We start from the raw sequence: 48,636 nt of genomic DNA, 5'->3' as shown, positions 1-48,636 counted from the left end.
CCTTCTTTTTCTTGGTTCCTGGTCCTTCCCCCGAAGGTTTGTACTTGGCTGGAACACAAGCTTGGGGTGGGTTTTTTTGGGGGGGGGGGGGTGGGGGGGGGGGGGGGGGGGGTGGGGGGGCCCCCCCCCCCCCCTTTCCACCACCTTCCGCCGATCGCACCGCTTTCCTCTTGACCTTGCCGCGCGGCCTGTCAAAACCGCGCTATGGCTACTGGAACCCTGCGCATTGATCTGGACGCCGTGCTTGCCAATTGGCGGGCACTGGACGCCAAAAGCGGCCGCGACACCGAAACCGGTGCCGTGGTCAAAGCGGACAGCTATGGTCTGGGGGCAGCGCGCGTGGCGCGGATGCTCGCCCGTGCCGGTGTCCGGAAATTCTTCGTTGCGGCCACCGAAGAGGGCGCGATGTTGCGGCAATCTTTGGGCGAAGGCCCCGAGATTTTCGTCTTCTCCGGCCATATGGCGGGCGACACCGAAATGATCGGCGACCTCGGCCTGACCCCGATGCTGAATTCCATCGAGCAGGTCACCCGGCATTTCGAGGCTCTGCCTGGCACGCCCTTTGGCATCCAGCTGGACACCGGCATGAACCGTCTGGGTCTCGAGATGCCGGAATGGCAGGCGATTGGCGAGATCGTGCTGAACGCCGGCCCGAAACTGGTGATGAGCCATCTGGCCTGCGCCGATGAGCCCGATCACCCGATGAATGCCGCGCAGCTGGCCGAGTTCCACCGGATGACCGATGGCATTTCCGCCCCACGCTCGCTCGCAGCGACCGGGGGCATCTTGCTCGGCCCCGAGTATCATTTCGACGTCACCCGTCCCGGCGTTGGCCTTTATGGCGGCGCGCCTTTCACCAATGCCACGCCGGTCGTCCGCCTGTCGCTGCCCGTCGTGCAGCTGCGCGAGGTCGAGGCGGGCGAGATCGTGGGTTATTCCTGCGGCTGGCAGGCTGAGACCCCCACCCGCATCGCCACCATTGCTGCAGGCTATGCCGATGGGCTGACCCGTGCCTTTTCCAACAAGGCAATGGTCTATGCCAATGGCGTGCCCTGCCCGATCCGCGGCCGCGTCTCAATGGATCTGATCACCGTCGATGTCAGCCATCTGAGCGAGGTTCCTGCCGCCCTCGACATCCTCTGCCCCGAACAGGGCGTGGACGATCTGGCGTCGGTCGCGGGCACCATCGGCTATGAGATTCTGACCTCGCTCGGCCATCGCTACCGCCGCCATTACGCAGGCGGGACCGGCGCATGAGTCGCGCAGAAACACCGCGCGCCGGCACCGCCGGGGCCGCCGCCGCTGGCAAAACCCCCACCCTTTTGATGCCGCTGGCTGCGCTGGGGCGGACCGTGCTGGGGCTCTGCGCCGCGACGGGCCGGTTGGCGCTTTTTGCCGGTGAAACGGTCGGGCATCTGATCCGGCCGCCGTTCTACCCGCGCGAGTTCCTCGTGGCGCTGTTGCAAATCGGCTGGCTTTCGCTGCCGGTGGTGGGGCTGACCTCGCTTTTCACCGGCGCGGCGCTGGCGCTGCAGATCTATGCGGGCGGCGCGCGTTTCTCGGCCGAGGCGGTGGTGCCCTCCATCGTCGCCATCGGCATGGTGCGCGAATTGGGGCCGGTTCTGGGCGGGCTGATGGTGGCGGCGCGCGTCGCCTCCTCCATCGCCGCGGAAATCGGCACGATGAAGGTGACCGAGCAGATTGACGCGCTGACCACCCTTTCGACCAATCCGATGAAATATCTCACCCTGCCCCGGGTTCTGGCCGCCACGCTCAGCGTGCCGGTGCTGGTCGGCATCGGCGATGTGATCGGCATCATGGGCGGCTGGCTTGTCGGCGTGAACCGGCTTGATTTCAACTCGGTCACCTATCTGAAAAACACCTGGGCCTATCTGGAGCCCTGGGATGTCGGCTCGGGCCTGATCAAGGGCGCGGCCTTCGGCTTTATCGTGGCGTTGATGGGCTGCTATTACGGGATGAATTCGGGCCGGGGCGCGCAGGGCGTGGGCCGGGCCACCAAATCCGCCGTGGTCGCCGCCTCCATCGCCATTCTCGCCTGCAACTACCTGCTTACCGAAGTGTTTTTCAGCGCATGATCACCCTCGAGAACGTCCAGAAAGCCTTTGGCAGTAACGCGGTCCTGCGCGGTGTCGATCTGCGGATCGACAAGGGCGAGAGCATGGTGATCATCGGTGGCTCCGGCACCGGGAAATCGGTGCTCCTGAAATGCATCCTCGGCCTTGTCACCCCCGATGCGGGCCGGATCTGCGTCGGCGGCGAGGATGTCGCCCGCGTCAGCCGCGATGCCTTTCTGGCGCAATTCGGGATGCTGTTTCAGGGGGCGGCGCTCTTTGACTCGATGAGCGTCTGGCAGAATGTTGCCTTCCGCCTGCTGCGCGGTCCGGGCAAATTGCCGAAAGCGCAAGCGCGTGAGATCGCGATGGAAAAGCTGCGCCGCGTCGGCTTGAAGCCCGAGGTGGGCGACCTCTTCCCGGCGGAACTCTCGGGCGGCATGCAAAAGCGCGTCGGCCTGGCCCGTGCCATCGCCGCCGAGCCGCAGATCATCTTTTTCGACGAGCCGACGACCGGGCTCGACCCGATCATGTCCGGCGTGATCAATGAGCTGATCCGCGAAATCACCGTGGAAATGGGCGCCACGGCGATGACCATCACCCATGACATGACCAGCGTCCGCGCCATCGCCGACAAGGTGGCGATGCTGCATGGCGGCAAGGTGCGCTGGACGGGGCCGATCAGCGAAATGGACGCAACATCAGACCCTTACGTTCAGCAATTCATCCACGGCCGCGCCGAAGGCCCGATTGAATCCGTCCGCTGAGCTTTCTCTCTGATGCGCTTGATTTGAAAAAGTTTCTTGCATTTCCACCGCGTCCCGCCGAGAATTTGTTAACCTTTCTGGGGGCGCGTATGGTGGGTCAATCCGGCGGCATGTACAGCCGCGCACAGGGCATGGTTTCTGCCCTATCTATGGCACTGCTGATGGGGCTGGCGCTGGTCAGCCTCGGCGCGGTGGCCCTTGCTGCGGCCGGTGTGCTCCCTTGGCTCGAAATCGCGGCGCGCTGGAACGGCAGCGATCTGCCCTATGCCGGGGCGGCGCTGCAAATCCTGATCGCGGCCCTCGCCCTGTCGCTCGTCTTTTACCTCCCCAGCCATCAGCGGGTGGCGCGGCTCGAACGCTCGCACCGCAATTTCCACATCGGGATGGAGGATGTAACCCGCGCCTATCGCACGGCCCATGCCGCCGACCGCGCCGGGGTTTTCGCGCTCTCGGGCGAGTTTGACACGATGCGCGAACGCATGGCCCATCTGCGCCGCCACCCCGATCTGGGCGCGCTGGAACCCGAGGTGCTGGAGCTCGCGGCACAGATGAGCCTGCAAAGCCGTGATCTGGCGCAGATCTATTCCGACGCCAAGGTCACCCGCGCCAAGGCCTTCCTCGCCCAGCGGCAGGAGGAAGCACAGATGATGGAAGAGCAGATCGGCCTCGCCCGCGCCGCCTGCGACGAGATCCAGACCTGGCTGCGCGATGTCGAGGCCGATGAGCGCCGCCTGTCCGAGAAATTCAAGCTCCTCGACCGAGACCTGCGCGCCGTGCTGCCCGCGCTCGGCTATGAGCTGGAAGATCCGCGCGAGCCCAATGTCGTGCCGATGACCAAGCCGCAAAAGTGATCCACAGATGAAACGCGCCCTCAGGATCGCCAATCTGGCGCTGCTGATCCTGTTTCCCATCGCCTGGGCCGCCCCCCTGCTGCGCGCCGGTCTGCTGCCCTTCTTCGACCTCGACGCGATTTCGGTCCTGACCGGCATCCGCAGCCTCTGGGATACCGACATATTCCTCGCGCTGACCGTCGCCTTGCTGGCGCTGGTCGCCCCAATGGCGAAAGTGATCGGCCTCGCCCTGATCCAGCACAACCACGCCAGCCCCCGCCTGCTCCCCGCCCTCAAATTCCTCGGGCGACTGGCGATGGCCGATGTCTTCCTCATCGCACTCTATATTGTTCTGGCCAAGGGCACCGGGGTCGGACGGGTGGAAACCGGCTGGGGCCTCTATCTCTTCACCTTCTGCGTGCTGGCAAGCTTCGCGCTCTCCCACATTCCCGCCCGCAAAGACTGACTGCGGAAGCCTCCGGCGGGGATATTTAAGATCAGGCAAAGCCCAGATGTCAGGCCCTGCCTCCGCCTCGCGCTTTCTTCTTGGTCCAAATACCTCGGGGGGAGGCCGCAGGCCGGGGGGCAGCGCCCCCCTTGCGCCGCGCGCCACCTTGCCCCCCGCCGGGGTTTCGGGCAGGAAGGGCGCATGGCAAAAGCACCCTCCTCCACCTTCACCTGCACCGCCTGCGGCGCCTCCCATAAGAAATGGGCGGGCAAATGCGAGGCCTGCGGTGCCTGGAACACGATCAACGAAGAAGGGCCGCTCTCGTCCGGCCCCGGCTCGAAGACCTTGGGTGCCGCCAAAGGCAAGGTGATGGCCCTGACCACGCTCGCCACGGAAGAGGCGCCGCCGCCCCGCACCATGTCGGGGATGGAGGAGTTCGACCGGGTGCTGGGGGGCGGTCTCGTGCCCGCTTCGGCGATTCTTGTCGGCGGCGATCCGGGCATCGGGAAGTCCACGCTGCTCTTGCAGGCCACCGCCAGTTTTGCCCGGCGCGGCCTCAAATGCATGTATATCTCGGGCGAGGAGGCCTCGGCGCAGGTCAGGATGCGGGCGCAAAGACTGGGGCTGGCGGATGCGCCGGTGCAGCTCGGCGCCGAGACCAACCTGCGCGATATTCTGACCACCCTTGATGCCGAGCGCCCCGATCTGGTGATCATCGATTCCATTCAGACCATGTGGTCGGACATGGTAGACAGCGCCCCCGGCTCGGTCTCGCAGGTGCGCGCGGCCAGCCATGAGCTGGTGACCTTTGCCAAGCGGCGCGGCGTCAGCGTGATCCTCGTGGGCCATGTCACCAAGGAAGGGCAGATCGCGGGCCCCCGCGTGGTCGAGCATATGGTCGATACCGTGCTCTATTTCGAGGGCGAGCGCGGGCATCAGTTCCGCATCCTGCGCGCGGTGAAGAACCGCTTTGGCCCCGCCGATGAGATCGGTGTGTTCGAGATGACCGGCGGCGGGCTGGCAGAGGTGACCAACCCCTCAGCCTTGTTCCTGTCAGAACGCGGGCAGGCGCAGACCGGCTCGGCGGTTTTTGCGGGCATCGAGGGCTCGCGCCCGGTGCTGACCGAGATCCAGGCTTTGGTCGCGCCCTCGACGCTCTCGACCCCGCGGCGAACGGTGGTGGGGCTCGACTCGGGGCGGGTGTCCACCATTCTGGCGGTGCTGGAATCGCGCTGCGGCATCCCGTTTACCGGGCTTGATGTGTTTTTGAACGTCGCCGGCGGCATGCGGGTGATGGAGCCTGCCGCCGATCTGGCGCTGGCCGCGGCGCTGCTCAGCGCCCGCGAAGATGTGGCTTTACCGCCCGATATGGTGATTTTCGGCGAAATCTCTCTCTCCGGGGCGCTTCGTCCGGTGGGTCAGGCGGAAAACAGGTTGAAAGAGGCGCAAAAACTTGGTTTTTCACAAGCGATTGCCCCAGAGCGGACCAAAGCCGACGGGGGCGAGGGAATGGCATTGCGCAAGATGCCCGACCTCGTGACATTCGTTGGAGACATGTTCGGCGCGGGCTGAGGCCCCCCGGGCGGCAAGAGGGAACGACAGGCATATGGACGGATTCACCATCATTGACGGCATTGTCGCCGTGGTCATCCTGCTGTCGGCGATCCTCGCCTACAGCCGTGGTTTCGTGCGCGAGGCCTTGTCGATCGCCGGTTGGCTGGCAGCCGTTGTGCTGGGCTATATGTTCGCCGCCGCCGCGCGCCCGATGGTCGCGCAGCTGCCGGTGATCAACAAATTCCTCGCGGACAATTGCGAACTCGGCACCATCGCCGGATTCTTCGCGGTCTCGGCGCTGGCGCTGGTGCTGTTCTCGATCCTGACGCCGCTCTTTGCCTCCGTCGTGCAGCGCTCGGTGCTGGGCGGGCTGGATCAGGGGCTTGGCTTCCTCTTCGGGGTGATCCGTGGCGTGATCCTCGTGGCGGTGGCGCTGGCGGTTTATGAGCGCTTCCTCGCCTCGGATTCGGTGCCGATGGTCGACAACTCGCGCTCGGCGCAGGTTTTCGCCAAGCTGACCGGCTCGATGGACAAGGAAATGCCCGATGACGCCCCGGCATGGATCGTGGCGCGCTATGAGGCGCTGGTGGAAAGCTGCCCGAAACCGGCAACCGCCGTCACCCCGACGACCGCCCCCGCAGAGGCCGCGCCGCTGCCCGCGAACTGAGCAAATCCTGCCTTTTTGCCGGGCCGCACAGCAGCCCTGCCGAAAAAGGTAACCCGGATATGACGGAATAGATGACGGGAGGGCGTGACAGTCCTCCCGTTTGGCATTAGATGGAGCGCGAAAGCCCCCCCGGAACAGGAGTAGCCATGCGCCCCTTCCTCTCCCACCCTTTTGACGATGACAAGCTTAAGGAGGAATGCGGTGTTTTCGGGGTGATCGGCGTTGCCGATGCCGCGAATTTCACCGCCCTCGGCATGCACGCGCTGCAGCATCGCGGGCAAGAAGCTGGTGGTATCGTCTCCTATGACGCTGCCGACGGTTTCAACTCTGCCCGCCGCTTTGGCTATGTGCGTGACAATTTCACCAACCGTTCGGTGATGGACACCCTGCCCGGCGACCTGGCCATCGGCCATGTCCGCTATTCAACCGCAGGCTCCAAGGGCAATACCGCGATCCGCGATGTGCAGCCCTTCTTTGGCGAGTTGTCGATGGGCGGTGTCGCCATCGCCCATAACGGCAACCTGACCAATGCGACCGCCCTGCGGCGCGAGTTGATCGAGCGCGGCTCGATCTTCCAGTCCTCCTCGGACAGCGAATGCATCATCCATCTGATGGCGCGCTCCATTCAGAAAAACATCTCCGAGCGGATGAAAGATGCCCTGCGCCGCGTCGAAGGCGCGTTTTCGGTCATCGCGATGACCCGGACCAAGCTGATCGGCGTGCGCGATGCGCTGGGTGTGCGGCCGCTGGTGTTGGGCAAGATCGGCGATGAGGGCTATGCGCTCTCCTCCGAGACCTGTGGCCTCGACATCATCGGTGCCGAGTTCATCCGCGAGATCGAGCCGGGCGAAATGGTGGTGATCTCGAAGGGCAAGGTCGAAAGCTCGCGCCCGTTCGGGCCGTCCAAGGGCCGGTTCTGCATCTTTGAGCATGTCTATTTCAGCCGTCCCGACAGCATCATCGGCGGCCGCTCGGTCTATGAGACGCGGCGTCAGATCGGGGTTGAGCTGGCGAAAGAAGCCCCGGTGGAGGCCGATCTGGTCTGCCCGGTGCCCGACAGCGGCACCCCCGCCGCCATCGGTTACAGCCAGGAATCGGGCATCCCCTATGCGATGGGGATCATCCGCAACCAATATATGGGCCGGACCTTTATCGAGCCGACCGAGAGCATCCGCAACATGGGTGTGCGGCTGAAGCTGAACGTCAACCGCGCGCTGATCAAGGGCAAGCGGGTGATTCTGGTCGACGACTCGGTCGTGCGCGGCACCACCTCGCGCAAGATCAAGGATATGATCCTCGACGCGGGCGCGGCCGAAGTGCACTTCCGCATCGCCTCGCCCCCCACCGCCTGGCCCTGTTTCTACGGTGTTGACACGCCCGACCGCGACAAGCTGCTGGCCGCGAACATGACCGAAGAGCAGATGCGCGACTGGATCGGGGTGGACAGCCTCAAGTTCATCTCGCTCAACGGGCTATACCGTGCGGCAGGCGAAGCCGGGGGCCGTGACAAGGCCAATCCGCAATATTGCGACGCCTGTTTCTCCGGCGAATATCCGGTGGCACCGTCGGATCAGCTGGAAAAGGGCTTCCAGATGAAAGCCGCCGAGTAACCCTCGGGCAATGGTTGGAAATCTCATGAAAAAGGGCGCCTTTGGGCGCCCTTTTGCTTTGGTCTGTCGCGCTGCTGCCCATCTGCCAGAGCGGCCCGCCTGCCAAAGCGGCCTGCGCTGCCCGGCGGCCCTCCTCCGGCCACAGGGCGGCGGTCACTCCGTTGGCAGCGGCGGAGTTGCCTTGCAGCCCGTGGCCACAGCGGTCTCGGTTCCGGCAGCGTCGCGGGCATAAAGCGTGCCCTCATCGCCTTTGGTCCACCAGACATGGCCCTTGCCGGGCCCGGTGTCATAGCGGGCACCGGAGCCGCTGACGACGGTGTGCATCCCCATCAACTGGCCCTGCCACTGCACCATCGCATCGCCGCCATCGCCCAGATTGAGGTAATTGGCCGAGACGGTGCCGCCGGTGGCACAGATATAGTCCACCCGCTGATGCAGGGTTTGCGCGGCGCACCCTGCCAGAAGGCCCAGTGCCGTCAGTGCGGGCACGGCAATACGCAATTTCATTGTTTCACATCCTCATCCCGTCTCTCATCCCCGGCGGCCTCCTCTTGGGCGGCCTCCCCTTGGGCGGCCGGGTCGCCCCCCGTCGGGGCATGGTCTTCGGAGGGATCCGACGGTCCCGGCCCGAAGCCCGGTTCGCCAAAATCATCCTCCACGCCGGGATATTGGTCTGCCTGGGGATATTGGCCTGCGCCCGAATCTTGGTCCGCGTCAGCGTCAAACGCATGCTCAGCCTCAAAGGCATCACCGGATGCGCCGAAACCGTCGCCCTCAGCACCGTCCGGTTCTGCAGGTGCCTCGCCAAGGGCCACGGCAACTTCGGCGTCACTGAAGGCTGGCGAGGTGGCGTATGCGGCATCTTCCGCCACGTCCTCGCCCGCAAAGGCCCCGGCGTCATCGCCGATGGACAGCGCGGCAGGATCGGCGGTGCCAGCGAGTGCGGCCCCCTCAATCAACACCGTCCCGGCGGGCGCAGCATCCCCCTCGGGCGCGAAGCTTGCCGTCTCCTGCCCGTCGTCAGCCTGCGAGAGTTCCGCGGCCGCAACCGCGCCGCCCGTCCTCACCGCACCGACATCAACATCGGCATCGGCATCGGCATCGGCATCGACATCACCCGCGGCAAAGCCCGCTTCGGCAACGGCATAGGGATCGCTGGTGCGCTCTTCGATGCTGGCGGCCAAAGCCTCGGCCCGGGCCGCAATTTCGGCGAACGTGTCAAAAATGATCTCGGGGATCACCGGCACTTCCACCCGCACCGGATTGGCATGCGCTTCGGCCAGCGCCGCTTCCAGCTCTTCGACCCGCCCGCTCATCTCGCGGATCTGATCCTCGACGGCGGCGGTCTTGTCGGCGAGCATCAGCCCCGCCATCAACAACATCCGCGCCTCGGGCATCCGCCCGATCTGTTCCATCAGCACCGCCGCTTCGGCATCCAGCATCGCGGCCGCCGTGCGCAGGAAATGTTCTTCGCCGTCCTGACAGGCCACTTCGAAAAGCCGCCCGCCGATGGATACGTTGATCTCAGGCATGCGTGCCCTCCTGTGCCCAATCGGCAGTGGTCCCGGCGGATGTCTCCCCCGCAGCGGGCAGCACGATCAGCGGCTCCAGCCCGGACAGGATCTCTTCCAGCTCCGCCCGCTCGGCCGAGCGCAGCGCGCGCAGGGATTCAAGTTCGGCCAGCATCGCCCGGTTGATCAAATGCGCCGCCACCCCGTCATCGGTGTCCGCCCCCTGCCCGATGGCGGCGGTCAGGCCGCGGTTCGCCTCGGTCAGATCCAGATTGGCGCGTTTCATCCGCGCCACTTCGCGCGCCCAGCGGTCACAGTCGCGCTGCGTGGCGGCCAGACGCCGCTCAAGCAAAGTCACCATGGTCTCTTGTTTGTCGCGAATGGCGCGCACCCGGTCAGAGAGCTGGGCATTCGCCTGACGCTCCGCCTCCAACGCCTCGCGCAGGGCGATGAGTTCGGCACTGTCTTGCAGCGCCTTGGCCTGCAAGGCTTCCGCATCGACGGCAGCGGTGTCGGAATCGGCGGCACGCGGCGCATCCTCCGCAGCCCGCGCGCCGGCGGGATGCGCCACAGGCGCGGCCTCCTCCGGCATTTCGGGCGCCAAAGCCAAGGGTTCGGGCGCGGCAACGGCCACGGGGAATGCCGGGATCTGCTCAATGCCCAGACCGATGCGCGCCAGTGCGGCGCTGATCCGGCGTTCGTATTCGGTAATGTCGCTCATCCTGCCTGCCTCCGGTTGATCCGGTTGCGATTTCAGACGCCGCGAATCGCAGCGACGCCCCCTTCAAGGTAATCTTATCGCAAAGTTACGGGGCCTGCCCCCCATGTTTCACGCCACGACGCCCCGACGGGCGCTTTCCCGCAATCGGGGTGTCGGCGCGCTTGAACTTCGCCCCGGGCCTGTTATCAGAGGGTCCAACGCCCGGTTCCGGGCCGATTTCGCCGTCAAACACAGCAAAACGAAGGATGACGCCCTTGGATATCGCCACGATCCGCGCCAACCACCCCGAACATTGGTCGCTCGCTTCTGCCATTCGCGCGCTGGCCATGGACGCGGTGCAGGCCGCCAATTCCGGTCACCCGGGCATGCCGATGGGCATGGCCGATGTGGCCACCGTGCTCTTCCAGAACCACCTGAAATTCGATGCCTCGGCACCGAAATGGGCGGACCGGGACCGTTTCATCCTCTCGGCCGGTCACGGCTCGATGCTGATCTATGCGCTGCTCTACCTGACCGGGGACAAGCAAATCACCCTCGACCAGATCAAGAACTTCCGCCAATGGGGCGCGCTGACCGCGGGCCACCCGGAAAACTTCCTGATCGACGCCGTGGAAACCACCACCGGCCCGCTCGGCCAGGGCATTGCCACCTCGGTCGGTTTCGCGATTGCCGAGCAGGCGCTGCAGGCCCGCTTTGGCGCCAAGATCGTTGATCACAAGACCTGGGTGATCTGCGGCGACGGCTGCCTGATGGAGGGCATCAGCCAGGAGGCCATTGGCCTTGCGGGCATGCAAAAGCTGAACAATCTCATCGTGCTCTGGGACAACAACGACATCACCATCGATGGCCGCGTCTCGATTGCCGACAAGACCGACCAGCGCGCGCGTTTCGCCGCCTCGGGCTGGACCGTGCTGCATTGCGACGGCCATGACCCCGCCGACATCGACCGCGCCCTGACCGAAGCCAAAAAGGCCAAAGGTCCGGTGATGGTCGATTGCAAAACCATCATCGGTTTTGGCGCGCCGACCAAGGCGGACAGCTATTCCGCCCACGGCTCGCCGCTGGGTCTGGAAGAGATCGCCAAGACGCGCGAAATCTATGGCTGGAACCACGGCCCCTTCGAAATTCCCGCCGATATCAAGGCGAAATGGGAGGCCATCGGGTCGCGCGGTGCCGAAGAGCACACCGCCTGGAAGGCGCGCTTTGCCGCCCTGCCCGCTGGCAAACAGGCCGAGTTCGAGCGTCAGATGTCGGGCGAGGCGCCGAAGAAACTCGCCGCCGCCATCCGCAATTTCAAGAAAGAGCAATCGGAAGCCGCCCCGAAAGTGGCCAGCCGCAAAGCCTCGGAAATGGTGCTGGGCGCGATCAACCCGGTGGTGCCGGAAGCCATTGGCGGCTCGGCCGATCTCACCGGCTCGAACCTGACCAAAACCGCCGATCTGGGCATCTTCAACGCCGAGAACCGCAAGGGCCGCTATGTGCATTACGGCATCCGTGAGCATGGCATGGCCGCGGCGATGAACGGCCTCTGGCTGCATGGCGGCGTGCGTCCCTATGGCGGCACCTTCTTCTGCTTCACCGATTACGCGCGCGGTGCGATGCGTCTCTCGGCGCTGATGGGGGTTCCGGCGGTCTATGTGATGACGCATGACAGCATCGGTCTGGGCGAAGACGGCCCGACCCACCAGCCGGTCGAGCATCTGGCGATCTGCCGCGCGACGCCGAACACCTGGACCTTCCGTCCGGCCGATGTGATCGAAACCGCGGAATGCTGGGAACTGGCGATGACCACGACCGAGACCCCCTCGGTCATCGCGCTCTCGCGTCAGAACCTGCCGACGCAGCGCAAGACCCACACCAACCAGAATCTGTCCGCCAAGGGCGCCTATGTTCTGGCCGAGGCCACCGGCAAGCGTCAGGTCATCCTGATGGCGACCGGCTCGGAAGTGGAGATTGCCATGCGCGCCCGCGACCTCCTGGAGGCGCAGGCCATCGGCACCCGTGTGGTCTCGGTGCCCTGTATGGAGCTCTTTGCCGCGCAGGAAGAAAGCTACCGCAAGAAAGTGCTGCCCGCCGGCAACGTCCGCATCGCGGTCGAAGCGGCGATCCGTCAGCCCTGGGACCGCTGGCTCTTGGGCGAGCGCGGCCGTGAGCAGAAATCGGCCTTCATCGGCATGTCGGATTTCGGCGCCTCGGCCCCGGCTGAAAAGCTCTATGAAGAGTTCGGCATCACCGCCGAAGCGATTGTCGCCAAAGCCAAAGAATTGCTGTGAGCGTCACCGCAGATAAAACGATCGAAAAGGGGCCTGCGGGCCCCTTTTCCGATATGACCAAGGGCATCTTGTTCTGCCTGACGGCGATCTTGTTCTTCACCCTGATGGACGCGACGACAAAGGGCTTGGCCGGGCGCTATGATCCCCTGCAGGTGGTCTGGGCGCGCTATTCGGGGCAGGTGCTGCTGGTCGCTGTGCTGCTCGCGCCGCGTCTGGGCACGGTGCTGCGCACCGCGCATCCGGGGATGCACGCGCTACGCTCGGTCTGCCAGTTCGGCGCCACCGCCTGTTTCTTTTTGTCGCTGCGCCATATCGGGCTGGCCGAAGCCACGGCGATCATGGACATCAACCCGGTGCTGATCACCCTCGCCGCCGCACTGGTGCTGGGCGAGCGGATCGGGCCGCGCCGCGCCTTTGGCATTGCCGCCGCGCTGATCGGCGCGCTGATCGTCATCCGCCCCGGGGCGGGCGTGTTTCAGCCCGCCGCCCTGTTGCCGCTGGCATCGGCGATCTTTTACGCCGCCTTCGCGGTGCTGACCCGCAAGATGGGCCCGACGGAAAGCATCTGGACCAGTCTGATCTACACCGCCCTTTTCGGCACGATCATCGCCTCGGGCCTGATGCTGCTCTATTGGCAACCGATTGCCCGCGCGGACCTCTGGGCCTTTGCGCTGGTGGGCTGCCTTGGCACCCTGGGCCAGCTTTGCCTGATCCGCGCCTTCACCCTGGCCGAGGCGAGCATGATTGCGCCCTTCGGCTATTCGGGGCTGATTCTGGCCAGTTTCTGGGGCTGGCTGTTTTATGACACCCTGCCTGACGCCGCGACAGTGCTCGGTGCGCTTGTGATCGTGGGGGCGGGACTTTATGTCTGGCATCGGGAAAGCGCCGCGTCCCGGGCGGCCCCATGACGGGAATGACATGGCACAGAGCCGAAAAAGCAACCGCCCCACCCTCCTAGACCGGGTGGCCGACATCGTCTTCCGGGCGGTGCTGGGGCTTGGCCATGCGCTGCCCTACCGCTGGCGGGTGCCGCTGACCGGGGCTTTCGTCGCCCATATCGCGGCGCCGCTGGCGGGCTACCGCCGCCGGGTGCGCGACAATCTGGCCAAGGTGATGCCCGATCTGCCCGCCGCCGAAGCCGCCGCCCTGTCGCGCGCCGTGCCGGACAATCTCGGCCGCACCATGGCCGAGATCTATTCGGGCGCGGAATTCGTCGACCGCGTGCGCGAGATCCCGCTGGAGGGTGACGGCGTCGCCGCCCTGCTGGAAGCGCGCGAGGCCAAGCGCCCGGTGGTGCTGGTGACCGGGCATTTCGGCAATTACGACGTGGCACGCGCCGCCCTCATCGCCCGGGGGTTCCGGGTCGGCGGGCTTTACAAGCCGATGCGCAACCCGCTGTTCAACGCCCACTACATCGAGGCAATTTCCGCCCTCGGCACGCCGCTGTTTCCGCGCGGCAAACAGGGGCTGGTGGATATGGTCCGCTTTCTGAAATCCGGCGGCATGCTGGGGCTGGTCGTCGATCAGCATGTGGGCCATGGCGCGCCGCTGACCTTTTTCGGCGAAACCGCCTATACCTCGACCTCCGCCGCCGAGCTTGCGCTGAAATATGACGCGCTCCTGCTGCCGATCTATGGGATCCGGCAGAAAAACGGCCTCGATTTCCGGATTCTGGTGGAGGCGCCGATCGCGCCCGACACGCCCGAAGCGATGACCCAGGCGCTGAACGACAATCTGGAGCAGCTGGTCCGCCGCCACATGGGCCAGTGGTTCTGGGTCCACCGGCGCTGGAAAAACGGCATCTGAACGCAAAACGGCGGGCCAAGACCCGCCGTTACATCATTGATATTCGCTGTTTTTCGCCGCTATTGCACCGGCACCGTTTCGGCCGCGAGGATCGGCCCCGGCAGCGCCCGGCCCCGCGATTTCCCGCTGGAGCGCGCGGTCTGCACGATCACCACCGAGGGCAGATCGCCCGGCAGATTGGCCGTGAGCGACAGGGGCGTCTTGCCGTCCCAATCCGCCACCGCCTGCCAGTTGGTCACCACATTGGTGTAAAGCGCGGTACGGCCCGCATTCTCGCCGCGTTCGATGGTCACCTCGGCCTGCGGCCGGTAGCGCACGATCTGCACCACCGCCTCATCGGTCAGCGGCGGATTGGCCGATGCCTCGATCAGCACCCGGCCATTGCCCTGCGGGGTCAGTGTCAGCTTCACCGTCTCGGGCAAAGCCTCTTGCTGCGCGATGATGGCCTCCAGCTCATCCGGATGCCCGCCGACCAGCGTCGCCTGCCCGCCCACGATCATCTGCGGCGTGTAGATCGTGCGCTCTCCCGCCGCGCGGGCATAGGACTTCTGCCGCTCGGTAAAGATCGGCTGTGCGAAAGCATCCTTCCAGCCGAGATAATCCCAGTAATCCACATGCAGCGAGAGCGCGATCACCCCCGGCCGCTGCGCGATCTGGGTCAGCACATCATCGGCGGCGGGACAGGCATTGCACCCCTGCGAGGTGAAGAGCTCGACCACGACCGGCTGGCCCATGCCGGGCAAGTCCAGCCCGAGGCTTTTGGCCACATCCTGCGCCAGCCCCTCGACCACCGCATCCATCGACAGATCGGCCATCGCGCCGCTGATATTGGCCCCCAGCCCCGCGGTCAGCGAGGTCGCAACCGAGCCAAAGGCCATCGTACCGTCGTTGAGCAGAGAGGCGGTGCGCCCCCCCGACACCGTCGCCTCGGTCCCCATCGGGGAGGCTCCGGGCGCGCCTGAGGGGCCGCCATTGGGGTTGTTCGGCATTGTCTGGGCATTTGTCAGGCCAGAACCAGCCAGCCACAGCCCGAAAACTGCCGTGATGAATACGCGTTCCATAGTGTCAGTCCCCTCTGCCCCCCCTTCCTAAGCGGCCAGGACCGGCTTTGCCAATCAACGTTTTGCGATTTTCTGTGCATTCCGCGCGAAGAGATGCTGCTTTACGGCACCTTGCGGAGGGATCGCAAAAAATTTGGTGTACAATGGTATGCAAAGCGCCATTCTTCCCTTGATTGCATGGCGGGGATGCGGCAAACACGGGTGCAGCGACACCCCTCAATCCTCAGGGAGGCCATGATGCCCATCGTCACCGGAAAAGATACCGCCGGCACCCGCCGCAGTCTGACTGCAGGCGGCGCCAGCGTTGCCTATTACTCGATTCCCGCCGCTCAGGAAGCAGGTCTGGGCGATTTCTCGCGCCTGCCCGCCGCGCTGAAAGTCGTGCTGGAAAACATGCTCCGCTTTGAAGACGGTGGTTTCACCGTCTCGGTGGACGACATCAAGGCCTTTGCCGAATGGGCAAAACTCGGCGGCAAGAACCCGCGCGAGATCGCCTATCGCCCGGCCCGCGTGCTGATGCAGGACTTCACCGGCGTGCCCGCCGTGGTCGACCTGGCCGCGATGCGCGACGGCATCAAGGCGCTTGGCGGCGACGCCAAGAAGATCAACCCGCTGGTGCCGGTTGACCTCGTGATCGACCACTCGGTGATGATCGACGAGTTTGGCAACCCGCGCGCCTTCCAGAAGAACGTCGATCTGGAATACGAGCGCAACATGGAGCGCTACCAGTTCCTGAAATGGGGTCAGGGCGCCTTTGAAAACTTCCGCGTTGTGCCCCCCGGCACCGGCATCTGCCACCAGGTGAACCTCGAGTACCTCGCGCAGACCGTCTGGACCGACACCGACCAGAACGGCGAAAACGTCGCCTATCCGGACACGCTGGTCGGCACCGACAGCCACACCACCATGGTCAACGGCCTGGCCGTTCTGGGCTGGGGCGTCGGCGGGATCGAGGCTGAAGCCGCGATGCTGGGCCAACCGGTCTCGATGCTGATCCCGGAAGTTGTCGGCTTCAAGCTGACCGGCAAGATGATCGAGGGCACCACCGCCACCGACCTCGTGCTGAAAGTTGTGCAGATGCTGCGCAAACACGGCGTGGTCAGCAAATTCGTGGAATTCTACGGCGACGGCCTCGACCATCTGCCGCTGGCCGACCGCGCGACCATCGCCAACATGGCACCGGAATACGGCGCCACCTGTGGCTTCTTCCCGATCGACAATGAAACGCTGCGCTACCTGCGTCAGACCGGCCGCGACGAAGACCGCATCGCGCTGGTCGAAGCCTATGCGAAAGCCAACGGCATGTGGCGTGGGGCGGATTACGCACCGATCTATTCCTCGACGCTGGAACTCGACATGGGCACCATCGTGCCCGCGATCTCGGGCCCGAAACGTCCGCAGGATTATCTGGCGCTGACCTCGGCGAAATCCTCCTTTGCCAAGGAAATGGTCGAGACCTTCAAACGCGAGATGGGCAAAGCCGTCCCGGTGAAGGGCGAAAACTACGAGATGACCTCGGGCAAGGTTGTGATCGCCTCGATCACCTCCTGCACCAACACCTCGAACCCCTATGTGCTGATCGGCGCGGGTCTCGTGGCGCGCAAAGCCCGGGCACTCGGTCTGGACCGCAAGCCCTGGGTGAAAACCTCACTCGCCCCCGGCTCGCAGGTTGTGTCCGAATATCTGAACGCCGCCGGTCTGCAGGAGGATCTGGACGCCATCGGCTTCAACCTCGTGGGCTATGGCTGCACCACCTGCATCGGCAACTCGGGCCCGCTGCAGCCGGAAATCTCGGCCGCCATTGCCGAGGGCGATCTGGTCGCGACCGCCGTCCTCTCGGGCAACCGCAACTTTGAGGGCCGGATCAGCCCCGATGTGCGCGCCAACTACCTCGCATCGCCGCCGCTCGTGGTGGCCTATGCGCTGGCAGGCGACATGAACATCGACCTGACCACCGAGCCGCTGGGCGTCTCGAAAGACGGCAACCCCGTCTATCTGAAAGACATCTGGCCGACCAACAAAGAGATCTCGGATCTGGTTGAGCAGACCGTGACCCGTGCCGCCTTCATCTCGAAATATGCCGATGTGTTCAAAGGCGACGAGAAATGGCAGGCGGTTGAGACCTCGGAAGGCGAGACCTACGACTGGCCTGCTTCGTCGACCTATATCCAGAACCCGCCCTACTTCCGCGGCATGGCGAAAGAGCCGGGCGTCATCTCGAACATCCACAGCGCCCGCGTGTTGGCGGTGCTGGGCGACATGATCACCACCGACCACATCTCGCCCGCAGGCTCGTTCAAATCGACCACCCCGGCCGGGATCTACCTGACCGAGCGGCAAGTGGCGCCGAAGGATTTCAACAGCTACGGCTCGCGCCGCGGCAACCATGAAATCATGATGCGCGGCACCTTCGCCAACATCCGCATCAAGAACGAGATGCTGGATGGCGTCGAGGGCGGCTATACCAAGGGTCCGAACGGCGAACAGGCGGCAATCTATGACGCCTCGATGGAGTATCAGGCAGCGGGCACCCCGCTGGTGATCTTTGGCGGCATCGAATACGGCGCCGGTTCCTCGCGCGACTGGGCGGCCAAGGGTACCAACCTGCTGGGCGTCAAAGGTGTCATCGCCGAGTCGTTTGAGCGTATCCACCGCTCGAACCTGATCGGGATGGGCGTTGTGCCGTTCGAGTTCACCAATGGCGATACCCGCAAGACCCTGGGTCTGACCGGCGACGAAGTGGTGACCATCGAAGGTCTGGAAGGCGACATCGTGCCGCTGAGCCTGGTGCCCTGCTCGATCACCTACAAGGATGGCACCGTGAAGGTCATCCAGATCAAGACCCGCATCGATACCGAGGTCGAGATTGAATATCTGAAAAACGGCGGCGTGCTGCATTACGTGCTGCGCAACCTCGCCAAGTCCTGAGCCTTTCAGGGCGGATGTGACGAACGACGGCCCCGGAGAAATCCGGGGCCGTTGGCGTTTGGGAAGACTGGGGGCATGAAAGGTTAACGGGACACTTGCCTCCGGGCGAGACTGCGGCCTAAACTTGGCTAAGTTTAATGGCATCAACGGTTTTTAGCAGTCTGATTGGTTTCATCCATGCATGTCGATGCACCGCCCTTTGCGATCCGTCAGGTCGCGCGCGAGGATCTGCCGCAAATCCTTGACTGGAGCCGGCAGACGCATCTGGAACATGTGCGCCGCAGCCCCGACAATTTCTCCGATCATCCGGATTCCATCTTGTGGATGGAGAACCTGCGCCGCCGCGTGGTGGAGGCGGTCGAACAGGGCTCGCCCGGTCACGTCGGCTATGTCGCCACCCATGGCGCGCGCTTGCTGGGCTTTGTCCTGATGGCCGAACGCGCGCCGCAGACGCGGTCTGAACGCCATCTGCGGCGTTCGGCCGATGTGATCGAGGTTTTTGTCTGCCCCTCGGGACGCGGGCGCGGCATCGGTCAGGCCCTGTTGCGGCGCGGCACCGAGGAAATGCTGGCCCGTGGCTGCCCCGGTGTGGCGGCCTCGGTCTGGGCTGGCAATGTCGCCTCGCAAAAGATGGTTGTGGCGGCCGGATTGCGCGAGGAGTTGCGCCATTACGCGGTCCGCAATCCCAAGCCGCAGCCGCCGCCGGAGAGTCCCGACCTGCGCCCGCTGCTGGTGGTCTGCCTGATGGTGTGCTTTGGCCTGCTGGTGGCGCTCTTCGTCCGCTGATGCCACGGCCGGGGGCGCCAGCGCCCCCCGCGGGGCCCCGCCGGTCAGCCTGCCTCAGGGCGCAGCAGTGACCGCGCCCAAACCGTCAGCGCCACCAAAAGCGCCACCACCGTCAGCCCGCCGGGCATCAGGGGCGAGAGCAGGATCAGCACCGCCGCCACCGGCAACACCCACAGCGCCGCGCCCGTCAGGCAATAGCGGTCCCGCACGGCCCAGAGCACGGCGAGAAAGATCGCCACCGGCACCGCCACCGCGAAAAGCGCGCCTTGCGGTGTCAGCGGCCCATGCGCATGCGCCCCCAACGTGTCGATCAGCGCGGCAAACCCCGCCCCCACCGCAGCCCCCGCGGCAAAGATGCCGAAATGCCCGTACCCCCAGGTCAGGGCCCGGCTCAGATGGGTGGCGCTCAGATGCTCTTCAGGGGCGAAATAAAGCCACCAGAGCCCGAACACGATCACCAGCGCCGCGCCCGCCAATTGCGCCACCGTCCAGACCGGCAGGCTGCCCAGCCCCTCGAGCGCCATCGCCCCGGCGAGCAGCGTCTCGCCCAGCACGATGATGGTCAGAAGGCCGTAGCGCTCCATGATATGGTGACGGTGCCAGGGGGTCATGCTGGCGCGCTCGGCCCAGGCGGGCACCGCCAGCTCCAGCGCCACCCCGATCAGAAACATCAGCGGCGTCCAGCCCGGATGCGGCACCAGCATCAAAAGCCAATAGACCTGCACCAGCGCGATCCCGGCCGCATAGCGCAATGCCGTGCGCCGGTGGGCGTTGTCGTGGCAGCCCGCACGCAGCCAATGCGCCACCATCCCCACCCGCATCACCACATAGCCCAGCACCACCATTCGCAGACTGCCGGTTTCAAACAGCGCCGGGATTGCCGCCGCCATCATCAGCGCGCCCGCCATGATGATCATCGTCAAAATCCGGTGCAACGCATCGTCATTGTCATAGGCCGAGGCGAACCAGGTGAAGTTCATCCAGGCCCACCAGATGGCGAAGAACGCCATGAGGAAGGTGACCACCCCCTCGCCCGCATGGCCCGCCGCCAGCGCATGATGCAGCCCCGCCGCCGCCGCCGCGATGGCGATGACCGAGACAAGGTCAAAGAGCAGTTCGAGCGGTGTGGCGGCGCGGTGCGCCTCATGCGGATTGCGGGGCAGCATCGGGCGGGTCAGAGAGGGCATCAAAAAATCCTGCGCGTGAAATCTGCGACAGAATAGCGCGGGCGGTTTCCCCTGCCTAGCCTGCGACGGGGGCCAGACGGTAGGGCGCGGCGGGGGTCTCCGCGCGGTCAGCGTGAAAAGCTGGCCAGCACGTCATAGATCTCAGGCAGCTTTGAACCCAAGTTGTTGAGTTTTCGCAGTATTGCTACCGTCAGCTTTTGAGACGTGCCCGCCAGGCCAAATTGCTTGACCACAGGAAGAGCCCCAAAAGCCCGACAAAACTAAGCGCGACAATTGAACTCAACAGCTTTACCCAAGAGTTGGTCAAAGTGGTGACCCTTACAAGTTCCGAAAAACCTTCAACGCCCTGAGAGGTTGGCAGGAAGAGCATCACCACTGCGCTCATGGTGTTGGCGCCTAACATTCCCAGATGGAGAAGCCAGAACAGAGCTTTAGTCGCCTTAGGATAGATCATTGCGCCGAGACGGCTTTGCAGCCACGTCACTACAGCGAATAATGCCATAACCACTCCGAGGTCTAACAAGGTGTGACCGGGGCCTACGGTGTAGTAACTGTCATGATATACGCTCTTCCCAAGGAGCATATCCCCGAGGTCAAGCTGCGCCCCAACGATACTCATGCCGCTCAAGATTGCATAAACCGTCGCCGCTACGGCAAACAGAGCGGCGGGTGGCCAACCTCGAAGATACGCCAGGAGGGGGGCCAGAACCTGACATGCCAAGATGAAAATGATGAAAAGATCCATAGTTCGGCGTGCCTTTTTTAGCGAGATTTTTGAGAGGCTTAGATGCCGGGTATTTTGATTGCCGATCAATGCGACATATTGCAGGCCTATGGAACCGTAAAATGCAAGCACCTGCCATCGGATGCCCCGCGATGAACGTCCGCTTCGTCCGAAAAACCGCCGCAGGGTTACAATTACCCGATGCCCCCACCACCTCACGGAATGAAGGCAAACGGCCAATGACCAGTACTGGCACCGGATGCGGTTCCGAACTTACGGCTGCGCCGCCATCAAGGGGCGCAGATCGCTGGCAATCACCCGCTCGGTCAGCGGTCCGGCAAAGCGGAACAGGATCTTGCCCTCGCCATCGACAAGAAAGGTCTCGGGCACACCATAAACCCCCCAGTCAATCGCCACCCGCCCCTGCGGATCCGCGCCAAGCGCTTTGAACGGGCTGCCCAGATCGCCGAGGAACTTAAGTGCCTGTGCGGGCGTGTCCTTGTAATTGATGCCGTAAATGTCGATCCCTTCGGCGGCCAAAGCCTGCAGATTGGGATGCTCGACCCGGCAGGGCGCGCACCAGCTGGCCCAAAAATTCACCAGCTTCAGCTTGCCGTCGCGCAGGGTTTCGGCCGTGAAGGGCGCGCCCTCACCCAAGGGCGTCACCGCCACTTCCGGCGCCGCTTTACCCACCAAAGCCGAGGGCAGCTGATCGGCATTCTCTCGCCCCAGCGCCAGATATGCCACGCCCCCCAGCCCCAGAGAGATCACCAGCGGCAAGAACATCAACGGCTTAACCATGGTTTTGCCCCGCCTGTGCTTCCTGTTTCTCCAGCGCCCGCCGCACCTTTGCCCCGCGCCAGAGCGTCAGCCCCACCAGCACCGCCAATAGGACCAGTGTCGCGCCATAGGCGCTCAGCACCGAAAACGCATATTTCCCCAGATCTGGCATCAGCTTGCCATCCTTTCCCGCAATTCCAACGCCTTCAGTCGCCGTGCGCGGATCTCGGTCCGGGTGCGCAGCAGCAAAAGCGTCAGGAACAGCAATATGAACCCCGCGATGCAAAACAAGAGCGGGTACCAGAACACATCCGAGACATTCTCTTTCTTGTCCAGCGACAGGCTGGCGCCCTGATGCAGCCCCTGATTCCAGAAATTCACCGCATAGCGCGAGAGAATCGCGAAGACCGAGCCGACGAGGCAGAGCACCCCGGTCAGATCGGCGGCGGCATCGGGGTCCTCGATCGCGGCCCAGAGCGCGATATAGCCAAGGTAGAACAGGAACAGGATCAGGAAAGAGGTCAGCCGCGGGTCCCATTCCCACCAGGTGCCCCACATCGGCTGCCCCCATACCGCGCCGGTGATCAGCGCGATCAGCGTCATCACCATGCCGATGGGCGCCGCCGCCTTGGCCGCCAGCGCCGAGACATGATGCCGCCGCACAATCCAGATCAGCGAGGCGACCAGCATCATCACCCAGATGTTGATCGCCATCATCGCGGCGGGCACATGCAGATAGATGATCTTGACGGTCGAGCCCTGCTTGTAATCATCGGGGGTGAAGAAAAAGCCCCAGATCAGACCAATGGCCAGCGCCAGCGCCGCCAGCACCGCCACCACCGGCAGCACCCTGCCCGAGGTCTGCATGAACTTCTTTGGATTGGCATATTCCCACAGGGACATCAGGCAAACTTTCTCTATCCGGCGCAGCGGGTTCTAGCACGGGGCGCGGCGCAGTCTCTAGCGCAGATTGACGCGGAGGGCGGCGGCGGAGGCAAAAGGCATCAGCGCAATGCTCGCGGCGGTGATCCCCGCGAGCAGCAAAAGCGGCACCTCGACCGGCATCCCCACCGCGCCGCGCCGCACCACCTCGGCCCCGAAGATCAGCGTCGGCACATAAAGCGGCAGGACCAGCAGTGACATCAGGAGCCCGCCCCGCTTCAGCCCGACGGTCAGCGCCGCGCCAAAGGTGCCCAGCACCGACAGCGCGGGCGTGCCGAGCGCCAGCGACACCAGAAGCCACAGATAGGCCGGCCCCGGCATATGCAAGAGCACCCCCAGAAGCGGCGCCACCAGCACCAGCGGCAGGCCCGTCGTCAGCCAATGCGCCAGCGCCTTCAGCGTCACCACCGCCTCCATCGGGATCGGCGCTGTGGCCAGAAGGTCGAGACTGCCATCCTCATAATCCAGCGCGAAAATCCGGTCGAGCGACAGCAGGCAGGCGAGCAAAGCCCCGATCCACAGGATCCCGCCCGCGATGCGCGCAAGAATGGCCCCTTCCGGCCCCACCCCGAAGGGAACCAGCGTGACCACGATCAGAAAGAAGGCAAGGCCGAGGCCGAACCCGCCGCCCGCCCGGGTGGCCAGCCTCAGATCCCGTAACAGCAGCGCGATCATGCCCGGCCTCCGGAAAGGCGGAGAATGCGGATGCCTCCGGCGGGGATATTTGTCACGAAGCAATGGTCTGAAGAGTTGCTTCGTTCAAAATATCCCCCGCGGAGCGTTCCGAACGCTCCAGACGCGCGCGGGCGGATCATGCGAAAGCCTCATCAAACGCGCCGGGATGCCCCGTGGAGCCGCCCGTTGGGGGGAGTGTCGCGCGGTAGGGCGTCAGATCGAGGATGGCGGCTTCTGCCAGCCCGAGGTCAATATGGGTTGCCATGAGGGCGGAACCGCCTGCGGCAAGATGCGCGCGCACAGCCTCGGCAAAGAGCTGGACGGAGGCGGTGTCGAGCGAGACCGTCGGCTCATCCAGCACCCAGACCGGGCGGCCGGTGACCAGCAGCCGCGCGAGGCCGAGGCGGCGCTTTTGACCCGCGGAGAGGCTGTGGGCCGGGCGCCCGGCAAGGGCTTCCAGATTCATTGCATGCAGCGCCGGGGCGATGCCGGTCCTGCCATAGACCGCAGCCCAGAAATGCAGGTTCTCGGTGACGGTCAGCGCGGCCTTCAGCCCATCGGCATGGCCCGCATAGGCGACGGTTTCGGGATCATAGTCCAGCTGGCCGCTCAGCGGTGGCTGCAGCCCTGCCAAGGTGCGCAGCAATGTGGTTTTGCCGATGCCATTCGGCCCCCGCAGAACAAGGGCGCGGCCGGGTTCCAGCGCGAAGGACAGGCCCTCCAGCACCGGCACCCCGCCGCGGGCAATACTGAGTTTGGTGACCAAAAGCGCGCTCATGCCCAAGGGTTTAGCCCGGAAGCCTGCGCGCCGTAAAGGGTCGCGACCTGCGTCAGGTCGCCGCCGGAAGCGCGATCAGTGCCGCCGCCACCCGCCGCCCCTCGGAGAGAAGCACATTATAGGTGCGCGCGGCGGTGGGCGAGGACATGGCCTCGATCATCACCCCCACAGCTTCCAGCTCGGCGCGCAGATCGGCGGGGGCATGGGCGATTTCCGCGCCCATCCCCATGAAGAGCACATCAACCTGCCCCGCCAGTGCCATCAGCGGTGCGCGATCCTCAAGTCCACCCCAGCGGCTGGCCTGATCGGCGCGCACCAACACGCCGCCGGGGTACACGACCCCGCCGACGCGAAAGAAGCCCGGCCCATAGCCATCAACCGGCAGCGAGGCCCCGAAGTTGGTATCAGTCAGCGGCATCGGTCTTTTCCGTAAAGAACTGCTCGTCGCCCGCGGGCTTTTTCTTGTCACCACGGTTCAGGCCGATGAACAGCACGACGTTCTTGGCGACATAGACCGAGGAATAGGTGCCGAGCACGATGCCCCAGGTGATCGCAAACACAAAGCCGCGGATCACGTCGCCGCCCAGAACCAAGAGCGCGATCAGCGCCACCAAGGTGGTGCCCGAGGTCATCACCGTGCGGCTCAGCGTCTCGTTCACCGCGAGGTTCATCACATCGCGCAGCGGCATGGTTTTGTATTTGATCAGGTTTTCACGCAGCCGGTCAAAGACCACCACGGTATCGTTGATCGAATAGCCCAGAATCGTCAGCAGCGCCGCGATGATCGTCAGATCGAACTTGATCTGGAACAGCGCGAAGACGCCGATCGTCGCCACCACGTCATGCACGAGTGCGGCCACCGCCCCCAGCGCAAACTGCCATTCAAAGCGCAGCCAGACATAGACGACAATCGCCGCCGTCGCCGCGAGAACCGAGAGCACGGCGGTCTTGATCAGCTCGCCCGACACTTTCGGACCCACCGATTCCACCGAAGGGAAGGTCATCGTCGGATCGACGGTTTGCAGCGCCGCCTCGACCTGATTGACCACTTCCGGCGTGATCGCCTCGGCCTCGGCCTGGGCCTGGATGCGGACCATGGCCACATGTTTGTTGGCGCCGAAGGCCGGGTCGAACACCTCGGTGATCGTGACATCGCCCAGATCCAGCGTCGCCAGTGCCGCGCGATATTCGCCCACATCCACCGCCTGGGTGGATTCGGTGCGGATCGTCGTGCCGCCCTTGAAGTCGATGCCGAAATTCAGCCCCATCACCATGGTGACGATGATGGAGGCAATGACCAGAAACACCGACAGACCAAAGGTGTAGCGGGCGTGTTTGAAGAAATCCCAATGGGTGACTTCGGGAACGAGTTTCAGACGAAAAGCCATGATTTTTCCCTTACACCGTAATCGTTTTGGGGCGGCGCCAGGCGAACCAGATCACCACCAGAAGACGCGTCACCGACAAGGCGGTGAAGACCGAGGTGACAATCCCGACAGCCAGCGTGACCGCAAAACCGCGCACCGGCCCCGAGCCGAGCACGAAGAGGATGATCGCCGCGATCAGCGTGGTGATATTGGCGTCAACAATCGCCGACATCGCCATCTGATAGCCCTTTTCAATCGCCCGCGCCGGACCTTTGGCGTTCTTCAGCTCTTCCTTGATCCGCTCAAACACCAGCACATTGGCGTCGACCGCCATGCCCATGGTCAGCACGATCCCGGCAATCCCCGGCAAGGTCAGCGTGCCGCCGATCATCGACAGAACACCGAACAACATCGCCACGTTGAGGCAGAGCGCCACAGAGGCGAGGAAACCGAAGAACCCGTAGGAAGCCACCATCAGCCCCACCACCGCGGCAAAGCCGACGACTGCCGCGATGCGGCCCGCATCGATGCTGTCCTGCCCAAGCTCCGGGCCGATGGTCCGCTCTTCGAGGAAGGTCATGCCCGCAGGCAAAGCCCCGGCCCGCAAGAGGACCGCAAGGTTGGTGGATTCCTCCACCGTGAAATTGCCGGTGATGATGCCCGAGCCGCCCGGAATCGCCTGGTTGATCACCGGTGCCGAGATCACTTTGCCATCGAGCACGATGGCGAAGGGCTGGCCGACATTGGCGGCGGTATATTCACCGAATTTGCGCGCGCCGGAGGTGTTGAACTTGAACCCCACCGCCGGACGGCCGTTCTGATCGAATTCGGGCCGCGCGGTGGTCAGCTCTTCGCCGGTCACAACGGGGGTGGTGTCGATCGTGTAATAGATGCCGTTCTCATCCGCCGACGGCAGCACGGCATTGCCGAGGCCGGGCGCGGCATCCGGATTCGAGCCGCGGCCCTTCACCGAATTGAAGGTCAGTTTTGCGGTGGTGCCGATCAACGCCTTCAGCTCGGCGGCAGAGCCGATGCCCGGCACCTGGATCAGAATCCGGTCCTCGCCCTCGCGCTGGATCGTCGGCTCGCGCGTGCCAACCTCGTCGACGCGGCGGCGGATGATCTCGAGGCTTTGCTGGATGGTGCGGTCATCTGTCGCAGCCTTTTCGGCCTCCGACAGGCTGACAATCAGCTCATCCCCCGACGCGGTGATCGCCAGATCGCTTTGGCCCACCCCGGTCAGGGTGACCACGGGCGTGGACAGGGATTTGGCAATCGCGACGGCTTTGGCCATCTGCTCGGGGGTGCCGATCTGCACATGCAGCTCGTCCTGCGGCCCCGGCGCGCGGCGCACGGCACCGATGGTGGCACGTTCTGCCGCCAGCGCCTTGCGCAGCTCGGGCCACAGATCGTCCATCCGGGCCTTGTACACTTCGGCCACGTTCACTTCGGCCAGAAGATGCGCCCCCCCCCGCAGATCGAGCCCGAGATTGACCAGCCCGGAGGGCAGCCAATCGGGCCAGCCCGCGCGTGCAGCGGCTTGTTCAGGGGTCTCGAAGCCAGCCTTTTCGGCCGCCGCGATGGCATCATTATGCGCCTCAACCCGGCTATAAAACAGGTTGGGCGCGGCGGTCAGCAGTCCCAGGGCGCAAAGCCCGAAGATCAGCACCCGCTTCCACAGGGGGATGTGCAGCATTCTCTGCCTCAGTTCGCGTTAGCAGCAGCGGGTTCGGTTTTCGACACCACGGTGGCGATGGCCGACTTCATCATGCGGATCTTGACGCCTGCAGCAATTTCCACTTCCAGCTCGCCATTGTCCTTGACGTTGGTGACCTTGCCGAAGATGCCGCCCTGGGTCACGACAGCGTCACCCCGACGCAAGGCATCGACCATGGCGCGGTGCTCTTTCGCCTTTTTCTGCTGCGGACGGATCAGCAGGAAATACATGATGGCGAAAATCAGGATCAGCGGTGCGAATTGCGTGAAAGCAGCGGCACCACCGGCGCCACCGGCGGCCTGAGCGAAAGCGGGGGTTGCGAACATGTGTCTGTCCTTCGTTTTGGGGCCGCCTCTTGATTGCGGAGGCCCGGTTTTACTGGGGCCAAAGCCCGGAAATCGCGCGGCACCCTAGCCGCCACCCCGCCCCTTGGCAAGGCAGCGCCCAAAGCGGTTGCACATGGCGTCTCAGATAGGGAGCGGGGCCGCGCCCCGCAAGGCAAGAGCGGCAAGAGATCGCACCCTTTCCGGGCCGCCCTCGCCACAGATGGAATATTGCGCGGACAGGGTCGCGGCCCCTGCCCGGCCCCGTGCCGGATCAGCCGAGCGGTTGCGCCCGCTCGACCAGCCGCGCGAAGAAGCTGGCGCCGACGGGGGCGGCGGCATCGTTGAAATCAAAGGCCGGATGGTGCAGCCCTGCCCCCGGACCGGTGCCAAGGAACAGGAAGGCGCCCGGACGTGCCTCCAGAAAATACGAGAAATCCTCGGCGCCCATCTCCCGCGGGCTGTCGGTATTGACGGCGCTGTCCCCCGCGATTTCACGGGCAACCGTGGCGGCGAATTCGGTCTTGGCGGCATCGTTCACGGTGGGCGGATAGCCCTTTTCGTATTTCAGCACCGCCTCGACGCCATAGGCCGCGCCCAGGCCCTCGCAGAGTGCGGCCATCCGGCCCATCACCATCTTTTGAACGGCGGTGTCGAATGTGCGCACGGTGCCCCCCAGAAAAGCGGTGTCGGGGATGATGTTATCGGCGCTGCCGGTGTGAATCTGGGTGACGCTGATCACCAGATCATCCTGCGCGTAATGGTTGCGGCTGCTGATCGTCTGAAACGCCTGCACGATGGCCACCGCCGCCACCACCGGATCCGCGGTCTCATGCGGCATGGCGCCATGGCCGCCCCGGCCCTGCACATGCACCTCAAACGTATCCGCCGCCGCCATGATCGGCCCCGGCGTCGTGGCAAAAGTGCCGAACTCCTGCCCCGGGGTGTTGTGGATGCCATAGATCTGGCTGATGCCGAAGCGCTCCATGATGCCTTCCTCGACCATCACCCCCGCGCCGCCGCCATTCTCTTCGGCGGGCTGGAAGACCAAAGCGACCCGGCCCTTGAAATTCCGCGTCTCGGCCAGATACTTGGCCGCACCGAGCAGCATGGCCATATGGCCATCATGGCCGCAGGCATGCATCTTGCCGGGATTTTCCGAGGCATAGAGCGTGCCGGTTTCCTCCTCGATCGGCAGCGCATCCATGTCCGAGCGCAGCGCAATCGTCGGCCCTTCGCCCTGCCCGTTGATGATCGCCACCAGCCCGGATTTCGCGATGCCCGCATGAATCTCATCGACGCCGAATTCATGCAGCCGGGCGGCGACGAAGGCCGCCGTCTCGTGGCAATCAAAAGACAATTCGGGATGCGCGTGCAGATGGCGGCGCCAGGCGGTCATCTCGTCGGCGAAGGCTGCGATACGATTCAGGATGGGCATGGCGGGGTTCCGGGGTTTTTGCTAGGTCGGGGGCAGAACATCTGAAACGGAGACCGGGCGCAATGGACAAAACCCTGAACCACGGGCGCGACGCGGCGGCAGCGCTGGCTTTGGACAGATCCGGGGCGGTCCCGGCGGGGGCGACCGCAGAGCTAGAGCGGCTTTTGACGATCATGGCGCGGCTGCGCGACCCCGAGGGCGGCTGCCCCTGGGACATCGAGCAGAGCTTTGCCTCCATCGCGCCCTATACGATCGAGGAGGCGCATGAGGTGGCCGATGCGATCACCCGCGAGGCCTGGGACGAGCTGCCGGGGGAGTTGGGGGATCTGCTGCTGCAGGTGGTGTTTCATGCCCGCATCGCCGAAGAGGCGGGGATGTTCGATTTTACCGCGGTGGCGAAGGCGGTGGCGGACAAGATGCTCTCGCGGCATCCGCATGTGTTTGGCGATGTGGGGCCGTTGACCGCCGAGGAGCAGAGCCGCGCCTGGGAAGAGCTGAAGGCCGCCGAGCGCGGCGGCGCCAGGGCGCGGGTGCTGGACGGGGTGGCGCTGGGGCTGCCCGCGCTCAGCCGGGCGCTGAAGCTGCAAAACCGCGCGGCGCGGGTGGGATTTGACTGGCCCTCGACCGATGAGGTTCTGGACAAGATCGTGGAAGAGGCGGCGGAATTGGTCGAGGCGCGCGACACGATGGGGCCGGAGGAGCTGGCGGATGAATTTGGCGATCTGATGTTCGTCATGGTCAACCTCGGGCGGCATCTGGGCTTGGATGCCGAGGCCTGCCTGCGCGGGACGAATGCGAAATTCACCCGCCGGTTCAATCGGATCGAGGATGACCTTGCGGCGCTGGGGCGGAGCCCGGCGCAGAGCGATCTGGCGGAGATGGATGCGCTGTGGGATCGGGCGAAGGCGGCCGAGCGCGCGGCCAAAGGATAGGGTGTTGGGGGGCGCTGCCCCCCGCCTGGCGGCGCCCCCCGAGGTATTTTTGCCAAGAAGAAATGCTCAGAAGAGGACTTTGCGCAGCATGTTCAGCGCGACCACGGCGAGGAAGACCGCGAAGACGCGTTTCAGCGGTTTCGGGTCAAGACGATGGGCGAGCGCCGCGCCCAGAGGGGCGGTGGTCAGCGTCATCGTGATGGTGATCAGGAAGGCCGCGATGTTGATGGCGCCGAGGGTGAAGGGCGGCGCATTCGGCACCGGCACCAGAAGGAAAGCCAGCGCCGAGGGCAGCGCGATGGTGAAGCCAAACCCGGCGGCGGTGGCGACGGCGCGGTGGATCGGCATGCCGTGCAGCGTCATCAGCGGCACGCCGAAGGATCCGCCGCCAATGCCCATCAGCACCGACAAAAAGCCGACGATGGGGGCCATCACTGCCCGTTTGGCCCCGCGCGGCATCTCACTCCCCAGCCGCCATTCGGTCCGCCCCAGCGCCATGTAGCAGGCGATGAAAAAGGCGATACAGCCGAAAATGACCTGCAGCGTGGCGGTTTGCAGCCGCGACACGACCAGCACGCCGATGAGGGCACCCGCCGCGATCCAGGGCGACCAGCTTTTCAGCACCGGCCAGTCGACGGCGCCCTTGCGGTGATGTGCCAGTACCGAGCGGACAGAGGTGACGATGATCGTGGCCAGCGAGGTGGCGACGCAGACCTGCATCAGGCTGTCCGAGCCATAGCCCATCGCGGCAAAGACCGCGTAATAGGCGGGCACCAGCACGATGCCGCCGCCCACGCCCAACAGCCCGGCCAGAATGCCCGCAAAGGCCCCCACCGCCAGCAGAACCGCCAGCATCGGCAGCAAATGTAGGATATCCGTCATGGTCGCTCCGTTCCGGGCCTGGTGCCCCTGCGGCGCCCGCCGCAAGGCTTAGCGCGGGCGGTGACGCGGGGAAAGACTGTTTGCCCGCCTTCAGTGCGGTTTGACACCGGTTCCGCTGTCGGGGGCGCTGTCCGTCCGGCTGCTGGCGGCACTGGCGAGCGCGGCGGCCGCTTCGGCCATTTCGGCCAATGCCTGGTCCATCACCTCCAGCCCCGCCCCCGGCCGTGCCGCCCCTTCGGAGAGGATCCGCCGCCAGCTGCGGGCACCCGGGCGGCCATGGAAAAGGCCCATCATGTGGCGGGCGAAATGGTGCAGACGCCCCTCCGGCCCCGCCAGATGCGCCGCGATCAGCGGCCGCATCGCCGCGACCACCTCATAGGGATCCGCGACCGGACCGGCACCGAAAATGCGCTGATCGGCAGCGGCGAGGATGTTCCACGGCTCATGATAGGCGGCGCGGCCGAGCATGACCCCGTCCAGCCCCTGATCCAGAAATTCAATTGCTTGATCAAGGCTTTGGATGCCGCCGTTGATCGACAGATGCAGCTGCGGGAACTGCCGTTTCATCGCCAGCACCAGCGGGTAATCCAGGGGGGGGATGTCACGGTTCTGCTTGGGGTTCAGCCCCTGCAGCCAGGCCTTGCGGGCATGGATGGTGAAGCGCGAGACGCCCGCCGCCGATACTTTTTGCAAGAAATCGGGCAGCACCTCCTCGGGGATCTGATCATCCACCCCGATCCGGCATTTCACCGTCACCTCGACCGGGCTGACCGCGATCATCGCGGCAACGCAATCGGCCACCAGCTCTGGCGTGGTCATCAGCACCGCGCCAAAGGCCCCCGACTGCACGCGGTCCGACGGGCAGCCGCAATTCAGATTGATCTCGTCATAGCCCCAATCCGCCGCAATGCGCGTCGCCTCGGCCAGTTGCGCGGGGTCCGATCCGCCCAGCTGTAGGGCGACCGGATGTTCGCTCTCGCTGTAGTTCAGCAATTTGCCACGGTCGCCATGAATGACCGCCGGGGCCGTCACCATTTCGGTGTAGAGCAGGCTGTGCCGGCTGAGCTGACGGTGGAACACCCGGCAATTCCGGTCCGTCCAATCCATCATCGGCGCAACGGAAAGCCTGAAGTTATTGAATTTGCTGTAATTATCAGCAATTTTCGCTGATTTCGCGTCTTCCGTTGCTGTCATTTTTCGTACTGATTTCATTACGTTTTTGCTTGTTTGCGTTTCCGGGTTGCTAAAGATTAGCAACAATTGCGGAGGAGTTTTAGCAAATGGGCACCGTCACAGAGCGCCGCCTGAAGGATGGATCGAGCGTGTATACCGCACAGGTGCGGATTATGCGAGACGGGAAGAAAGCAAGCACGTCCGCAACCTTTGTCAGGCGCGCGGCGGCGTTGGCGTGGCTCAAGCGAAAAGAAGCGGAGGCCGCCGAACCCGGGGGGCTGGCGCGTCTGATCAAGGCCAGGTCGGATGGCGTAACACTGAGCGATGCCATCGACCGCTATACCGCCGAAAGCGCCAAGGCGATGGGCCGCACCAAAGCTCAGGTGCTGAACACAATCAAAACCTACCCGATTGCCGCCCTGCCCTGCGACGCGATCAAGTCAGACGATATCGTCAGTTTCGCGAGAGAGCTCAATATCGGCCGCAGCCCGCAAACCGTGCTGAACTACCTCTCACATCTCTCTGCCATTTTTGCGATTGCACAGCCCGCATGGGGAGTCCCCCTTGATCACGGCCAGATGAAATCCGCGATGATTGTGGCTAAGCGGCTGGGCCTAACGAATAAGTCGGCAAAGCGGGATCGGCGACCGACGCTGGCGGAGATGGAGCTCCTTATGGCACACTTCACTGATCGCCACGCTGGAGGTAGGTCACTTCCCATGCAAATGGTCTGCGCTTTTGCTCTCTATTCGACCCGACGCCAAGATGAAATACTAAGGATCAAGTGGAGCGACCTGGAGCAAGGCCGGGTGTTGGTCAGAGACATGAAGCACCCGGGCGAAAAGGCTGGGAACGACACCTGGTGCGAGTTGCCGCCAGAAGCCGAGATGATCGCGCGCTCGATGGCAAAGTTGGATGATAGGATCTTCCCCTACTCCACCGATGCCGTCAGCGCTTCCTTTACGCGGGCGTGCAAATTTCTGGGCATTGCTGACCTCCACTTTCACGACCTACGCCATGAGGGAGTCAGTCGGCTGTTTGAAATGGGCAAGACCATTCCACAAGCAGCAGGCATATCTGGCCATCGAAGTTGGCAAAGCCTTCAACGCTATACCCACCTTCGCGACACTGGGGACAAGTGGGAAGACTGGGAATGGATCGTGAAGATCTGTCAGCATCAATAGTCTAGACGTTCAGCGCAACCTATGGGAGAGTGCAAATTTCATACGTGCACCTATCGATACACCTTCACAAACAGATTAAATGTCGCTCTCGCGATGGATCGCATGGGCGAGACAGCTCGGAAACCGGCATCTTTTGCAACGAACACAGTAGAACAGAAATTTTCGTTTGACCGGGCCGCTCGGTTCGGCTTCAAAGACAATGCTGCAACGCGGCAAGCTTTTATATTTTTGGATAGCACATGAAAATCGCAGTAGCAGGCCTTGGTTATGTTGGCCTTTCGAATGCCATTTTGATCGCGCAGCACCATGAGGTTGTGGCGCTGGAGGTGAATGTCGCGCGGGCGGAGATGGTGAATGCAGGACGCTCGCCCATCGGCGACGCGGAATGCGAGGACTATCTTGCACGCGGCACGCTCAACCTGCGCGCGGTCACCGATCCGGCCGAAGCCTATGCCGGAGCTGATTTCGTCATCATCGCCACGCCGACGAATTACGACGTCACCACAAACCGCTTCGACACCTCCAGCGTCGAGGCGGTGATCCATGATGTCGCCCGGCTGAACCCTGATGCGGTGGCGGTGGTCAAATCGACCATCCCCGTGGGATTCATCAGCCGCATGCGCGAAGAGGGCTTTGAGAACGTCATGTTCAGCCCGGAATTTCTGCGCGAAGGCAAGGCCTTGCACGACAACCTCTACCCCTCGCGCATCGTGGTGGGCGAGCGCAGCCCGCGCGCCGAGGCTTTTGCCGGCCTCTTGATCGAAGGGGCGATCCGCAAGGACATGCCGGTGCTCTACACCGATCCGACCGAGGCCGAGGCGGTCAAGCTCTTTGCCAATACCTATCTCGCGATGCGGGTGGCATTTTTCAACGAACTCGACACCTACGCGCAGGTGCATGGCCTTGCGACGCGGCAGATCATCGACGGCGTCAGCCTCGATCCGCGCATCGGCGGGCATTACAACAACCCCTCCTTCGGCTATGGCGGCTACTGCCTGCCAAAGGACACCAAGCAGTTGCTCGCGAACTATGATCAGGTGCCGCAGCAGATCATGCGCGCCATCGTCGACAGCAATTCGACACGGAAAGATTTCATTGCCGATCAGGTGATTGCCCGCAATCCCAAGGTGGTGGGCATCTACCGGCTGACGATGAAGGCGGGGTCGGACAATTTCCGCGACAGCTCGATCCAGGGCGTGATGAAGCGGATCAAGGCCAAGGGCATTGAGGTGATCGTCTTTGAGCCGACGCTGGACGCGCCCGATTTCTTCCGCAGTCGGGTGGTGACGGATCTGCAAGCGTTCAAAGCCGAGGCCGATGTCATCCTCGCCAACCGCGCCGATGCCGATCTGGCGGATGTCGCAGACAAGATTTTTACCCGCGATCTGTTCGGAGTTGATTGATGGCCGAGGCCCGCACTGCATTTGTCACCGGCTCAGCCGGGTTCATCCTAATCTGATCCCCGGAAACTGGCCCGTTTGAAGTTGGAGTTTTCCGCTACGCTTTTCCGGTTGGGAGAGGAGCGGATTCGCATGCTGGCGAGCAAGTTTTTAGACGCCCAAAAGGCGTTCATGATCAAGCAGAGCGAAGACGGAACGCTGGTTGCGGAAATCTGCCGGAGTTGAAGCGTCAAGCGATTGATCCAGTGGATCAATCGTAGCGCACAACGGGAGATGGACTTCGTGCATGACCAACTGGCGACGGGCCAAAAGGTGCGGGTTCTGACTGTAGTCGACACGTTCTCGCGCTATGTCCCGGTGCTTGACCTGCGCTAGAGCTACCGCGGCGAGGACGTTGTTGCGACGCTCGACCGGGTGTGCCGAACGGCTGGCTATCCCAAGACGATCCGCGTCGATCTGGGCAGCGAGTTCGTCTCGCGCGACATGGACCTCCGGGCTTGCCAGCGCTGGGTGGTCCTTGACTTCTCCCGGCCCGGCAAACCGACGGACAATGCCTTCATCAAAACCTTTAGGTGTTTAGTCCCTGCATCTGGTGGATCGGGTTTAGGATGAATCTGTCATGCTCAGATGTCCGTCCAGATCTTGCAGATTTATTCGAATGGGGTGAGGCCGCCGAGGGTCTTGAGACTGCGCGCGCAGTTATAGGCCGCCATGAAGTCGGCGAGATGCGTTCGCAGCTGTTCATGACTGTCGTAGTGGAAGCGCTTGACGGTGGCCTTCTTGATCGTGCGTTTCATCCGTTCCACCTGACAGTTGGTCAATGGGTGGTTGGGCTTAGCCAGCCGGTGCTCAATCCCATTTGCCTCACAAATCATGTCGACGCGCATTGGCCGGGAGTAAATGGTGTTCCGGTTTCGAGGCTGCTATGCGAACTGAATACCCCTCGCCATGGTCTCTCAGACCATTTATGGATGGCTCCCGCGTGGCAAGGGCTTTTCGTGGCACTCTGGCGTCTGGTCGGTTGCGGCCATTTATTCGGCGTCTGTCTGCAGCACGGGGGCTGCGCGCCCTGATGAAAGTCCGCTTGGCTGCTACGGATCCCGATCAGTGGCACGCGCTCAAAGCGCTCCGGGTCGAACAGGGTATTCCGGCAGCTTGTCCATCAGATGACCATCATCTCACCTTGCACCTCACCATCTCGTTTGGGGCGCAGATCGCCCCGCGGTTCTCAAGCGCCGCGCGCCGCGTCGTAGCCAGTCCCGTTTCTCAGCAAGGCCCAGACGGTCCGCGCCATGCGGTTCGCCAAGATGATCGCGGCCTGTTTCGCGGTCTTGCGCTGCAGGAGCCGCCACAACCAGTCGTCGCCGGGCTGTCCACGTCGCCGGGCACTGATTACACCCATGGCACCGAGATAGAGCAGCCGCCGCAGGTAGCGGTTGCCCATTTTCGAGATGCGCCTGAGCTTTTCCTTGCCGCCGCTCGAGTGCGGCTTCGGCGTCAGTTCCAGCCAGGCCGAGAGGTCGCGGGAGGTGCGGAAGCCGGTCACATCCGGCACGGTCGCCGCCAGCGCCGTCGCGGTGATGGGACCGATGCCCGGGATCGTCTGGAGCCGCTTCGCAGCCTCGCTGGCCTCCGCTTCGCTGCGGATGTCCTTCGTCAGTTGATCAATGCGGTCACGGGTCTCGAAGAACTGCCCGGCCAGCAGGCGCAACGGCACCCGGGCCGCGGTCGGCAGGTCGGTCCGCTCCCCGGCCTCGAGCAAGCGTCCGACATTATGAACGCCCTTCGGTGCCACGACCCCGAACTCGCCCAGGTGGGCGCGGATCGCGTTGGTGACCTGGGTGAGCTGGCGGACCAGGAATTCCCGGGCTTTGTGGGTCATCAGAAGCGCCTGGGTCTCCTCGCTTTTCACCGGCACGAAGCGCATAGACGGCCGTGTCACCGCTTCGCAGATCGCTTCGGCGTCAGCATGGTCGGTCTTTTCGCGCAGGACGTAGGGCTTCGCGCAGGACGGTGGCATCAGCCGGACCTCATGGCCGAACTTGCCCAGCTCTCGGGCCCAGTGATGCGACCCGGCACAGGCTTCCATGCCGACCAGACAGGGCCCAAGCCGCTGGAAGAACTCGAGCATCTGGTTCCGCCGCAGCTGCCGCCGCACGACAACTGCGCCTTCGGCATCGATGCCATGGATCTGGAAAACGGACTTGGCGAGGTCAACGCCGATCGTGGTAATCTCCGTCATGGATGGCTCCCCTTTGAGGTGACTTTTGACAGCACGCAATGTGGCACATTGCGATGCCGGGAGCGGGAGCCACCCACTCCATCAGTGGCGGCCCACGCCTCGATCGTGGCGCTGCCGTGACGAACTTGTCCCATAGGGCATCCTTCCACTCTAAAGAAAGGATCGCACCATTAAACCGTGGGATCGAACAGCTAGCCCGCCAGGTATTGAAGACTAAATGCCGCCTACGCAACATGGTTCCGGCGGAGACGCGAACTCGCTCTTTGGTGGCAGGTCGGAGGAATGTCTGCTACAGTACTCGCACTTGCACTTGGTTAAACGGCTCCAGTTTGGAAAGCTCATTTCATGCCTGATATTAAAAAGCGAGTGCTCGCTGTTGCATCCACCGGTGGACATTGGGAGCAATTGATGCAATTGGCGCCAGCCTTCGATGGGTTCGACACCACGTATGCCTGCACTGACCATCGCCAAGGCGAGCTTTATCAGCTGGCGAAGTTCCATGGACTGCGCGATTACAGTCAAACTGAACCGATGAAGGCATTGCGGGGCCTAGGCGAGACTTTCCTACTTATTGCCAAAGTTCGACCGCACGTCGTAATTTCAACAGGAGCTGCGCCTGGCTTGCTGTGTCTATTCTGGGGCCGGATCTTTGGCGCTAAGACTATATGGGTCGATAGCATCGCCAACTCCGAACAGCTTTCAATGAGCGGACGCTTAGCATTGAAATTCTGCCACACTGTCTGCACGCAATGGGAGCATCTAGCCTCAGAGTCCCAGCGCCCAAGATATCAAGGTAGCTTGCTATGATTTTTTTGACAATTGGAACCCAACTGCCCTTTGATCGTCTAACTCAAGCCTTGGACGAAGTAGCACCACAGATCAACGAACCGATTTTCGGTCAGATCGGCAAGAGTGCGAAATACCGTCCGCAGAATTTTGATTCTGTCGATCTGCTATCCCCCGAAGATTTCGGCACGCGCTTTGCAAATGCCCGGGTCATTGTGGGGCATGCCGGGATCGGTACGATCCTGTCGGGCCTGAAAAGTCAGAAGCCGCTGCTCTTGATGGCACGCCGGGCCGCGTTTGGGGAACATCGAAACGATCACCAGCTGGCCACCTGCGCGCAGATGAAGCGCTTGCCCGGTCTGCACATCGCCGAAACGGCGCAGGACATCTTTAGCTACCTGAGCAACCCTGCCCTGCAACCGATGCAAGCCAATTCCCAAAACACCGCAAAATCACGGTTGCTGGAGGCGATCCGCCGCGATATCGGCCTTTCCCTCAGGACTTAATCCGAACCGGTCTAGAAGCTATAACGAGAGCAACTAGCGGGCACGTCCGTCCCCTGTGCCCCGTTGCCTGAGCGCATTGTTCCGGCCCGACGATTTCGGAACAACGACCTCAATGATGGCGCCGCCGCCTTTTTGCGGCCGCAGATTCTGATTCCGGCTTATTTCCCCACCAAGTCGTCGTACAATCCGCTCACCAGCTGCACATTGCGCCGGATCGAAAAATTTGCCGCGAAATGCTCTTGCCCGGCGAGACCCATCTGTCTCCGCAGATCCTTATCTGCCAACAGGCAGCGCAATGCCTCCGTAAGTCCCGTGACATCGGATGCGTCGACCAGAAGACCCGTTTTACCATCCACGACTTGCTGCGGGATAGCGCCAACACGGGTTGAGACCACCGGCACCGCCAATGACATTGCCTCCAATATCGCAACAGGTTGATTTTCCGCCCGTGACGGCAGAACAAAAATATCGGCATTCCGCAGATGCGCCGTGACCTGATCTTCGCTCTGCCAACCCGGAAAGTCAGTCCGCTCCGCGAGCCCCGCCGCCCTGGCCATCTCGCGGTATTTTTCCACCTCGCCATTGCCACAGATCGTGGCCCGCCATGGCAGCACAGCCGACAATTGTGCCAATGCAGAGATCAGCACATCAACCCCCTTGCGATGCCCCACTGCACCAACAAAGACGATATGAGGCGGTACCCCCTGCAGGGCGGCCTGCCCCTCAACGGGGGGCGCTCCATTTTCAATCACATGGATCCGGTCGGCGGCAACCTCCACGGTATCTTGCATGAAGCTCCGCCAGAATTCGCCCAATACGATGGTCGCATCTGCAGCTTGGAAAAAGGCCCGCAATTTCTGCTGTTGCTTCGGGCCAAGCCCCGCGAAGAACTCGTGATAACCCGATCCGTGCAGATGCAGCACCACCTTGGCGCCCCGCAACCGGGCAAAGCGCGCAAACAGCCGTTTGCGCCATGTCGACCCCTGAGGTGCCACATGGATATGCACGATGTCATACCGCCGCAGGGCAATCCGCAACAGATAGGAACCGAGGCAGAACACCGTAGAAATATGGCTGAGCGGAGCCTTTTTCGACAGACGGGTTTCTTGAAAACGTAAGTCGATATCCGGGCGCTCAGCTTTGATTTCGCGCGAGAAATACAGCATCAGCTTGGCAATACCGCCACCAATTGCGTGGATGTTGGCGGGCACCAACATCAGAACATTCAAGGTCATCTCAGCGGACTTTCCATTGATCGAAGTTGCGCCCGAGCAGCTGCGCCAGGCGCTCATTCGCCCCGACATAGCGTTTCGCAATAGCGCTGCGGATTTCTGCGGGTACCTTGCCGGAATAGACGCCGATATTCTTCGGCGTCGCATCGATCCCGGCACAGGGCGGCAGCCCCAGAAAGTCGAACACTTCCGCCGCGACGGCCAGCGGCTCTGCAAAGAACCGCTCAGCGGTCTCAATGTGGAATTGCGCGCGGGGATAATGCTCGAACCATTTCTCCAGCTGTGCAGCATAGTTGCCGCGGTCGAAATAGCTGAAGGCACTGCGTTGCGTACGGTGCTCCAACGGATGACCAGCCAGTAATTCCCCTTCGGCACCAATACGCTGCGGCTCCGCCTCCAGCGCGTCCATCACATGCAGGGTTTCATACCCCAGACGCCGCGCGTGGAAATAATGCGACAGCAGCCGCGCCACCGGATCGCGCAGCAGCACGATAAATTTTGTACCTCCCGGCATGTCCGCGACGATGCGCCGCCGCGCCTCATCTAGATAGAGATAATCAGGCGTCGCTTCGCCCGTTACCGTCGCACCCTGCTGAAAATTGCCGCGATACCAACGTTCACCCTTGCCATAATAGCGGTCAAAATACGAGATCTCTTTGGTTCTCGGGGGCGTTACATCGTGATGCTGGGTAATCAAATCGAACAGCGAGGTGGTGCCTGCCTTCTGCACCCCCAACACAAAAAAGCTTGGCATTGGCCCTGCAGGGGACACCATGCTTTTCAGTCCGACCCGTTGGCGTTCCAACCAATAGGCGTAGGGACGCAGGTTGTTGCGGAGATTTTGCGAAGCGCGCGATTTAATCAGCTCGGATTTATGCATCGAAGGAATACCCGAACATCTTGATCTCCTCGGCATAGATCCGCGCCACCAGATCACGGGTGGTAGCATCAAAGGCCGCCACGTAATTGTCGGCGTTACTGCCCTTAATCTCATGCGGCAGAGCCAGATCAGGAGACAGGTTCAACTCACTTGCGACGATCGCAAAATCACGTGCCAGATTCTCGAATCGACCAACAAAGTCACAGGGAAACCTGCCGCTGAAATCCTTAAGCCGGTAGGTCTGCGGCCGCAGCATGCGGGCTCCGGCAAATTGCTGCATGAAGTCGGAAAAAGGCATGGTCGCCTCGATACCGTGACGTTTCAGGTGCCCGGCGTCCCGTACCACATTGCGATACCATGAATATGCCCGCGACCACAGGTTTCGCACGAAGGCAAATTTGAAATACTCGGCATATTGTCCCGGTGTCGGCATCACGCAATTTGCCGGGTTAGCTCCGGCACGGTATGGATGGCGCAGGCGCCGCAGCAATTCTCGCCGGTTCTCGCCGCCCTGCAGCGCTGCCCCCCAGGGCAAGGGCTTCTCGATCATGCGGATGGTACGGTGATCTTGTCGATTCGGCCCCTTTTCCCGCCCGATATGATGCCCAAGCAGGGTCTCAATCGACGTGTCGGCACATTTTGGAATGTGGACGAATATGCAGCGATGTTCGTGTGAAATCATTCGTTCTGTTCCTTCTGCGCTCCCCGAAATATTTAGGGAACGACGTCAGATAATTGCCAAATATGAATCTACGATCTTCGGCAGCGCGAAATCCAACGCCCGCCGCTGCAGCGCGTCCGAATCCCGCTGGTTGCGCAATTCTTCAACTATTGCAGCCGCCAGCGCCTTAGAATCCCCCACCTTAACCAAGGCTCCGAAGGCGCCGTAGTCCAGAATTTCTTTTGGCCCGCCGGGGCAATTGGTAGCAACGATTGTGGTTCCGACAGCCAGCGCTTCCACCAGAACGTTGCCAAATCCCTCTGCCCGGGACGCTAATGCAAACAATGCTGCACGTCGATAGAAAGGAAACGGATTTTCCTGATAGCCCGCCAGATGCGCCCGTCCTGTCAGCCCCAGCTCGGAGATCATGCTCTCCAGCAGCGGCCGCCGCGGTCCCTCGCCAATGATCACCAAATCATGCTCAAAATGTTTCGATACTTCGGCAAAGGCCTTTAGCAACGTCGGATAGTCTTTCTGATCAACCAGTCTGCCCGCCGCCAGAATGAAAGGCTTGCCTGCATAAATCGCAGGCAGAGGCTGCGTACTGCGTTCCGCCACCCAGGCCAGATTCACCGGATTGAAGATTACTGTGATCTTCCGACTGCTTGCCCAATAGCGGGTCGCAATCTCTTTTTTGATATCGGTGGAGACCACGATAGTGGCATGCGACAACCGCGATAGGATGGAACTGAGCCACCAAGTCACCTTCACCCCCAAAAAGGTCTGCGGATCATAGGGGTTATGATAAGAAATAATCACCTTAAAGGACGCCCCCGGCATTTTCGAAGCCATGACGGCAATCAAGGGACAGAGCCCCAACCGGGCAAAGACCACATCGGCCTTCCAGTCCTGCAATACCCGCGCCAAACCGCCGATATGCGCTCGGTTTCCACCTGACAACACCTGCACCTCGACCTGTTCGTGCAAGAGCGCCCGATTGGGACCCTGATCCCGATCCACTACGATCAGCACAGGAAATCCCCGCGCAGCGAGTTCCGAAGCGATCAACCCTGTGTTGCGTTCAGCGCCACCGCCATGAAACGAAGGCAGGTAAAAAGCAATTCTGTGGCAAGTCGGCATGTGTCAGCCCCCGATTTTTCTTAAAACACCTGATTTAATACAAACCACGATATAGAGAACAGCTGATGTCAGTAATGCCAGCCCGGCACCGACCAAGCCAAACTCACGCCATGCGACGGTGATCAACAAACTTGCCCCCAAATTTGCCAGCAGAACAATCCGGGTTTCCCGATTAAAGATACAAAAATCAATCGATTTCGATGACAAGTAATAGCTGTATATTAAGGAAACGAGCGCCCCAATCATTGCCGCCATCGCTGCACCGACCTGTTCAAAGATCGGAATAAGCAGGTAGCAACCCGCCACTACGCACACCAAGCCAGGGATCAGTGTCAAGGTCGCGTGGGTGGTGGTACGGGTCAGCAGGAAAATTTGATCCAGTACGAAGCCTTTCATCCCCCGGAGAAAGGCCGCCAGCGCAACCAAGCGCATAATATTGGGTGCCGTATCGGCATAGTTTGCCGGCAACAAGATGTCTGAAATGGGCTGAGCTAGTGTCAAGATTACAACGAGAATCGGCACACCAACAAACAACAATGCGACCAATTTTTGCTCTAAAACCAGCGCTGCAGCTTCACGCCCGTGATTTTCATACGCCTTCAACAGCTTGGGAAAGCCACCAATATTAACAATGTTGAACAAGACCTCAATTGCAGGGCGCGCGATCGAATAGCTAGCGGCATAGACGCCTACGGCCGCAACACCCAAAGTTTTCTCAAGAAGCATTCGGTCAACCGCCATCAGAAAACCAGCCAAAAAAAATGATACGATCAGCGGAACCGAATAACGTAGAAGCTCAGCGAGCAATGTCCGGTCGGAGCGCCCGAAACGCGAAGCGCGTACCATAACCGTCAGGAAAACCAAAGCGGAGATGAATGTCAGTGATTGGGTTCCCAGTACCAATAGTTCGTAGTGCCCTCCCCAAATAAGAACAATCCCATAGGTCAGCGCAAAGCCCAGGACCGAACGCAGCGCCTCGGCTAAGGCATACTGCACCCGCATGTTGCGCACTCGAAGGTACTGTAGCCCCAAATAAACACTTGAGTTGGCAACCACATAGAGGATCAGCAACATCGCGAACTCTGGATCAATGCTTGAGGACCAGTAGGTCAGCCCCAAGCTTACTAGACAACTGATCAGGAGACAAGGAAGGGATACCAGCAACACCTGCCCCATCAGGACGTTCGACTGGTCTTTGCTGGCTTCGTGCAGTCGCGTGTAACCTAACCGAATCCAACGCAAAAATATAGTATCGAACAGCTCCCCATAGACCAGCACGAGCGAGTACTTCCCAAATTCTTCAGGAGCCATCATTCGAGTGAAGGTCAGAACAATTAAAAATGACATCACCCGCGGAATTAATACCGCAGGCGCATAGCCAAAATAGCTTTTCAAACTCTCCTCCATTCATTCGGGAGCGGCGATCTAAAATTTACTCCATGCAATTTAAAACATTCTCTGCGGCCTTTTTCTTCTGCACTCGCCGCCATTAAGCAGCAAATTACAACTAGCAGAGGCGTTTTGATCGCCAAGGAATTATTTGTACTGGCGATAATCAAAAAAACCAGCATTGCAAATACACCGCCGGGCTTTCCCCTTCGGCCTACGCGGTAAAGAAATAGAAGCAAGAATACAGCAAACGGCACCATCATTATCAACCCTAAGTTCAACGAAACCGCAACCCAAAAATTTTCAATAGTATCAAAGTCAGGATTTGCAATAAGCAATGTGCGCTTATAACTTGGATCTACGCCCCACCATACTTCATTCGGATTGAGAGAATCATAAACTGACAGGACTGAAAGGCGCGCGCTTGTACTTGTATCGCTGAAGTCGCTCATTGAAATTAGCCGCTCACCTAGAGGTGTGAACAAAAGAAGTCCCATCGTCATCAGGAAAAATAAAGTCAAAACGATTGGAAGAAGGCCCAAAGCTACAGCCTTGGCTCGCCGCTTGTATATATTGGAAAGCTCGCGCCCCAATATCATACAGACCACCGCAATTGCTGTGACCGCAAAAGATGCACGCGCTCCAAATGCCATAATCGCAGCCAAGCCCAGCAGAGCAGCCAGCCAATCCCGCACGCGTCGGTTCTCGCGAGCCAAACACAAAACCACAAAAACCGATGTCGCAGCAGCGTTCAAAAGGGGATGGCCAAGAATGGAATATGCTCTAAAAATTGCAAATTTCGCATAAGCATCTTCAGGCATGATGTGCGTTTGAGTGGCAACTTCAAAAATCGCCAGTGTACTATTTAAAACCATGAACCAGACAGAATATTTTTTGATTCCTTGAAGATCGCACTCGCGCAAAAAACTAAACAATATTACAACCATTGAAGCACACACATGCGTGTCAAAAATATAAGCAACGCCAGACGATCCAAACCTGACAAGCACATAAAATATCACTAATATCAAGAATATAAAAAATGAAGTTGCCGCTCTTGGAGTGCCGTCAAAGGAAAAGACACGAAAACCCCTCCGAGCAAATATTAAAAAAAATGCCGCCGAAATAAATAAAGATCCGGGATGTATTTTAAAAAATCCACTACCACCTTCTGAAGTGTAAGGCAGAAATTCATTCAGCAATCCGTTGGAGAACAGGAATCGAAGAGAGATTCCCGTTAATAACAATAATTTTTCGATCTTATTCAAAGCTGAATACTGATCGCTAGTCTGTAGTTCGATTGGCTTTGTAATCATGACCTCACACCAATTGGATCAAGTGAAAATCTAAGCCATTGCGTGCATCGGTAATTCGCAATATTAACACTGTAAGGCCTTCTTGACTTATTTCGGTCGACAGCCCGGGGAATCATCATTCCGAGAATCCTCTGGCAGAAATCTTCCAGATAAGAAATGATGTTTCCGCCTCTTCCATCATAACTCACTGAGCTCGCCGCACTGCAGCGCTCATGTATCGGACGATGCGTTGGTGGCGGTCAAACAAAAAATCATCTTGCCACTATTTTTCTTACCCAGCATCACCCGAGGCTCAGGATCGATTGATCTGCTTGAGAGTGCCGTTGCTGCGTGTTTCAAGGCCCCGAGTTGACGGGTTGATGATGAGCAATCTATTCTGCCTGACTGAGGAGCAGATGGAGCGCCGGAAACCGTACTTTCCGAGGAGCCATGGCAAACCGCGCGTCGATGATCGGTGGGTTTTGAGCGAATAGTCTTCATCGTTCTCAATGGCTTGATATGGTGCGATGCGCCTCGGGAGTATGGCCCACCCAAGACGCTCCACAACCGATGGAAGCGGTGGTTGACATGGGGGGCTTCGCCAGGATGATGGAGGGGCTGGCCTCAAAGGCACCGGGCAGAAGACCATCATGATCGACGCGACTTACCTGAAGGCGCATCGCACGGCTTCGAGCCTGCGGGCAAAAAGGGGGCATGACGACCTGCGCGGGCGCTTGATTGGGCGGACCAAGAGTGGGTTGAGAACAAAGCTGCATGCCGTCACGGACGCCGAGGGTCGTCAGCTGAATTCTTCATGACCACGGGCCTGGTCAGTGACCACACCCGAGCCGCTGCGCTGCTGGGCAGTCTGCCCGCGGCCGAATGGACCCTCGCTGACCAAGGATACGATGCGGACTGGTTCAGAGAAGCATTGACAGACGAGGGGATGCGCCGCTGCATCCCCGGTCGGAAGTCGCGCAGCTAGACAGTCCGCTACGACAAGCGACGTTTCCGGCGCCGCAACCGGATCAAGATCATGTTCGACAGATTGAAGGACTGGCGCCGCATCGCAACCCGCTACGACCGATGCGCAAAGACCTTCCTCTCAGCTGTCGCCCTCGCCGCAACTGTCATCTTCTGGCTTTGACGATCAATGAAATGCCGTAACGGGGCCTGCGCCGCAACCCACCCTTTACCGTTGCCAAGCAGAGGGCAAGCTGGCGCCATTCCCGTATCGGATCCATTGGGAGGACTTCGGGATGAAGCTGTTTGTCGGACTGGACGTGTCGCTGGAGAAGACCGCGATCTGCGTGGTCAGCGAGCATGGGAAAATCGAGAGGGAGGCGCAGGCGGCCAGCGAGCCGGAAGCGCTGGTGCGTTGGATGGGGCACCTCGACGGCACCATCGCCGCCATCGGCCTGGAAGCCGGTCCCCTGTCGCAATGGTTGCATCGCGGGCTGACCGAGGCTGGACGTGACGTCGTGCTAATGGAAACCCGGCAGGTGAAGGGGGCGCTGAAGGCCATGCCGATCAAGACTGATCGCAGGGATGCCGAAGGGATCGCGCGCCTGCTTCATCTGGGGTGGTTCCGGCCGGTTCACTGTAAATCTGTGTCGGCACAAGAGGTTCGCGCTGTTCTGAACGCGCGCAAGGCAGTGCAACAGGGCTTCATCGCGTTGGAAATGTCCCTGCGCGGGCTCTTGCGGAACTTTGGTCTGAAGGTCGGCTCCATATCGCGCGGCAGGTTTGAACAGCGTATTCGCGAACTGACGACGGGCAATCCGATGCTGGAGGCGGCAACCGAACCGATGCTGCGGGCTCGACTGTCGCTCCGACAGGAGCTGGCCGGGCTGGAACGTCGTGTTCGCCAGCTTGCCCAGGAGGATCCGGCCTGCCGCCGCATGATGTCCATGCCCGGGGTAGGTGCGGTGGTCGCACTGACCTATCGGTCGGCGGTGGATGACCCTGACCGCTTCACGTCATCGAAGAAGGTCGGGCCATGGGTCGGCCTGACACCCTCGCGAAACCAGTCGGGCGAGCGCGATGTCTCTGGCGGGATCACCAAGGCGGGCGACGTCAACCTTCGACGCGCCCTGTGCCAAGCTGCGACGGTCATGATGCACCGTGGCCGTTTTACCTGACTCAGGACATGGGCGGCACAGGTTGGCTGCTCGTCAGTGAACCGGGCTCGGCGCCCTTGGCTCGGCGTGCCTCGGCGCACGCTCTATTATAAGCCGACGAAGGCGGCACCTAAGGTCGATGACCGGTTTTCGGACCCGATCAAGGCGATGATCGAAGCAAATCCATCGTTTGGCTACCGCACGGTGGCCTAGCTGCTCCGGTTCAGCAAGAACACGGTGCCGCACGTCTTTCAGATCAAGGGCTAGCCAATCTTCGGGGAAATAGTCCCCCGGGGGCTGTTGAAAAAGTCGTTTCAAACTTGTCCCGGGTTTGACCTGGCGGGGTGATTCTCGACGATCGAACAGATCAGCAGCATGGCCACCGCCAGCTTCTTGAGGTTCATTGCCATGGCGGTCAGGAGGGTTTGGATCTTCATGTTCTAGAGCCCCCTTCGGACTGCTCGCGCAAGGCCGTGGAGTGTCTTGGCCGTGCCATGCGCGCCTTCGACCCGCCATCGGTGGCGGGTGTAGATGGCGCGTTCGTCCTCCCCCCACGTCGCGCGTTCCAGTCTCCTGTCCGTCAGTTTGCCATCATCTCACTTTGCCCTGGCCAGTCTGATCGGGCCAACGACTGCCCGATGTTCATCGCATTATGCAGCCCGCCATGTTTCGCCCGTTCCAGGCATCGCCCAGACCTGTCGCGCCATGCGATTGGGCAGAGCGATCGCCACGCGTTTCAGTGGCTTCTTCGCCAGCATGCGGCCCAGCCAGTCTTCGCCCGGATCGGTGCGCTTAGGGGGTGAGATCTCTCCGATGGCCCCGAGACAGAGCCGCCGGCGTATATACCGGTTCCCCATCTTCGAGATCCCGCCCAACCGCTCCTTGCCACCGCTGGACTGCACCTTTGGCGTCAGTCCGAGCCAGGCCGACAGGTAGCGGCCCGAGCGGAAGGCCGACACCTCCAGCAGCGTGGCGGCAAGGACACTGGCCGTGATGGGGCCAATGCCCGGCATCGTCTGCAGCCGCCGCGCGGTATCGTCCTCCTCCGCGGCACGGCGCAGATCGGCGGTGATCACATCGATACGCAGCTTCGTATCAGCAAACTGCCCAACTAGAAGATCGGAGGCATTCGCGCCTAGGGCGGCAGATCCGCCGTCTCGGCTTGCTTGACGAGGCGACCCATATTGTGGATGCCCTCGGGCGCAATCAGGCCAAACTCCCCGAGATGGGCGCGGATCGCAGTCGCGAGCGGGGTGACCTGCCGGACGGGGAAATCCCATGCTCGATGGCGCATCAGCACCGCTTGCCGGACTCCGGTCTTGACCGGCACGAAGCGCATTCTTGGCCGCACAACGGCCGTGCATATCGCCTCCGCATCGTCGGCATCGGTTTTCCCTCGCTTGATGAAGGGCTTGACGTAAGGCGGAGGGATCAGCCTCACCTCATGGCCGAGCTTCGTCAGCTCACATGCCTGATACTGCGCCCCGGCACAGTCCTCCATGCCGATTAGGCACGGGGCCAGGCGCGAGAAGAACCCGGGCATCTGCGCGCGCCGGTCTCGCCGCCAGACCACAACCGCCCGGCGGCATCGACGCCGTGAACCCGGAACAAGTTTTTGGCCAGATCGAGCACGACCGTGGGAAGCTCCTTCAGGGATGGCTCCCTTCTTGGGGTCAATTGACAGCACCCAGTATGGCACATTGCGATGCCGGGAGCGGGAGCCATCCAACTCCATCAGTGGCGGACACTGGCTAGACTCGCAGCATAATGGCATGAGCTGCTGCCGGTTTCGTGGACACGAAGATAAGATCGTGACCAAGGAACTGGAGTGTGGATATGACGAGACGGA

Annotated in this window: 43 protein-coding genes and 6 pseudogenes; 21 read left to right on the top strand and 28 right to left on the bottom strand. The window is 62.0% G+C overall.

Annotated features, from left to right (window positions below):
* The first annotated feature begins 204 nt into the window (after positions 1-204).
* From alr to purF, 8 genes are all read left to right on the top strand, one after another.
* Positions 205-1,257: an alanine racemase gene (alr, locus tag ACEN2S_RS20850; protein ID WP_441870112.1), complete on the top strand. Its 1,053-nt coding sequence runs from the start codon at positions 205-207 to the stop codon at positions 1,255-1,257.
* A gap of 68 nt (positions 1,258-1,325) precedes the next feature.
* The gene (locus ACEN2S_RS20845) at positions 1,326-2,096 is read left to right on the top strand and encodes an MlaE family ABC transporter permease (protein ID WP_441870116.1); all 771 of its coding nucleotides are present in this window, start codon (positions 1,326-1,328) and stop codon (positions 2,094-2,096) included.
* The gene (locus tag ACEN2S_RS20840) at positions 2,093-2,839 is read left to right on the top strand and encodes an ABC transporter ATP-binding protein (RefSeq protein WP_441870110.1); all 747 of its coding nucleotides are present in this window, start codon (positions 2,093-2,095) and stop codon (positions 2,837-2,839) included. The genes ACEN2S_RS20845 and ACEN2S_RS20840 overlap by 4 nt, the downstream gene beginning before the upstream one ends.
* Positions 2,840-2,928: 89 nt before the next feature.
* Entirely contained in the window at positions 2,929-3,690 is a 762-nt protein-coding gene (locus ACEN2S_RS20835; RefSeq protein ID WP_441870108.1) for a DNA repair protein, read from the top strand.
* A 7-nt stretch (positions 3,691-3,697) separates the two neighbouring features.
* Positions 3,698-4,135 carry a paraquat-inducible protein A gene (locus ACEN2S_RS20830; protein ID WP_441870106.1) on the top strand — a complete coding sequence of 146 codons (438 nt, stop codon included), beginning with the start codon at positions 3,698-3,700 and terminating at the stop codon, positions 4,133-4,135.
* A gap of 183 nt (positions 4,136-4,318) precedes the next feature.
* Positions 4,319-5,689 (top strand): DNA repair protein RadA, encoded by a 1,371-nt coding sequence (radA, locus tag ACEN2S_RS20825; protein ID WP_441870104.1) that lies wholly within the window; start codon positions 4,319-4,321, stop codon positions 5,687-5,689.
* A 34-nt stretch (positions 5,690-5,723) separates the two neighbouring features.
* A complete protein-coding gene (locus tag ACEN2S_RS20820) occupies positions 5,724-6,338 on the top strand; it encodes a CvpA family protein (RefSeq protein ID WP_441870102.1) in 615 nt (204 codons plus the stop codon).
* Positions 6,339-6,484: 146 nt separating this feature from the next.
* Positions 6,485-7,948 carry an amidophosphoribosyltransferase gene (gene purF / locus ACEN2S_RS20815; protein WP_441870100.1) on the top strand — a complete coding sequence of 488 codons (1,464 nt, stop codon included), beginning with the start codon at positions 6,485-6,487 and terminating at the stop codon, positions 7,946-7,948.
* A 153-nt stretch (positions 7,949-8,101) separates the two neighbouring features.
* Here the strand turns inward: purF and ACEN2S_RS20810 are convergent, their stop codons facing one another.
* The 3 genes from ACEN2S_RS20810 to ACEN2S_RS20800 are packed head-to-tail and all read right to left on the bottom strand — an operon-like array spanning position 8,102 to position 10,180.
* On the bottom strand, positions 8,102-8,455 hold the full coding sequence (locus ACEN2S_RS20810) for an MliC family protein (RefSeq protein WP_441870098.1): 354 nt from the start codon (positions 8,453-8,455) through the stop codon (positions 8,102-8,104).
* Positions 8,452-9,480 (bottom strand): cell division protein ZapA, encoded by a 1,029-nt coding sequence (gene zapA / locus ACEN2S_RS20805; protein WP_441870096.1) that lies wholly within the window; start codon positions 9,478-9,480, stop codon positions 8,452-8,454. The genes ACEN2S_RS20810 and zapA overlap by 4 nt, the downstream gene beginning before the upstream one ends.
* Positions 9,473-10,180, bottom strand: a complete 708-nt coding sequence (locus ACEN2S_RS20800; RefSeq protein ID WP_441870094.1) for a hypothetical protein — start codon at positions 10,178-10,180, stop codon at positions 9,473-9,475. Before ACEN2S_RS20800 ends, zapA begins: the two co-directional genes overlap by 8 nt.
* Before the next feature lie 254 nt (positions 10,181-10,434).
* Here ACEN2S_RS20800 and tkt point away from each other — a divergent pair, with 254 nt between their 5' ends.
* From tkt to ACEN2S_RS20785, 3 genes are read left to right on the top strand one after another with little or no spacing between them, the layout of a single operon-like run.
* Complete coding sequence (gene tkt / locus ACEN2S_RS20795) at positions 10,435-12,453, top strand: transketolase (protein ID WP_441870114.1); 2,019 nt, start codon at positions 10,435-10,437, stop codon at positions 12,451-12,453.
* Positions 12,450-13,361, top strand: a complete 912-nt coding sequence (locus ACEN2S_RS20790; RefSeq protein WP_441870092.1) for a DMT family transporter — start codon at positions 12,450-12,452, stop codon at positions 13,359-13,361. Before tkt ends, ACEN2S_RS20790 begins: the two co-directional genes overlap by 4 nt.
* A 10-nt stretch (positions 13,362-13,371) precedes the next feature.
* Positions 13,372-14,259 carry a lysophospholipid acyltransferase family protein gene (locus ACEN2S_RS20785; RefSeq protein ID WP_441870090.1) on the top strand — a complete coding sequence of 296 codons (888 nt, stop codon included), beginning with the start codon at positions 13,372-13,374 and terminating at the stop codon, positions 14,257-14,259.
* Between the two features lie 59 nt (positions 14,260-14,318).
* On the opposite strand, the gene ACEN2S_RS20780 is transcribed toward ACEN2S_RS20785, so the two are convergent.
* A complete protein-coding gene (locus tag ACEN2S_RS20780; RefSeq protein WP_441870088.1) occupies positions 14,319-15,320 on the bottom strand; it encodes a DUF1223 domain-containing protein in 1,002 nt (333 codons plus the stop codon).
* Positions 15,321-15,557: 237 nt separating this feature from the next.
* On the opposite strand from ACEN2S_RS20780, the gene acnA reads away from it, so the two are divergent.
* Together acnA and ACEN2S_RS20770 are read left to right on the top strand one after the other, a co-directional pair.
* Entirely contained in the window at positions 15,558-18,248 is a 2,691-nt protein-coding gene (gene acnA, locus ACEN2S_RS20775; protein WP_441870086.1) for an aconitate hydratase AcnA, read from the top strand.
* Positions 18,249-18,425: 177 nt separating this feature from the next.
* A complete protein-coding gene (locus ACEN2S_RS20770) occupies positions 18,426-19,034 on the top strand; it encodes a GNAT family N-acetyltransferase (RefSeq protein ID WP_441870084.1) in 609 nt (202 codons plus the stop codon).
* A 44-nt stretch (positions 19,035-19,078) separates the two neighbouring features.
* Here the strand turns inward: ACEN2S_RS20770 and ACEN2S_RS20765 are convergent, their stop codons facing one another.
* From ACEN2S_RS20765 to ACEN2S_RS20710, 12 genes are all read right to left on the bottom strand, one after another.
* Complete coding sequence (locus tag ACEN2S_RS20765; protein ID WP_441870082.1) at positions 19,079-20,221, bottom strand: low temperature requirement protein A; 1,143 nt, start codon at positions 20,219-20,221, stop codon at positions 19,079-19,081.
* A 190-nt stretch (positions 20,222-20,411) separates the two neighbouring features.
* The gene (locus ACEN2S_RS20760) at positions 20,412-21,077 is read right to left on the bottom strand and encodes a hypothetical protein (protein ID WP_441870080.1); all 666 of its coding nucleotides are present in this window, start codon (positions 21,075-21,077) and stop codon (positions 20,412-20,414) included.
* A gap of 141 nt (positions 21,078-21,218) precedes the next feature.
* Complete coding sequence (locus ACEN2S_RS20755) at positions 21,219-21,746, bottom strand: DsbE family thiol:disulfide interchange protein (RefSeq protein WP_441870078.1); 528 nt, start codon at positions 21,744-21,746, stop codon at positions 21,219-21,221.
* The gene (gene ccmD / locus ACEN2S_RS20750; RefSeq protein ID WP_441870076.1) at positions 21,739-21,897 is read right to left on the bottom strand and encodes a heme exporter protein CcmD; all 159 of its coding nucleotides are present in this window, start codon (positions 21,895-21,897) and stop codon (positions 21,739-21,741) included. The genes ACEN2S_RS20755 and ccmD overlap by 8 nt, the downstream gene beginning before the upstream one ends.
* Positions 21,897-22,628, bottom strand: coding sequence for a heme ABC transporter permease (locus ACEN2S_RS20745; RefSeq protein ID WP_441870074.1), 732 nt, complete (start codon positions 22,626-22,628; stop codon positions 21,897-21,899). The genes ccmD and ACEN2S_RS20745 overlap by 1 nt, the downstream gene beginning before the upstream one ends.
* A 57-nt stretch (positions 22,629-22,685) precedes the next feature.
* Entirely contained in the window at positions 22,686-23,342 is a 657-nt protein-coding gene (gene ccmB / locus ACEN2S_RS20740) for a heme exporter protein CcmB (RefSeq protein WP_441870072.1), read from the bottom strand.
* A 136-nt stretch (positions 23,343-23,478) separates the two neighbouring features.
* The gene (ccmA, locus tag ACEN2S_RS20735; RefSeq protein ID WP_441870070.1) at positions 23,479-24,120 is read right to left on the bottom strand and encodes a heme ABC exporter ATP-binding protein CcmA; all 642 of its coding nucleotides are present in this window, start codon (positions 24,118-24,120) and stop codon (positions 23,479-23,481) included.
* Positions 24,121-24,172: 52 nt separating this feature from the next.
* Positions 24,173-24,538, bottom strand: coding sequence for an Mth938-like domain-containing protein (locus tag ACEN2S_RS20730; protein WP_441870068.1), 366 nt, complete (start codon positions 24,536-24,538; stop codon positions 24,173-24,175).
* Positions 24,525-25,508: a protein translocase subunit SecF gene (secF, locus tag ACEN2S_RS20725; protein WP_441870066.1), complete on the bottom strand. Its 984-nt coding sequence runs from the start codon at positions 25,506-25,508 to the stop codon at positions 24,525-24,527. The genes ACEN2S_RS20730 and secF overlap by 14 nt, the downstream gene beginning before the upstream one ends.
* Before the next feature lie 10 nt (positions 25,509-25,518).
* Positions 25,519-27,183: a protein translocase subunit SecD gene (gene secD / locus ACEN2S_RS20720; protein WP_441870064.1), complete on the bottom strand. Its 1,665-nt coding sequence runs from the start codon at positions 27,181-27,183 to the stop codon at positions 25,519-25,521.
* An 8-nt stretch (positions 27,184-27,191) separates the two neighbouring features.
* Positions 27,192-27,530, bottom strand: a complete 339-nt coding sequence (gene yajC / locus ACEN2S_RS20715) for a preprotein translocase subunit YajC (RefSeq protein ID WP_441870062.1) — start codon at positions 27,528-27,530, stop codon at positions 27,192-27,194.
* Positions 27,531-27,801: 271 nt separating this feature from the next.
* Positions 27,802-28,965 carry a M20 aminoacylase family protein gene (locus tag ACEN2S_RS20710; RefSeq protein WP_441870060.1) on the bottom strand — a complete coding sequence of 388 codons (1,164 nt, stop codon included), beginning with the start codon at positions 28,963-28,965 and terminating at the stop codon, positions 27,802-27,804.
* Between the two features lie 62 nt (positions 28,966-29,027).
* Here ACEN2S_RS20710 and mazG point away from each other — a divergent pair, with 62 nt between their 5' ends.
* The gene (gene mazG, locus ACEN2S_RS20705; RefSeq protein ID WP_441870058.1) at positions 29,028-29,897 is read left to right on the top strand and encodes a nucleoside triphosphate pyrophosphohydrolase; all 870 of its coding nucleotides are present in this window, start codon (positions 29,028-29,030) and stop codon (positions 29,895-29,897) included.
* 66 nt (positions 29,898-29,963) lie between these two features.
* On the opposite strand, the gene ACEN2S_RS20700 is transcribed toward mazG, so the two are convergent.
* Together ACEN2S_RS20700 and dusA are read right to left on the bottom strand one after the other, a co-directional pair.
* Positions 29,964-30,779: a sulfite exporter TauE/SafE family protein gene (locus ACEN2S_RS20700; protein ID WP_441870056.1), complete on the bottom strand. Its 816-nt coding sequence runs from the start codon at positions 30,777-30,779 to the stop codon at positions 29,964-29,966.
* 90 nt (positions 30,780-30,869) lie between these two features.
* Positions 30,870-31,973, bottom strand: a complete 1,104-nt coding sequence (gene dusA, locus ACEN2S_RS20695; RefSeq protein WP_441870054.1) for a tRNA dihydrouridine(20/20a) synthase DusA — start codon at positions 31,971-31,973, stop codon at positions 30,870-30,872.
* Between the two features lie 86 nt (positions 31,974-32,059).
* Between dusA and ACEN2S_RS20690 the strand changes: the two genes are divergently transcribed.
* From ACEN2S_RS20690 to ACEN2S_RS20680, 3 genes and pseudogenes are all read left to right on the top strand, one after another.
* Positions 32,060-33,136, top strand: coding sequence for a tyrosine-type recombinase/integrase (locus tag ACEN2S_RS20690; protein ID WP_441870052.1), 1,077 nt, complete (start codon positions 32,060-32,062; stop codon positions 33,134-33,136).
* 239 nt (positions 33,137-33,375) lie between these two features.
* Positions 33,376-34,539, top strand: coding sequence for a nucleotide sugar dehydrogenase (locus tag ACEN2S_RS20685; RefSeq protein ID WP_441870050.1), 1,164 nt, complete (start codon positions 33,376-33,378; stop codon positions 34,537-34,539).
* 270 nt (positions 34,540-34,809) lie between these two features.
* Positions 34,810-35,106 (top strand): annotated as a pseudogene (locus ACEN2S_RS20680) (DDE-type integrase/transposase/recombinase); the annotation flags it as partial.
* On the opposite strand, the pseudogene ACEN2S_RS20675 reads toward ACEN2S_RS20680, so the two are convergent.
* A pseudogene (locus tag ACEN2S_RS20675) lies at positions 35,105-35,396 on the bottom strand (integrase core domain-containing protein); the annotation flags it as partial. The pseudogenes ACEN2S_RS20680 and ACEN2S_RS20675 sit on opposite strands and share 2 nt — an antisense overlap.
* Positions 35,397-35,764: 368 nt before the next feature.
* Positions 35,765-36,778: an IS110 family transposase gene (locus ACEN2S_RS20670; protein WP_441870048.1), complete on the bottom strand. Its 1,014-nt coding sequence runs from the start codon at positions 36,776-36,778 to the stop codon at positions 35,765-35,767.
* A 345-nt stretch (positions 36,779-37,123) separates the two neighbouring features.
* Here ACEN2S_RS20670 and ACEN2S_RS20665 point away from each other — a divergent pair, with 345 nt between their 5' ends.
* The gene (locus ACEN2S_RS20665) at positions 37,124-37,585 is read left to right on the top strand and encodes a UDP-N-acetylglucosamine--LPS N-acetylglucosamine transferase (protein WP_441870046.1); all 462 of its coding nucleotides are present in this window, start codon (positions 37,124-37,126) and stop codon (positions 37,583-37,585) included.
* Positions 37,582-38,070, top strand: a complete 489-nt coding sequence (locus ACEN2S_RS20660) for a glycosyltransferase (protein ID WP_441870044.1) — start codon at positions 37,582-37,584, stop codon at positions 38,068-38,070. Before ACEN2S_RS20665 ends, ACEN2S_RS20660 begins: the two co-directional genes overlap by 4 nt.
* 158 nt (positions 38,071-38,228) lie before the next feature.
* On the opposite strand, the gene ACEN2S_RS20655 is transcribed toward ACEN2S_RS20660, so the two are convergent.
* The 6 genes from ACEN2S_RS20655 to ACEN2S_RS20630 are packed head-to-tail and all read right to left on the bottom strand — an operon-like array spanning position 38,229 to position 44,688.
* A complete protein-coding gene (locus tag ACEN2S_RS20655) occupies positions 38,229-39,305 on the bottom strand; it encodes a glycosyltransferase family 4 protein (RefSeq protein WP_441870042.1) in 1,077 nt (358 codons plus the stop codon).
* A 1-nt stretch (position 39,306) separates the two neighbouring features.
* Positions 39,307-40,182, bottom strand: coding sequence for a sulfotransferase domain-containing protein (locus ACEN2S_RS20650; protein ID WP_441870040.1), 876 nt, complete (start codon positions 40,180-40,182; stop codon positions 39,307-39,309).
* Positions 40,175-40,864, bottom strand: coding sequence for a sulfotransferase family 2 domain-containing protein (locus tag ACEN2S_RS20645; RefSeq protein ID WP_441870038.1), 690 nt, complete (start codon positions 40,862-40,864; stop codon positions 40,175-40,177). Before ACEN2S_RS20645 ends, ACEN2S_RS20650 begins: the two co-directional genes overlap by 8 nt.
* A gap of 45 nt (positions 40,865-40,909) precedes the next feature.
* On the bottom strand, positions 40,910-41,983 hold the full coding sequence (locus ACEN2S_RS20640) for a glycosyltransferase (protein ID WP_441870036.1): 1,074 nt from the start codon (positions 41,981-41,983) through the stop codon (positions 40,910-40,912).
* Positions 41,984-41,986: 3 nt separating this feature from the next.
* A complete protein-coding gene (locus tag ACEN2S_RS20635; RefSeq protein WP_441870034.1) occupies positions 41,987-43,378 on the bottom strand; it encodes a lipopolysaccharide biosynthesis protein in 1,392 nt (463 codons plus the stop codon).
* A complete protein-coding gene (locus tag ACEN2S_RS20630) occupies positions 43,375-44,688 on the bottom strand; it encodes a VpsF family polysaccharide biosynthesis protein (protein WP_441870032.1) in 1,314 nt (437 codons plus the stop codon). Before ACEN2S_RS20630 ends, ACEN2S_RS20635 begins: the two co-directional genes overlap by 4 nt.
* 362 nt (positions 44,689-45,050) lie before the next feature.
* Between ACEN2S_RS20630 and ACEN2S_RS20625 the strand changes: the two are divergent.
* Together ACEN2S_RS20625 and ACEN2S_RS20620 are read left to right on the top strand one after the other, a co-directional pair.
* Positions 45,051-45,814: pseudogene (locus tag ACEN2S_RS20625) on the top strand (IS5 family transposase).
* A 112-nt stretch (positions 45,815-45,926) separates the two neighbouring features.
* Positions 45,927-46,805: pseudogene (locus ACEN2S_RS20620) on the top strand (IS110 family transposase); the annotation flags it as partial.
* Positions 46,806-47,161: 356 nt separating this feature from the next.
* Here the strand turns inward: ACEN2S_RS20620 and ACEN2S_RS20615 are convergent.
* Positions 47,162-47,317: pseudogene (locus tag ACEN2S_RS20615) on the bottom strand (transposase); the annotation flags it as partial.
* A 120-nt stretch (positions 47,318-47,437) separates the two neighbouring features.
* Positions 47,438-48,440 (bottom strand): annotated as a pseudogene (locus ACEN2S_RS20610) (IS110 family transposase).
* Positions 48,441-48,636 lie beyond the last annotated feature (196 nt).

Source organism: Phaeovulum sp. W22_SRMD_FR3, from assembly GCF_052113705.1.
Classification (GTDB): Bacteria; Pseudomonadota; Alphaproteobacteria; order Rhodobacterales; family Rhodobacteraceae; genus JBGQOG01.
The sequence above is the reverse complement of the archived record's forward strand: the minus strand, read 5'-3'. Positions and strand labels throughout refer to the sequence as shown.

Bases quoted from the DNA above. Each gene is read 5' to 3' on its own strand.
- alr (WP_441870112.1), top strand. From the start codon at position 205: ATGGCTACTGGAACCCTGCGCATTGATCTGGACGCCGTGCTTGCCAAT.
- ACEN2S_RS20845 (WP_441870116.1), top strand. From the start codon at position 1,326: ATGCCGCTGGCTGCGCTGGGGCGGACCGTGCTGGGGCTCTGCGCCGCG.
- ACEN2S_RS20840 (WP_441870110.1), top strand. From the start codon at position 2,093: ATGATCACCCTCGAGAACGTCCAGAAAGCCTTTGGCAGTAACGCGGTC.
- ACEN2S_RS20835 (WP_441870108.1), top strand. From the start codon at position 2,929: ATGGTGGGTCAATCCGGCGGCATGTACAGCCGCGCACAGGGCATGGTT.
- ACEN2S_RS20830 (WP_441870106.1), top strand. From the start codon at position 3,698: ATGAAACGCGCCCTCAGGATCGCCAATCTGGCGCTGCTGATCCTGTTT.
- radA (WP_441870104.1), top strand. From the start codon at position 4,319: ATGGCAAAAGCACCCTCCTCCACCTTCACCTGCACCGCCTGCGGCGCC.
- ACEN2S_RS20820 (WP_441870102.1), top strand. From the start codon at position 5,724: ATGGACGGATTCACCATCATTGACGGCATTGTCGCCGTGGTCATCCTG.
- purF (WP_441870100.1), top strand. From the start codon at position 6,485: ATGCGCCCCTTCCTCTCCCACCCTTTTGACGATGACAAGCTTAAGGAG.
- ACEN2S_RS20810 (WP_441870098.1), bottom strand. From the start codon at position 8,455: ATGAAATTGCGTATTGCCGTGCCCGCACTGACGGCACTGGGCCTTCTG.
- zapA (WP_441870096.1), bottom strand. From the start codon at position 9,480: ATGCCTGAGATCAACGTATCCATCGGCGGGCGGCTTTTCGAAGTGGCC.
- ACEN2S_RS20800 (WP_441870094.1), bottom strand. From the start codon at position 10,180: ATGAGCGACATTACCGAATACGAACGCCGGATCAGCGCCGCACTGGCG.
- ACEN2S_RS20785 (WP_441870090.1), top strand. From the start codon at position 13,372: ATGGCACAGAGCCGAAAAAGCAACCGCCCCACCCTCCTAGACCGGGTG.
- ACEN2S_RS20780 (WP_441870088.1), bottom strand. From the start codon at position 15,320: ATGGAACGCGTATTCATCACGGCAGTTTTCGGGCTGTGGCTGGCTGGT.
- acnA (WP_441870086.1), top strand. From the start codon at position 15,558: ATGCCCATCGTCACCGGAAAAGATACCGCCGGCACCCGCCGCAGTCTG.
- ACEN2S_RS20770 (WP_441870084.1), top strand. From the start codon at position 18,426: ATGCATGTCGATGCACCGCCCTTTGCGATCCGTCAGGTCGCGCGCGAG.
- ACEN2S_RS20765 (WP_441870082.1), bottom strand. From the start codon at position 20,221: ATGCCCTCTCTGACCCGCCCGATGCTGCCCCGCAATCCGCATGAGGCG.
- ACEN2S_RS20755 (WP_441870078.1), bottom strand. From the start codon at position 21,746: ATGGTTAAGCCGTTGATGTTCTTGCCGCTGGTGATCTCTCTGGGGCTG.
- ccmD (WP_441870076.1), bottom strand. From the start codon at position 21,897: ATGCCAGATCTGGGGAAATATGCGTTTTCGGTGCTGAGCGCCTATGGC.
- ACEN2S_RS20745 (WP_441870074.1), bottom strand. From the start codon at position 22,628: ATGTCCCTGTGGGAATATGCCAATCCAAAGAAGTTCATGCAGACCTCG.
- ccmB (WP_441870072.1), bottom strand. From the start codon at position 23,342: ATGATCGCGCTGCTGTTACGGGATCTGAGGCTGGCCACCCGGGCGGGC.
- ccmA (WP_441870070.1), bottom strand. From the start codon at position 24,120: ATGAGCGCGCTTTTGGTCACCAAACTCAGTATTGCCCGCGGCGGGGTG.
- ACEN2S_RS20730 (WP_441870068.1), bottom strand. From the start codon at position 24,538: ATGCCGCTGACTGATACCAACTTCGGGGCCTCGCTGCCGGTTGATGGC.
- secF (WP_441870066.1), bottom strand. From the start codon at position 25,508: ATGGCTTTTCGTCTGAAACTCGTTCCCGAAGTCACCCATTGGGATTTC.
- secD (WP_441870064.1), bottom strand. From the start codon at position 27,183: ATGCTGCACATCCCCCTGTGGAAGCGGGTGCTGATCTTCGGGCTTTGC.
- yajC (WP_441870062.1), bottom strand. From the start codon at position 27,530: ATGTTCGCAACCCCCGCTTTCGCTCAGGCCGCCGGTGGCGCCGGTGGT.
- ACEN2S_RS20710 (WP_441870060.1), bottom strand. From the start codon at position 28,965: ATGCCCATCCTGAATCGTATCGCAGCCTTCGCCGACGAGATGACCGCC.
- mazG (WP_441870058.1), top strand. From the start codon at position 29,028: ATGGACAAAACCCTGAACCACGGGCGCGACGCGGCGGCAGCGCTGGCT.
- ACEN2S_RS20700 (WP_441870056.1), bottom strand. From the start codon at position 30,779: ATGACGGATATCCTACATTTGCTGCCGATGCTGGCGGTTCTGCTGGCG.
- dusA (WP_441870054.1), bottom strand. From the start codon at position 31,973: ATGACAGCAACGGAAGACGCGAAATCAGCGAAAATTGCTGATAATTAC.
- ACEN2S_RS20690 (WP_441870052.1), top strand. From the start codon at position 32,060: ATGGGCACCGTCACAGAGCGCCGCCTGAAGGATGGATCGAGCGTGTAT.
- ACEN2S_RS20685 (WP_441870050.1), top strand. From the start codon at position 33,376: ATGAAAATCGCAGTAGCAGGCCTTGGTTATGTTGGCCTTTCGAATGCC.
- ACEN2S_RS20670 (WP_441870048.1), bottom strand. From the start codon at position 36,778: ATGACGGAGATTACCACGATCGGCGTTGACCTCGCCAAGTCCGTTTTC.
- ACEN2S_RS20665 (WP_441870046.1), top strand. From the start codon at position 37,124: ATGCCTGATATTAAAAAGCGAGTGCTCGCTGTTGCATCCACCGGTGGA.
- ACEN2S_RS20660 (WP_441870044.1), top strand. From the start codon at position 37,582: ATGATTTTTTTGACAATTGGAACCCAACTGCCCTTTGATCGTCTAACT.
- ACEN2S_RS20655 (WP_441870042.1), bottom strand. From the start codon at position 39,305: ATGACCTTGAATGTTCTGATGTTGGTGCCCGCCAACATCCACGCAATT.
- ACEN2S_RS20650 (WP_441870040.1), bottom strand. From the start codon at position 40,182: ATGCATAAATCCGAGCTGATTAAATCGCGCGCTTCGCAAAATCTCCGC.
- ACEN2S_RS20645 (WP_441870038.1), bottom strand. From the start codon at position 40,864: ATGATTTCACACGAACATCGCTGCATATTCGTCCACATTCCAAAATGT.
- ACEN2S_RS20640 (WP_441870036.1), bottom strand. From the start codon at position 41,983: ATGCCGACTTGCCACAGAATTGCTTTTTACCTGCCTTCGTTTCATGGC.
- ACEN2S_RS20630 (WP_441870032.1), bottom strand. From the start codon at position 44,688: ATGATTACAAAGCCAATCGAACTACAGACTAGCGATCAGTATTCAGCT.